Origin of the sequence: Cupriavidus pauculus (assembly GCF_002858765.1) — a bacterium.
Taxonomy (GTDB): Bacteria; Pseudomonadota; Gammaproteobacteria; order Burkholderiales; family Burkholderiaceae; genus Cupriavidus; species Cupriavidus pauculus_B.
Map to the genome: position 1 here is coordinate 731548 of NZ_PJRP01000002.1, position 57502 is coordinate 789049.

The 57502-nt window shown below is 65.6% G+C and carries 47 protein-coding genes, 1 tRNA gene and 1 pseudogene; 22 read left to right on the top strand and 27 right to left on the bottom strand.

The window, feature by feature from the left end; genetic code table 11:
* The coding region (locus CYJ10_RS08230; protein ID WP_146001999.1) for a tripartite tricarboxylate transporter TctB family protein at positions 1–245 on the bottom strand (245 nt) is incomplete at its 3' end.
* Positions 246–614: 369 nt separating this feature from the next.
* Between CYJ10_RS08230 and CYJ10_RS08235 the strand changes: the two genes are divergently transcribed.
* A complete protein-coding gene (locus CYJ10_RS08235) occupies positions 615–2423 on the top strand; it encodes a potassium/proton antiporter (RefSeq protein ID WP_101680995.1) in 1809 nt (602 codons plus the stop codon).
* On the opposite strand, the gene CYJ10_RS08240 is transcribed toward CYJ10_RS08235, so the two are convergent.
* The 3 genes from CYJ10_RS08240 to CYJ10_RS08250 form a co-directional block, all read right to left on the bottom strand.
* Positions 2395–3393 (bottom strand): Bug family tripartite tricarboxylate transporter substrate binding protein, encoded by a 999-nt coding sequence (locus CYJ10_RS08240; protein WP_101680996.1) that lies wholly within the window; start codon positions 3391–3393, stop codon positions 2395–2397. The genes CYJ10_RS08235 and CYJ10_RS08240 overlap by 29 nt on opposite strands.
* Positions 3394–3463: 70 nt before the next feature.
* Entirely contained in the window at positions 3464–3919 is a 456-nt protein-coding gene (locus tag CYJ10_RS08245) for a DUF2214 family protein (RefSeq protein WP_101680997.1), read from the bottom strand.
* Between the two features lie 103 nt (positions 3920–4022).
* Complete coding sequence (locus CYJ10_RS08250) at positions 4023–5243, bottom strand: CaiB/BaiF CoA transferase family protein (RefSeq protein WP_101680998.1); 1221 nt, start codon at positions 5241–5243, stop codon at positions 4023–4025.
* 250 nt (positions 5244–5493) lie between these two features.
* On the opposite strand from CYJ10_RS08250, the gene alaS reads away from it, so the two are divergent.
* Positions 5494–8118: an alanine--tRNA ligase gene (gene alaS / locus CYJ10_RS08255; protein ID WP_101680999.1), complete on the top strand. Its 2625-nt coding sequence runs from the start codon at positions 5494–5496 to the stop codon at positions 8116–8118.
* A 78-nt stretch (positions 8119–8196) separates the two neighbouring features.
* Here alaS and CYJ10_RS34595 read toward each other — a convergent pair whose 3' ends face one another.
* The 5 genes from CYJ10_RS34595 to CYJ10_RS08275 all read right to left on the bottom strand — a co-directional run bounded on the left by CYJ10_RS34595 (position 8197) and on the right by CYJ10_RS08275 (position 12269).
* On the bottom strand, positions 8197–8322 hold the full coding sequence (locus tag CYJ10_RS34595) for a hypothetical protein (protein WP_257993170.1): 126 nt from the start codon (positions 8320–8322) through the stop codon (positions 8197–8199).
* A 48-nt stretch (positions 8323–8370) separates the two neighbouring features.
* Complete coding sequence (locus CYJ10_RS08260) at positions 8371–8814, bottom strand: hypothetical protein (protein ID WP_101681000.1); 444 nt, start codon at positions 8812–8814, stop codon at positions 8371–8373.
* 176 nt (positions 8815–8990) lie between these two features.
* Positions 8991–9746, bottom strand: coding sequence for a slipin family protein (locus CYJ10_RS08265; RefSeq protein ID WP_101681001.1), 756 nt, complete (start codon positions 9744–9746; stop codon positions 8991–8993).
* An 18-nt stretch (positions 9747–9764) separates the two neighbouring features.
* A complete protein-coding gene (locus CYJ10_RS08270) occupies positions 9765–11273 on the bottom strand; it encodes an NfeD family protein (protein WP_101681002.1) in 1509 nt (502 codons plus the stop codon).
* Positions 11274–11381: 108 nt separating this feature from the next.
* On the bottom strand, positions 11382–12269 hold the full coding sequence (locus CYJ10_RS08275; protein WP_101681003.1) for a LysR family transcriptional regulator: 888 nt from the start codon (positions 12267–12269) through the stop codon (positions 11382–11384).
* 124 nt (positions 12270–12393) lie between these two features.
* Between CYJ10_RS08275 and CYJ10_RS08280 the strand changes: the two genes are divergently transcribed.
* The 6 genes from CYJ10_RS08280 to CYJ10_RS08305 all read left to right on the top strand — a co-directional run bounded on the left by CYJ10_RS08280 (position 12394) and on the right by CYJ10_RS08305 (position 16712).
* The gene (locus tag CYJ10_RS08280; RefSeq protein ID WP_101681004.1) at positions 12394–13638 is read left to right on the top strand and encodes a YbfB/YjiJ family MFS transporter; all 1245 of its coding nucleotides are present in this window, start codon (positions 12394–12396) and stop codon (positions 13636–13638) included.
* Positions 13639–13726: 88 nt separating this feature from the next.
* Positions 13727–14500: a class II aldolase/adducin family protein gene (locus tag CYJ10_RS08285; RefSeq protein WP_101681005.1), complete on the top strand. Its 774-nt coding sequence runs from the start codon at positions 13727–13729 to the stop codon at positions 14498–14500.
* Positions 14501–14522: 22 nt separating this feature from the next.
* A complete protein-coding gene (locus tag CYJ10_RS08290; protein ID WP_066731596.1) occupies positions 14523–14711 on the top strand; it encodes a 4-oxalocrotonate tautomerase in 189 nt (62 codons plus the stop codon).
* 42 nt (positions 14712–14753) lie between these two features.
* Positions 14754–15782 carry a threonine aldolase family protein gene (locus CYJ10_RS08295; protein WP_101681006.1) on the top strand — a complete coding sequence of 343 codons (1029 nt, stop codon included), beginning with the start codon at positions 14754–14756 and terminating at the stop codon, positions 15780–15782.
* 93 nt (positions 15783–15875) lie between these two features.
* The gene (locus tag CYJ10_RS08300; RefSeq protein WP_101681007.1) at positions 15876–16472 is read left to right on the top strand and encodes an NUDIX domain-containing protein; all 597 of its coding nucleotides are present in this window, start codon (positions 15876–15878) and stop codon (positions 16470–16472) included.
* A 12-nt stretch (positions 16473–16484) separates the two neighbouring features.
* A complete protein-coding gene (locus CYJ10_RS08305) occupies positions 16485–16712 on the top strand; it encodes a sulfurtransferase TusA family protein (RefSeq protein WP_008645216.1) in 228 nt (75 codons plus the stop codon).
* 113 nt (positions 16713–16825) lie between these two features.
* On the opposite strand, the gene galU is transcribed toward CYJ10_RS08305, so the two are convergent.
* Both galU and CYJ10_RS08315 read right to left on the bottom strand, forming a co-directional pair.
* Complete coding sequence (gene galU, locus CYJ10_RS08310; RefSeq protein ID WP_101681008.1) at positions 16826–17701, bottom strand: UTP--glucose-1-phosphate uridylyltransferase GalU; 876 nt, start codon at positions 17699–17701, stop codon at positions 16826–16828.
* A gap of 103 nt (positions 17702–17804) precedes the next feature.
* A complete protein-coding gene (locus CYJ10_RS08315; protein ID WP_101681009.1) occupies positions 17805–20672 on the bottom strand; it encodes a valine--tRNA ligase in 2868 nt (955 codons plus the stop codon).
* 229 nt (positions 20673–20901) lie between these two features.
* Here CYJ10_RS08315 and CYJ10_RS08320 point away from each other — a divergent pair, with 229 nt between their 5' ends.
* On the top strand, positions 20902–23256 hold the full coding sequence (locus tag CYJ10_RS08320) for a UvrD-helicase domain-containing protein (protein WP_101681074.1): 2355 nt from the start codon (positions 20902–20904) through the stop codon (positions 23254–23256).
* A gap of 48 nt (positions 23257–23304) precedes the next feature.
* On the opposite strand, the gene CYJ10_RS08325 is transcribed toward CYJ10_RS08320, so the two are convergent.
* The 4 genes from CYJ10_RS08325 to CYJ10_RS08340 form a co-directional block, all read right to left on the bottom strand.
* Positions 23305–24105, bottom strand: coding sequence for a BPSS1780 family membrane protein (locus tag CYJ10_RS08325; protein WP_101681010.1), 801 nt, complete (start codon positions 24103–24105; stop codon positions 23305–23307).
* A gap of 6 nt (positions 24106–24111) precedes the next feature.
* Positions 24112–25095 (bottom strand): homoserine kinase, encoded by a 984-nt coding sequence (locus CYJ10_RS08330; RefSeq protein ID WP_101681011.1) that lies wholly within the window; start codon positions 25093–25095, stop codon positions 24112–24114.
* Between the two features lie 196 nt (positions 25096–25291).
* Positions 25292–25705, bottom strand: a complete 414-nt coding sequence (locus CYJ10_RS08335; RefSeq protein ID WP_101681012.1) for a DUF2782 domain-containing protein — start codon at positions 25703–25705, stop codon at positions 25292–25294.
* A gap of 192 nt (positions 25706–25897) precedes the next feature.
* Positions 25898–26845 carry an LOG family protein gene (locus CYJ10_RS08340; RefSeq protein ID WP_175459820.1) on the bottom strand — a complete coding sequence of 316 codons (948 nt, stop codon included), beginning with the start codon at positions 26843–26845 and terminating at the stop codon, positions 25898–25900.
* 4 nt (positions 26846–26849) lie between these two features.
* Here CYJ10_RS08340 and polA point away from each other — a divergent pair, with 4 nt between their 5' ends.
* The 4 genes from polA to CYJ10_RS08360 all read left to right on the top strand — a co-directional run bounded on the left by polA (position 26850) and on the right by CYJ10_RS08360 (position 33441).
* Positions 26850–29657 (top strand): DNA polymerase I, encoded by a 2808-nt coding sequence (gene polA / locus CYJ10_RS08345; protein ID WP_101681013.1) that lies wholly within the window; start codon positions 26850–26852, stop codon positions 29655–29657.
* 314 nt (positions 29658–29971) lie between these two features.
* Positions 29972–31381 (top strand): NAD(P)/FAD-dependent oxidoreductase, encoded by a 1410-nt coding sequence (locus CYJ10_RS08350; RefSeq protein ID WP_101681014.1) that lies wholly within the window; start codon positions 29972–29974, stop codon positions 31379–31381.
* 187 nt (positions 31382–31568) lie between these two features.
* Positions 31569–32444: a dienelactone hydrolase family protein gene (locus CYJ10_RS08355; protein ID WP_101681015.1), complete on the top strand. Its 876-nt coding sequence runs from the start codon at positions 31569–31571 to the stop codon at positions 32442–32444.
* Positions 32445–32628: 184 nt separating this feature from the next.
* On the top strand, positions 32629–33441 hold the full coding sequence (locus tag CYJ10_RS08360) for a ZIP family metal transporter (protein ID WP_153945546.1): 813 nt from the start codon (positions 32629–32631) through the stop codon (positions 33439–33441).
* Positions 33442–33472: 31 nt separating this feature from the next.
* On the opposite strand, the gene CYJ10_RS08365 is transcribed toward CYJ10_RS08360, so the two are convergent.
* The 3 genes from CYJ10_RS08365 to CYJ10_RS08375 form a co-directional block, all read right to left on the bottom strand.
* Positions 33473–34336, bottom strand: a complete 864-nt coding sequence (locus tag CYJ10_RS08365; RefSeq protein ID WP_101681016.1) for a sulfurtransferase — start codon at positions 34334–34336, stop codon at positions 33473–33475.
* A 66-nt stretch (positions 34337–34402) separates the two neighbouring features.
* Complete coding sequence (locus tag CYJ10_RS08370; RefSeq protein ID WP_101681017.1) at positions 34403–35323, bottom strand: DMT family transporter; 921 nt, start codon at positions 35321–35323, stop codon at positions 34403–34405.
* A gap of 187 nt (positions 35324–35510) precedes the next feature.
* Positions 35511–36617, bottom strand: coding sequence for an aromatic ring-hydroxylating oxygenase subunit alpha (locus tag CYJ10_RS08375; RefSeq protein WP_101681018.1), 1107 nt, complete (start codon positions 36615–36617; stop codon positions 35511–35513).
* Between the two features lie 434 nt (positions 36618–37051).
* Here CYJ10_RS08375 and CYJ10_RS08380 point away from each other — a divergent pair, with 434 nt between their 5' ends.
* The 4 genes from CYJ10_RS08380 to folE2 all read left to right on the top strand — a co-directional run bounded on the left by CYJ10_RS08380 (position 37052) and on the right by folE2 (position 41326).
* Positions 37052–37348, top strand: a complete 297-nt coding sequence (locus tag CYJ10_RS08380; protein WP_101681019.1) for an exodeoxyribonuclease VII small subunit — start codon at positions 37052–37054, stop codon at positions 37346–37348.
* Positions 37345–38229 (top strand): polyprenyl synthetase family protein, encoded by an 885-nt coding sequence (locus CYJ10_RS08385; protein ID WP_101681020.1) that lies wholly within the window; start codon positions 37345–37347, stop codon positions 38227–38229. The genes CYJ10_RS08380 and CYJ10_RS08385 overlap by 4 nt, the downstream gene beginning before the upstream one ends.
* A gap of 44 nt (positions 38230–38273) precedes the next feature.
* The gene (gene dxs / locus CYJ10_RS08390; protein ID WP_101681021.1) at positions 38274–40190 is read left to right on the top strand and encodes a 1-deoxy-D-xylulose-5-phosphate synthase; all 1917 of its coding nucleotides are present in this window, start codon (positions 38274–38276) and stop codon (positions 40188–40190) included.
* Between the two features lie 332 nt (positions 40191–40522).
* Positions 40523–41326, top strand: coding sequence for a GTP cyclohydrolase FolE2 (gene folE2 / locus CYJ10_RS08395; RefSeq protein WP_101681022.1), 804 nt, complete (start codon positions 40523–40525; stop codon positions 41324–41326).
* A 57-nt stretch (positions 41327–41383) separates the two neighbouring features.
* Here folE2 and CYJ10_RS08400 read toward each other — a convergent pair whose 3' ends face one another.
* Positions 41384–43402 (bottom strand): alkaline phosphatase D family protein, encoded by a 2019-nt coding sequence (locus tag CYJ10_RS08400; RefSeq protein ID WP_101681023.1) that lies wholly within the window; start codon positions 43400–43402, stop codon positions 41384–41386.
* Positions 43403–43503: 101 nt separating this feature from the next.
* Positions 43504–44553 carry a tRNA (adenosine(37)-N6)-threonylcarbamoyltransferase complex transferase subunit TsaD gene (gene tsaD, locus CYJ10_RS08405; RefSeq protein WP_101681024.1) on the bottom strand — a complete coding sequence of 350 codons (1050 nt, stop codon included), beginning with the start codon at positions 44551–44553 and terminating at the stop codon, positions 43504–43506.
* 148 nt (positions 44554–44701) lie between these two features.
* Between tsaD and CYJ10_RS08410 the strand changes: the two genes are divergently transcribed.
* The 3 genes from CYJ10_RS08410 (at position 44702) to dnaG (ending at position 48628) form a co-directional block, all read left to right on the top strand.
* A complete protein-coding gene (locus tag CYJ10_RS08410; protein ID WP_101681025.1) occupies positions 44702–45937 on the top strand; it encodes a BaiN/RdsA family NAD(P)/FAD-dependent oxidoreductase in 1236 nt (411 codons plus the stop codon).
* A 181-nt stretch (positions 45938–46118) separates the two neighbouring features.
* The gene (locus tag CYJ10_RS08415; RefSeq protein WP_101681026.1) at positions 46119–46568 is read left to right on the top strand and encodes a GatB/YqeY domain-containing protein; all 450 of its coding nucleotides are present in this window, start codon (positions 46119–46121) and stop codon (positions 46566–46568) included.
* Between the two features lie 218 nt (positions 46569–46786).
* Entirely contained in the window at positions 46787–48628 is a 1842-nt protein-coding gene (gene dnaG / locus CYJ10_RS08420) for a DNA primase (RefSeq protein ID WP_101681027.1), read from the top strand.
* Between the two features lie 160 nt (positions 48629–48788).
* On the opposite strand, the gene CYJ10_RS34045 is transcribed toward dnaG, so the two are convergent.
* A complete protein-coding gene (locus CYJ10_RS34045; protein ID WP_257993175.1) occupies positions 48789–49148 on the bottom strand; it encodes a hypothetical protein in 360 nt (119 codons plus the stop codon).
* Between CYJ10_RS34045 and rpoD the strand changes: the two genes are divergently transcribed.
* The gene (gene rpoD, locus CYJ10_RS08425; RefSeq protein ID WP_180862859.1) at positions 49138–51420 is read left to right on the top strand and encodes an RNA polymerase sigma factor RpoD; all 2283 of its coding nucleotides are present in this window, start codon (positions 49138–49140) and stop codon (positions 51418–51420) included. The genes CYJ10_RS34045 and rpoD overlap by 11 nt on opposite strands.
* 16 nt (positions 51421–51436) lie before the next feature.
* Positions 51437–51515 (top strand) — tRNA-Ile (locus tag CYJ10_RS08430).
* Between the two features lie 98 nt (positions 51516–51613).
* Here the strand turns inward: CYJ10_RS08430 and CYJ10_RS08435 are convergent.
* The 6 genes and pseudogenes from CYJ10_RS08435 to CYJ10_RS08460 form a co-directional block, all read right to left on the bottom strand.
* On the bottom strand, positions 51614–52492 hold the full coding sequence (locus CYJ10_RS08435) for an NAD(P)-dependent oxidoreductase (protein WP_101681075.1): 879 nt from the start codon (positions 52490–52492) through the stop codon (positions 51614–51616).
* 138 nt (positions 52493–52630) lie between these two features.
* A complete protein-coding gene (locus CYJ10_RS08440; protein ID WP_101681029.1) occupies positions 52631–53167 on the bottom strand; it encodes a nitrous oxide reductase accessory protein NosL in 537 nt (178 codons plus the stop codon).
* On the bottom strand, positions 53164–53988 hold the full coding sequence (locus tag CYJ10_RS08445) for an ABC transporter permease (RefSeq protein ID WP_180862860.1): 825 nt from the start codon (positions 53986–53988) through the stop codon (positions 53164–53166). The genes CYJ10_RS08440 and CYJ10_RS08445 overlap by 4 nt, the downstream gene beginning before the upstream one ends.
* Positions 53975–54880 (bottom strand): ABC transporter ATP-binding protein, encoded by a 906-nt coding sequence (locus CYJ10_RS08450; RefSeq protein WP_257993176.1) that lies wholly within the window; start codon positions 54878–54880, stop codon positions 53975–53977. Before CYJ10_RS08450 ends, CYJ10_RS08445 begins: the two co-directional genes overlap by 14 nt.
* Positions 54881–54938: 58 nt before the next feature.
* On the bottom strand, positions 54939–56207 hold the full coding sequence (locus CYJ10_RS08455) for a nitrous oxide reductase family maturation protein NosD (RefSeq protein WP_374703238.1): 1269 nt from the start codon (positions 56205–56207) through the stop codon (positions 54939–54941).
* Positions 56204–57409: pseudogene (locus CYJ10_RS08460) on the bottom strand (4Fe-4S binding protein); the annotation flags it as partial. The gene CYJ10_RS08455 and the pseudogene CYJ10_RS08460, both read right to left, overlap by 4 nt.
* Between the last annotated feature and the right edge of the window lie 93 nt (positions 57410–57502).

The window sequence follows — 57502 nt, forward strand, 5'->3', positions numbered from 1 at the left end:
ATCCACAGCAGGATCTTCAGGTCCCAGCGGGCCAGGTGATCTTCTTCCGCCTTGGACGACAGCGAACCCCACAGTACGAGCGCGCCCAGAATGGCGAGCACGATGCCGAGCCAGAACGGGAAGTATCCCGGTCCCATCTTGGCGGCTGTGCCCATGGAATAGCCACGGGCGACGAAGGAAAAGCTCAAACCGACCAGAATGAACATCAGGCCGGAGGCAAAGTCCTTTTGGCTACGTATGCGCAAAATGATTCTCCTCGATATGACGCAGCTTTGACTGCTTGAAATCGTCGCGACAAGGGCTCCCCCGTTCGCGGCAGGGTGGAAGGTAAAAGCGCATCCTTTCAGCTACCTTTCATATGTCTGCATAAAGTGGCAACCTCAGGGTATGTCCCTACGCAGACGTCTGAAAGCTTTCGGTAAGTCGTTGACGATACAAGAAAAAGTGCAGGGAATACGCGGATGGAGGGCGCAGCAGAGTGGTGCTGCGCCGGACGGAAACGGACAGACCGGCGGCGCGCGGCCACCTATCATCGAAGGCGAGTGAAAGCTTTCGCATGGCCTGACATCCCCCCAACAAGAAATACCGGACAGGAACAAAGACAGGAGGCCCGCTTGGAAGCCATCGACCATGCCATCCTGATCGGCGCCCTGGTGATGACGCTGGGCATCCTGCTCGGGGTGTTCTCGGCCCGCTTCGGGGTGCCGTTCCTGCTGGTGTTCCTGGGCGTGGGCATGGCCGCCGGCGTGGACGGCCCGGGCGGCATCCGCTTTTCCAATACCTGGCTCAGCTTCCTGGTGGGCAATATCGCGCTGGCCGTGATCCTGCTCGACGGCGGGCTGCGCACGCGCTTTGCCACGTTCCGCGTGGCGTTGAAGCCGTCGCTGTCGCTGGCCACCGTGGGCGTGGCCCTGACCGCCGTGCTGGTGGGATTGTTTGCAACATGGATGCTGGGCATCGACTGGAAGCTCGGGCTGCTGCTGGGCGCCATCGTCGGGTCCACGGATGCGGCCGCCGTGTTCTCGCTGCTCAACAGCAGCGGCATCCGGCTCAAGGACCGCGTGGCCAGCGTGCTCGAGATCGAATCGGGTATCAACGACCCGATGGCCATCTTCCTGACCTTGACCCTGATCGAATGGATCACCGCGCCGCAGGGCCTGTCGCCCGGCGCGCTGGCCCTGCGGCTGCTGGTGCAGTTCGGGGTGGGCGGCTTGCTGGGCGTGGGGCTGGGCTATTGCATGGCCAATGTCATGGAGCGCGTCAACGTGGCCGAGGGGCTGCAGGCCATCCTGATCTGCTCCGCCGGCTGCATGATCTGGGCCGTCGTCCAGTCATTCGGCGGCAGCGGCTTCCTGGCCGTCTATCTGGTGGGGATGATGGTCGGCAACCGCGACCGCGCCGTCAGCGAGGACGTATTGCGCGCCATGGACGGCATGGCGTGGCTGGCCCAGTCCGCCATGTTCCTGCTGCTGGGGCTGCTGGTGACGCCGCACCGGATCTGGGATATCGCCGTGCCGGCCCTGGCGCTGGCCGGGTTCCTGATGTGCGTGGCGCGGCCCGTGGCGGTCTTTGTCGCGTTGCTGCCGTTCAAGTTCAGCTCGCGCGAAAAGGGCTTCCTGGCCTGGATAGGCCTGCGCGGCGCGGTGCCGATCGTGCTGTCGCTGTTCCCGCTGCTGCAGGGCATGGAGGATGCCGGACTGCTGTTCCGCGTGGCGTTTGCCGTGGTGCTGGCCAGCCTGCTGTGCCAGGGCACCACGGTGGCGCTGGCCGCCCGGCTGGCGCGTGTGCTGCGGCCGGCGTATGACGAGCCGCTGTCGCGCGAGCGCCTGCGCGGCGTGCGCGCCCCGGGCATGGAGATGATGCAGTTCCTGGTGGCGCCCAATTCGTCGATGGAGGACCTGCGCGCGGATCAGATTGAACTGCCGTCGCGCAGCCGGCTGGTGACGGTGGCCCGCGAAGGCGCGCTGATGCCGCTGGACCAGGTGGTGCTGCGCGCGGGGGATATCGTGTCGATCCTGGCGCCAAGCCCGGCGATGCCGCGCCTGTCGCGCCTGTTCCTGAAGCCGGCCACGCCGCCTGCGTGGGATCAGGTGGCGCATGATTTCCTGCTGGACGGGCAGGCCAGGCTGGCCGACGTGGCGGCGCTCTACGCCACGCGGCCGCTGCAGGCGGCCCAGCAGGAAAAGACGCTGGAGGAAGCGATGCTGGCGGCGTTTCCGTCGCCGCCGGTGGAGGGCGATGCGGTGGAGATCGCCGGTTTGCGGCTGACCGTGACCCGCATGGAGGGGCCGCGCATCGCGCAGGTAGGGTTGCTGCTGCCGCGCAATGCGGCCGAAGACGCGAGGGACGGCAAGGACCGCCTCTGGCGCATGCGCGACAAGGCGCGCGGATCGCTTAGTCGACCTTCGCGCCGGAAACCTTGACCACCTGGCCGTACTTCTTCAGTTCACGCTGGATCAGCGCGCCGAACTGCTCGGGCGTGGTGGGCGCCGGCTGGGCACCGATACGGGCCAGGCGCGCCTTCATGTCGTCGGTCTTCAGGATGGCCACGATGTCGTGATTGAGGCGGTCCACGATATCGCGCGGCGTGCCGGCCGGCGCCAGGACGCCAAACCACGTCGAAATGTCGAAGCCCTCAAGCCCCAGCCCCTTGCCGGCCTCGGCAATGGTCGGCAGTTCGGGGAACGATGCCGCGCGGCTGGCCGTGGTCACGGCAAAGGCCTTGAGCTTGCCGGCCTTGATGTTGGCCGACGCCGACGCCAGGTTGTCGAAGATCAGGTCGGTCTGGCCCGACAGCACCGACAACTGCGCCGGCGACGCGCCGTTGTACGGGATATGGACCATGCTCACGTGCGCCATGCTCTTGAACAGCTCGCCCGACAGGTGGCCGGCGCTGCCATTGCCGCCCGACGCGTAGTCAAGCTTGCCCGGGTGCTTGCGCGCGTATTCCACCAGGTCGCGCACGTTGTTGATATGCAGTTCGGCGGCCTTGCCCGGGTGCATCACCAGCACGTTCGGCACGTCGGCCACCAGCGTGACCGGGGCGAAATCCTTGACCGGGTCGTACGGCATCTTCGTGAACAGCGTGGGATTGATGGCGTGCGTGGCCACGGCGCCCATCACGAGCGTGTAGCCGTCGGCCGGCTGCTTGGCCACGTAGTCGGCGCCCAGGTTGCCGCCCGCGCCGGGCTTGTTCTCGACCACAACGGGCTGGCCCAGGCTATCGCGCAGCTTCTCGCCAATGGCGCGTGCCACGGTGTCCAGCGGGCCGCCGGCCGGGTAGGGCACCACGAAGCGGATCGGCTTGGTCGGCCAGTTGGCGGGGGCGGCGTGAGCCGGAACGGCCAGCGCCGTGGTGACGGCCAGCGCGGCCGTGAGCAGGGTCTTCAGCATGTCAAACGTGGAAAAGGATGGGAATCTTTGGGCCGGCGCGTACGTTGCGCGTCGGTGGTGGTCGTGCCTCTTAGCGGATGCCGATGCCCCGGGCCATCATCACGGCACACAGCGGCAGCAGGATCACAAGATGGGCCTCGATCATCACCCAGCGCCGAGCCTTCCTGATTTCCGCCGGCGTCGGCACGAAATCGGGTAGCCGTTTGGCCTGCTTGCGCCAGCGGGCAATGGCGAAGGTCGGCGGCAGCGAGCACAGCGCGATCACCACGAACACGGTCATCTTGGCGTGGAACCACGGATTGTGGATGTAGAAGTCCACGCCCTTGGCACCATAGAACAGGCGCAGCAGGCCGGTGGCCAGCGTCGCCATGGCCGACAGGAAATAGACGAAATCGTAGATCGACAGGCGGCGGACAGCGGCCGGGGTCATGTCCGGACGCAGCACCACGGCTTCGGCGGCCATCAGCGTAATCAGCAGGAAGATGGCCGTGAAGTGCAGGAACGCGAGCAGGGCATCGGTCAGCATGCATTCTCCTAAGGATGGAAAAACGTCATGATCACCGGCCCGCGCGCCCGCCAAAGGCAGGCGCGGTCAAGGTCTGGTCAGTTTCCGACGAATCTGGTTCGCGTCAGACCACACCCTTGGCACGCAGGGCGGCGATGTGTTCGGCACTGTAGCCGAGTGTCTCGTCCAGCACCACATCGGTGTGCTCCCCGAGCAACGGGGGGTGGCGCAGCGCCTCGGGCGGCGTGGCGCTCATCTTCATCGGGCTGCCGACCAGCTTGACCGTGCCGCCCGTGGGGTGGGGCAGGTCCACGCGCAGGCCGCGCGACACCACCTGTTCGTTCTCGAAGACTTCGTCGAGCGTGTTGATCGGGCCGCACGGCACGCCGGCTTTCTCCAGGTCGAGAATCCACTGCTCGCGGGTGCGCGGCAGGACCATCTCGGCCAGGATCGGCACCAGCGCGTCGCGATGCGCCACGCGCTGCGGGTTGGTGGCAAAGCGCGGGTCGTCGGCCAGTTCGGGGCGGCCGCCGGCGGTCACGAACTTGCGGAACTGGCCGTCGTTGCCCACCGCCACGATGATCCAGCCATCGGCGGCATGGAAGGTCTGGTACGGGACGATGTTCGGGTGGGCGTTGCCCCAGCGCTTGGGCGCCACGCCGCTGGCCAGGTAGTTGGTGTTCATGTTGGCCAGCATCGACACCTGCACGTCGAGCAGGGCCATGTCGATGTACTGGCCTTCACCGGTGCGGTCGCGGTGGGCCAGCGCGGCCAGCACGGCGATGGTGGCGTACTGGCCGGTCATCAGGTCGGAAATCGCCACGCCGGCCTTCTGCGGGCCGCCGCCGGGCAGGTCGTCGCGCTCGCCGGTCAGGCTCATGAAGCCGCCCATGCCCTGGATGATGAAGTCGTAGCCGGGGCGCTGGGCGTACGGGCCGGTCTGGCCGAAGCCGGTGACCGAGCAGTAGATGATGTCCGGCTTGACGGCCTTGAGCGATTCGTAATCCAGGCCATACTTCTTCAGTTGGCCAACCTTGTAGTTTTCCAGCACCACGTCGCTCTGGGCGGCCAGGTCGCGTACCAGTTGCTGGCCTTCGGGCGTGCTGATGTCGCAGGTCACCGACCGCTTGTTGCGGTTCGCGGCCAGGTAGTAGGCGGCCTCGGCCGTGTCGCGGCCGTCGGGCGTCTTGAGCCAGGGCGGGCCCCAGATGCGGGTGTCGTCACCTGCGCCCGGGCGCTCGATCTTGATCACGTCGGCGCCGAAATCGGCAAGATTCTGGGCGCACCAGGGCCCGGCGAGCACGCGGGTCAGGTCGAGGACGCGAAGATGGCTTAAGGCTCCCATGGCGGTGGCGGCTGGCAGTTCTGAGGAGCCAGCACTCTATCACCGGCCAACCGGGCCGACGCCTCGGGGCGGGGCGCTGGTCCGTGTTCCGTGGGCGATAACCGGACAGGCGGCGCCGCGCCATGCCTGGCCCCAACACAGGCGCGGCGCGCCAGTGCCCCGGGACGGGGCTTCCCCGTATAATCAACGGTTTGCAAATCCAACCTGACTGACTGCGCCCTGCCACGACGCGGGAGGCGCCCGATACAACATGAAAGTCTCCGACATTCGCAGCAAGTTCCTGCAGTTCTACGAGTCGAAGGACCATACCGTGGTCCGCTCGTCCAGCCTGGTGCCGGCGAACGACCCGACGCTGCTGTTCACCAATTCGGGCATGGTGCAGTTCAAGGACGTGTTCCTGGGCACCGACAAGCGTCCGTACTCGCGCGCCACGTCGTCGCAGCGTTCGGTGCGCGCCGGCGGCAAGCACAATGACCTCGAAAATGTGGGTTACACCGCACGTCACCACACGTTCTTCGAGATGCTGGGCAATTTCTCATTTGGCGACTATTTCAAGCGCGATGCCATCCAGTACGCCTGGGAGCTGCTGACCAAGGTCTACCAGTTGCCGGCCGACAAGCTGTGGGTGACGGTGTACGCCGAGGACGACGAGGCCTACGACATCTGGGCCAAGGAAGTGGGCGTGCCGACCGACCGCATCGTGCGCATCGGCGACAACAAGGGCGCGCGCTACGCGTCGGACAACTTCTGGCAGATGGCCGACACCGGCCCCTGCGGCCCTTGCTCGGAGATCTTCTACGACCACGGTCCGGAAGTCTGGGGTGGCCCACCGGGATCGCCCGAGGAAGACGGCGACCGCTACATCGAGATCTGGAACCTGGTGTTCATGCAGTTCAACCGCGACGAGCAGGGCAACATGACGCGCCTGCCCAAGCCGTGCGTGGATACCGGCATGGGCCTGGAGCGCATTGCCGCGGTGCTGCAGCACGTGCACAGCAACTACGAGATCGACCTGTTCCAGGCGCTGATCAAGGTCGCCGGTCGTGAAACGCATATCGCCGATCTGAACCAGAACTCGCTGAAGGTTATTGCCGACCATATCCGCGCGTGCTCGTTCCTGATCGTCGATGGCGTGATTCCGGGCAACGAAGGCCGTGGCTATGTGCTGCGCCGTATCGTGCGCCGCGCGATCCGTCACGGCTACAAGCTGGGCCAGAAGACGCCGTTCTTCCACAAGCTGGTGCCGGACCTGGTGGCGCAGATGGGCGAAGCCTATCCGGAACTGGCCGACGCCCAGAACCGCGTGGTGGAAGTGCTCAAGGCCGAGGAAGAGCGTTTCTTCGAGACGATCGAGAACGGCATGTCGATCCTGGACGGCGCCGTGGCCGAACTCAAGGCCGGTGGCGGCAAGGTGCTGGACGGCGAACTGGCGTTCAAGCTGCACGATACGTTCGGCTTCCCGCTCGACCTGACGCAGGACGTGGCGCGCGAGCAGGAAATCACCGTCGACGAAGCGGCCTTCGACGCCGCGATGACGCGCCAGCGCGAGCAGGCCCGTGCCGCCGGCAAGTTCAAGATGGCCGCCGGCCTGGAGTACACGGGCGACAAGACCGTGTTCCACGGCTATGACGCGCTGAGCATGGAAGGCGCGAGCGTGACCGCGCTGTACGTCGATGGCGCTTCGGTCGACACGATGCAGCCGGGCCAGACCGGCGTGGTGGTGCTGGACAACACGCCGTTCTACGCCGAATCCGGTGGCCAGGTCGGTGACCAGGGCACGCTGGTGGCGGGCGCGGCCGTGTTCACCGTGGCCGATACCACCAAGGTCCAGGCCGACGTGTTCGGCCACCAGGGCACGCTGGCCAACGGCGCGCTGAAGGTGGGCGACAAGGTCGCGGCACAGGTGGACGCCGTCCGCCGCGCCCGCACCGTGCGCAACCACTCGGCCACCCACCTGATGCACAAGGCGCTGCGCGAAGTGCTGGGCACCCATGTGCAGCAGAAGGGCTCGCTGGTCGATCCGGACAAGACGCGTTTCGACTTCTCGCACAACGCGCCGGTGACCGATGACCAGATCCGCCAGATCGAGGAAATCGTCAACGCCGAGATCCTGAGCAACGCGCCGACCGTGGTCGCCGTCATGCCGTTCGACGACGCCGTGAAGAGCGGTGCCATGGCACTGTTCGGCGAGAAGTACGCCGACGATGTGCGCGTGCTGTCGATCGGCACGTCGAAGGAACTGTGTGGTGGCACCCACGTGACCCGCACCGGCGATATCGGCCTGTTCAAGATCGTCGTGGAAGCCGGCGTGGCCGCAGGTATCCGCCGCGTGGAAGCCATCACCGGCGACAACGCGCTCCACTACCTGCAATCGCTCGACGCGCGCCTGAACGAGGCCGCTGCCGCGCTGCGCGCCCAGCCGTCGGAACTGGTGCCGCGTATCGGCCAGGTGCAGGACCAGGTTCGCGCGCTGGAAAAGGAACTCGAAAAGCTGAAGAGCAAGCTGGCTTCGTCGCAGGGCGATGAACTGGCATCGCAGGCCGTGGACATCAAGGGTCTGAAGGTGCTGGCCGCCCAGCTCGAAGGTGCCGACGTGAAGACGCTGCGCGAAACGATGGACAAGCTCAAGGACAAGCTCCAGAGCGCCGCCATCGTGCTGGCCGCCGTCTCGGACGGCAAGGTCAGCCTGATCGCGGGCGTGACTGCCGACGCCACGTCGAAGGTCAAGGCCGGCGAGCTCGTCAACTTCGTCGCCCAGCAGGTGGGCGGCAAGGGCGGCGGCCGTCCGGACATGGCCCAGGCCGGCGGTACCGACCCGACGGGTCTGCCGAAGGCGCTGGCGGGCGTGACGGAATGGGTGTCGGCGAAGGTCTGATGCCCAGGTGCCTGACTGCCCGAAGCTGCTGTGAGAGAAACGCCTGCGCAAGCAGGCGTTTTTTTTTGCCTGCGTGTCCTAGCTCTTCATTGATGCGGCAGAAAACGTCCAGTAGATCAGATAGGCGACGTAGCACGAGTAGATGGCCAGAATTGCAAACATGATCTTCCAGCGCCGTGGCGTTTCGTCCAGAAAGCGTTTCATGAATAGCGGCACGTCATGCTCCTTTTGCTGTGATGAAGAAAGAGGGATTCATGTCGTGGCTGGCTGAACGACATGCAGGTACGCAAGGAAATACAGGGTCGCGGTGATGGAAGTCAGGACCAGCGAATAGCGCAAAATCCCGTTGGCGATGCAGGGTGTGCCGGAAGCTGCCATGCATGACTCCATGGCGCCAAGCACGATGCCGGCCGCGCTTAGTGCGATCACGCAGATATGTGCACCAAGGTAGGCCAACGACAGGTGGTAGTCAGGGGAAGAGCCCCCGATCGCTCCGCTCAGCATGTAACATGCGCTGGCACTCATTGGCAGGGCGGCCCAGAGCATCTGGCCGTGACCGATTGCGCGGCGAAACACGCCGCGGCTGTGCTCGCGAAAGAAGTTTGGCAGTCTGGCGAGGGGCAGCAGCGCCAATGGGGCCAGCAACGGCACTGCGATGTTGATCAGGAACCAGCCTGAATGTTCGAGTGATCGCATGTCTTGTTCGAGGATAGGGTTCAGAAGATAGGTCGGTGCCGGACCACGACATCGACCACATTCCCATCCTATGTGGGCACCCGCGCCCCCGCCAATAAGACAGCTCTCAAACTATAGCCCGCAAGGCAAATCCCTTTGCCCGCCATCAACCCAGCCGAAACATATCGGCCCCCCACCTACTTCCCCCCGCCCCCCATCAGCGCCGACACGATGTCGATCGGCAGCGGAAACACGATTGTCGAGCTCTTGTCGCCCGCGATCTGCGTCAGGGTCTGCAGGTAGCGCAGCTGCATGGCCTGAGGCTGGCGCGCCAGCATCTGGGCGGCCTCAAGCAGCTTTTCCGATGCCTGGAGTTCGCCTTCGGCATGAATGATCTTGGCGCGCCGTTCGCGCTCGGCCTCGGCCTGGCGGGCGATGGCGCGCACCATCGACTCGTTCAGGTCGACGTGCTTGATCTCGACGGTTGATACCTTGATGCCCCAGGCATCGGTCTGGGCATCGAGCACCTTCTGGATATCGAGGTTGAGCTTCTCGCGCTCGGCCAGCATTTCGTCGAGTTCGTGCTTGCCCAGCACCGATCGCAGCGTGGTCTGCGCAAGCTGGCTGGTGGCTTCCAGGAAGTTGGCCACCTGGATGATGGCGCGTTCGGGGTCCACCACGCGGAAGTAGACCACCGCGTTGACCTTGACCGATACGTTGTCGTGCGAGATCACGTCCTGCGGCGGCACGTCCAGGACGACGGTGCGCAGATCCACGCGCACCATCTGCTGTACGGCCGGAATGATCAGCACCAGGCCCGGGCCCTTGACGCGCCAGAAGCGGCCCAGCATGAACACTACCCCCCGTTCGTACTCGCGCAGCACGCGGAACGCGGACACCACCAGCAGAACGAGCAGGAAGATCAGGCCACCGAAGCTGAATCCGAATGCCATGTTGGGCTCCTTGTTGTGTCAGGCATCGTGAATCGACGTGACATCCAGTACCAGGCCGCGACGGCCGGTCACGCGCACGGACTGGCCGCGCGCCAGCGGGCGATTGCTGCGGATGCGCCATTGTTCCCCGCGAACCATCGCCCAGGCGTCGGTCGGGTCAGTCGGGTCGGCTGTATCTGTCACCACCACGCCGACGCTGCCCACCAGCGTGTCGGCCCCGCTGACCACGGGCCGGCGCCGCGCGCGCAGTAGCAGCGCTGACATGCCGCACAGGAACACCGCCGAGATACCGGACAGTGCGGCAATCAGCGACAGCGGCACGCCAAAGGCAGGCACGTCGGTGTCGATCAGCATCACCGCCCCGAACGCGAACGCAATGATGCCGCCCACGCCGACCGCGCCGAACGTCGGCAGGAACACCTCGGCCACCATGCATCCCACGCCAAACGCAATCAGCGCCAGCCCGGCGTAGTTGATGGGCAGCATCTGCAGCGCGAACAGGCCCAGCAGCAGGCAGATGGCCCCGGCGATGCCTGGGATCACCATGCCCGGCGTGGAAAACTCGAAGATCAGCCCGTAGATGCCGATCATCATCAGGATCAGGGCCACGCTCGGGTCGGTGATGACCGCCAGCAGGCGGCTGCGCCAGTCGGGTTCCAGCGTGACGATGGGTGCGCCGGTCGTGTGCAGCGTGCGCGTGGCGCCGGCGGCCTCGATCTGCTTGCCGTCCAGTTGCCGGAGCAGGGCGGGCAGGTCGGGCGCCACCAGGTCGGCCACTTTCTGCGCCACGGCTTCGTCGGCGGACAAGCTCACGGCTTCGCGCACGGCCCGTTCTCCCCATTCGGCATTGCGGTGCCGCAACTGCGCCAGGCCGCGGATATAGGCCGATGCGTCGTGCATCTGCTTGCGCGTCATGGTGTCCTCGCCGGCCGGGGCGCTGGCGGGCGCGGATGCCGGGGCAGGCGCGGCCTCGGGCTTGGGGCCGCCGATGCCGATGGCCACCGGGCTGGCCGCGCCCAGGTTCGTGCCGGGCGCCATGGCGGCCACATGGCTGGCGTAGAGGATGTAGGTGCCGGCGCTGGCTGCGCGTGCGCCGCCAGGATAGACGTAGGTGGCCACAGGCACCGGCGACGCCAGGATGGCCTGGATGATGTCGCGCATCGATTTGTCCAGGCCGCCGGGTGTGTCCATTTCCAGCACGATCAGCTGGGCGCCCTGCTTGCGGGCGCGCTCGATGCTACGCACGGCGAAGCTGGCGCTGGCGGGGCCGATCGCGCCCTGCACCGGGACGACGTAGACCGGGGCCACCGACGTCTGCGTCGCCGCGGCAGCGGGATTGGAAGGCGTGGAAGGCGTGGAGGGCGTGGAGGCCGTGGAAGGGGCAGGCGCCGGGACCGTCTGGGCCAGCGCGCCGGAGACCGACAGCAATACTAGGCCCAGGCAGGCCAGCGCGAGCCAATGGCTCCAATGCCAGTGCCAGTGGCCGGCAGGCGGCAGTGGCCGGTGCAACGCAAAAGCGTGTGTCATGGCGGGGCGCGGCCCGCCGTGAATGCCGTGGTCGCGCCACTTTCAGTGTAGGCGACCGGCCACATCCTGCTGAACGAAGCGAACGCGCCGGTGACTTGCTCAGGCCACTCAGGCCACTGCGCGGGTATCGTCGAGCGTACCCGCCCGATCGGGCAGCATATCGGCCAGCGCCAGCAAGGCGGCGCCTGCCATGGACGGATGCCAGGTCAGCACGGTGGTGACGCGCCCGGTGTCGCCCAGCGGATGGATGCCGATCTGCGGCAGGTTGCGATAGAGCGCCAGCACCGATCTCGGCACGATGCCGATGCCAATGCCGGCCGCCGCGCAGGTCACGATGGCGTGATACGAGCCAAGCTGGATCACGCGGCTCATGCCCCGGCCGCACTGGCCGAACCACTGCTCGAAGCGGGTGCGATAGTTGCAGCCGGTCTCGAACGCCAGCAGCGTGGCACGCTCGATGTCCTCGGGCGACTGGATCGGACGATGGCTCGTGCTGGACACGATCACCAGCTCTTCGTCGAATGCCGGCAGGCTGACCAGATCGGTGTCGCCCAGCGGCTCGGCCACGAACGCGCAATCCACCTCGAAGCGGCGCACGGCGTCGAGCGCCTTGCTGGTGATCAGCGTGACCAGTTCCAGCTCCACGTCAGGCCACTGCTGGTGATAGGCGGCCAGCACGTTGGGCAGCCGGCTGGCTGCTGTGCTTTCCATCGACGCGATACGCAGGCGTCCATGCGGATGCGCCGGCTGCACCGCATGCTTGGCTTCCTCGGACAGTTGCAGGATGCGGCAGGCATAGTCGAACAAGGTCTGGCCGGCGGGCGTGAGCACCATGCGCCGCCCATCGCGGACAAACAGTTCCACCCCCAGCGCCTGCTCAAGCTGCCGGATGCGCGTGGTGACGTTCGACTGCACGCGGTGCAGCCGCTCGGCGGCCCGCGTGATGCCGCCGGTTTCCACCACGGTACGAAAAATCTCCAGTGCGGCCAGGTCCATATGCGATTCCGATTCGTTTTGAGATGGGCTACATCTCAATTATTCATTTTCCGTGATGGATCGTTCGGGCATAGCATAGTCAACAATTCGTAAATGCTCCAGATGTCCGGCTGCCCCCAATCCGATGCCTCGCTTGCCCCTCGCCAACGTTGACGTTTCCGCCAGTTCTGCCGCCGCCCGGTCAACCGCCGGGCCGCTGGCCGTGGCGCTGGCCGGCCTGGTGTCGCTGGCGCTGGCCATGGGCATCGGCCGCTTCGCCTTCACGCCGCTGCTGCCGATGATGCTGCACGACGGCACTGTGACGCTGGCCGAGGGCAGCGCGCTGGCGACGCTGAACTACATCGGCTACCTGCTGGGTGCGGTGCTTTGCCTGTTTATCCGGCCAGACCCGGTGCGGATGGTGCGCGGCGCCCTGGCGCTGACCGTCGTCCTGACGCTGGCGATGGCGCTGCCGGGCGGCATGCCGGCATGGCTGGCCTGGCGCACGCTGGCCGGCATCGCCAGCGCCCTGGTGATGGTCTACGGCACCGCCTGGTGCATGCAGCGGCTGGCCGAACTGGGCCATCCCACGCTGGGCGGGCTGATGTTCTGCGGCCCTGGCATCGGCATCGTGGTGACCGGTCTTTCCGCCTTTGGCATGGTCGGCGCAGGGTGGCAGGCCAACTGGGGGTGGATCACCTTCACGATACTGGGCGCCGTGATGCTGCTGCCCGTCTGGCGGGTCTACGGATCACCGGCCCCGGCGCCCCTGCACGGGGCCACGGCCGGTGCGGCAAGCGCGGCGGCGCCGACGCCACGGCTGGACGTCGAGACCTGGGCGCTGACGCTGGCCTACGGCCTGGCGGGGTTCGGATACATCATCACTGCCACGTTCCTGCCGGTTATCGCCCGGCATGCCATGCCCGGCAGTGTCTGGGCCGACCTGTTCTGGCCGATCCTGGGCGCCGGCGTGGCGGTGGGGGCGTGGCTGGCCACCCGGGTCGGCATGCATCACGACAATCGCCGCATGATGATGGTGCTGTACACGTTGCAGGCGGTGGGGGTGGGCGTGGCCGCCGTGTGGCCGACCGTGGCCGGATTTGCGCTGAGCAGCCTGCTGGTGGGCCTGCCGTTCACCGCGCTGGTGTCGTTTGCGATGCGCGAAGCCCGTCGCCTGTGGGGCGGCCGGGCCGCAAAGCTGATCGGCCTGATGACGGCTGCCTACGCCATCGGGCAGATCGCCGGGCCGCCGCTGGCCACGGCCCTGGTGGCGCGCACCGGCGGATTCGCCGCCTCGCTGGGCGTAGCGGCGCTGGCGCTGCTGGCAGGCGCGCTGATCTATCTGTGGATGTGGCGCACGATGCCGGTGGGTGGACACACGCCGCGCTAGCGACTGCGCTACAGTATCGGCTTCGCCGCTCACTCGACCCGGACGCCCCCTGCGCCGGCGCTGCAGGGCGGCGCGAAAGCCAAGCCCCATGTCTTTTGCCTTGCAGCCCGGGCGTGCCACCGGCCCGGCCCTGCCCATCAGTCCCGAGGAAGCGCGCGTCCGCGTAGACCTGGCCGCCGCCTACCGGCTGGCCGCGCTGGAACGCTGGGACGACCTCATCTACACCCATATTTCGGCCACCGTGCCCGGTGAGCCCGACCAATTCCTGATCAACCCGTTCGGCTTTGCCTTTGACGAGATCCGTGCCTCGGACCTCGTGAAGATCAATGGCCGGGGCGAAGTGGTGGGCGAGACCGTGCATCCGGTGAACGTCACCGGCTTTGCGCTGCACGCGGCCGTGCATGCGGCGCGTGCCGATGCCCATTGCGTGATGCATCTGCATAATACCGCTGGCATCGCCGTGTCGGCCCAGGCCGAAGGGCTGCTGCCGTTGTCGCAGCATGCGATGCGCTTTTACGGCCGCATGGCTTACCACGACTACGAAGGGCTGGCCTTCACGCCGGCCGAAGGGGCGCGCCTGACCACGTCGCTGGGCGGCCATCCGGCCATGCTGCTGCGCAACCACGGCACGCTCACTGTCGGCCGCACGGTGGCGGAGGCCTATGTGCTGATGGCCACGCTGATCAAGGCATGCGAGATCCAGCTTGGCGCGCAACTGGGCAGCGCCACGGTGCAGCCGTCGGCGGCTGTGGCCGACAAGACGTCGCTGCAGCTGTTCGACAACGGCGCCGTCGAGGGCGTGATGGAATGGCCCGCGCTGCTGCGCAGACTCGATAAAATCGAGCCCACCTACAAAGACTGAGAATTCATCAAGGAGCCATGCAATGCCCACGTTTCACGTAGAGATGTTTGAAGGCCGCACCGTTGAGCAGAAGCGCAAGTTCGTCGAGGAAATCACGCGCGTCACGTGCGACACGCTTGGCTGCTCGGCCGGCGCCGTCGACATCATCATCACCGACATCAAGCGCGAGAACTGGGCCACCGGCGGTGAACTCTGGCTCGACAAGAAGTGATTTCAGGCAGGGTTTGATCCGATGACTTCCGCCGTTTCCGCCATGCAGCAGTTTGCCTCCGACAACTACGCCGGCTTTTGTCCGGAATCGCTGAAGTATTTTCTGGAGGCCAACGCCACGGGCCATGAGAAAGCCTATGGCGACGACAGCTGGACGCAAAAGGTGTGCGATCGCATCCGTGACCTGTTCCAGACCGATTGCGAGGTCTTTTTCGTGTTCAATGGCACGGCCGCCAATTCGCTGGCGCTGTCGTCGCTGTGCCAGTCGTACCACTCGGTGATCTGCCACGAGCTGGCCCATATCGAGACCGACGAATGCGGCGCGCCGCAGTTTTTCTCGAACGGCTCGAAGCTGCTGACGGCGCCCGGCGAGAACGGCAAGCTGACGCCCGATGCCGTGGAGGACCTGGTGACGCGCCGGTCCGACATCCACTACCCGAAGCCGCGCGTGGTGTCGCTGACGCAGGCCACCGAGGTGGGCACGGTCTATTCGGTGGACGAGGTGCGCGCCATCGCGGCCATCGCCAAGCGCCGGCAGTTGCGCGTGCATATGGATGGCGCGCGCTTTGCCAATGCGGTGGCGTCGCTGGGCGTGCATCCGTCCGAAATCACCTGGCGTGCCGGCGTGGATGTGCTGTGCTTCGGCGGCACCAAGAACGGCCTGCCGGTGGGCGAGGCCGTGGTGTTCTTCGACCGCCGGCTGGCCGAGGATTTTGCTTACCGGGTCAAGCAGGCCGGGCATCTGGCGTCGAAGATGCGCTTTATCTCGGCGCCGTGGCTCGGCATGCTCGAAAACGACGTGTGGCTCAAGAATGGACGCCATGCCAACGCGATGGCCACGTTGCTGGCCCAGCGCATTGCCGATGTCCCGGGCGTGCGCATCATGTTCCCGACCCAGGCCAACGCGGTGTTTGCCGAGTTGCCGCTGCCGGCTATCGAGGTCCTGCGGGCCAAGGGCTGGCTGTTCTACACGTTCATCGGCGCTGGCGGTTGCCGGCTGATGTGCGCGTGGGATCTGCAGCCCGAAACGGTGGAGGCGTTTGCCGCCGACATCCGCGCCGCATGCGTCTGACCGGCCGGATGCCCTGATGGCCTGATCCGCGCGATCTCCACGTTTCGCGCGATTCCCACACTACGATAACCAGAAAGTCCCAGGAGCCCCACGATGCAACCCTATCGATTCTGCCCGCGCTGTGGCGCGGAGCTGGAACATCTGCCGATGTCCGGGCGGTTTCGCCATGCCTGCGTGCGGGACGGCTGCGGTTTTGTGCATTGGGACAACCCGTTGCCTGTGCTGGCGGCCGTGGTCGAATACGAGGGCAAGCTGCTGCTGGCGCGCAATGCGGCCTGGCCGGAGAAGATGTTTGCGCTGGTCACCGGCTTCATGGAGCGCGACGAGACGCCCGAACTAGGCGTCGCACGCGAACTCAAGGAAGAGACCAATCTCGATGCCGTGTCGGCCTCGCTGATTGGCGTCTACGAGTTCATGCGCAAGAACGAGCTGATCATTGCCTACCACGTGCGGGCGGAGGGCGACATCCGGCTGTCCGAGGAACTGGTCGAGTACAAGCTCGTGGCGCCGGACAAGATGCGCATCTGGAACGCCGGCACCGGGTTTGCCGTGGCGGACTTCCTGGAACGGCGCGGCTTGCCGGTGCGTTTCTTCGATCGGGCCACGGGCGAGGACATTGCCGACCCGCGCCGGCCGACCGACTTCAGCCTGGCCAGCGCTTCGCTACAATACGGCATCAATCAGAATTAGAAGGTGAGAGGAATGGACTTCCAGAAAGAAGTGGACGCACGCGGCCTGAACTGCCCGCTGCCGATCCTGCGGACCAAGAAGGCACTGGCCGACATGGCCAGCGGCGAAGTGCTGAAGGTGCTGGCCACGGACCCCGGCGCCACGCGCGACTTCCAGGCTTTCGCCAAGCAGACCGGTAACGAACTGCTGTCGCACGCCGAAGTGGACAAGGTGTTCGTGTTCTACATGAAGCGCCGCTGAGCAGTACCCCTGTTTTCGTCTCTCTCCCGCTTGTGGGAGGGGCGCTAACAATAAAAAACCACCTACGGAGAGGCGGTTTTTGTTTGGGTCGGCACCCTGGCCGATAGGACTGGTCAGCCGCGCTGCGCCAGGTAGGCGCTGAACTCGTCGCGCACTTCGGGGTGCTTGAGCGCGAATTCCACGGTGGCCTTCAGGTAGCCGAGCTTGCTGCCGCAGTCATAGCGCACGCCCTTGTAGCGGTAGGCCAGCACCTGCTCCTGGTCCAGCATCGCCTGAATGGCGTCGGTGAGCTGGAACTCGCCGCCGGCACCGGGCTTGAGGTTGCGGATGTGGTCGAAGATGCGCGGGGTCAGGATGTAGCGGCCCACCACGCCCAGGTTGGACGGCGCGTTCTCGGGCGCCGGCTTTTCGATGATGCCGGACATCTTGATCACGCGGTCGTCCCACTCGCGGCCATCGACCACCCCGTAGGAGCGGCTCTGTTCCGGCGAGATTTCCTCGACGCCCAGCACCGAGCAGTTGTAGTGGTTGTAGATATCCACCATCTGCTTCATCACGGGTTCGTTTTCCTCGCCATCCAGCAGGTCATCGGCCAGCATGACGGCGAACGGCGCGTCGCCCACTAGCCGGGCGGCGCACAGCACGGCGTGGCCCAGGCCCAGCGCCTCGGGCTGGCGCACGTAGAAGCACTCCACGTTCTTGGGCTTGATGGAGCGCACGACGTCAAGCAGCGCCTGCTTGTTCTTGGCTTCAAGCTCCATTTCCAGTTCGTAGGCCTTGTCGAAATGATCCTCGATGGCGCGCTTGGAGCGGCCCGTGACGAAGATCATCTCGTTGATGCCTGCGGCCATGGCTTCTTCCACGGCGTACTGGATCAGCGGCTTGTCCACCACCGGCAGCATTTCCTTGGGACTCGCCTTGGTGGCGGGCAAGAATCGTGTGCCTAGCCCGGCAACGGGAAAGACGGCCTTGGTGACGCGGTTTTCCATTTCAGCTTCCTTTTTGATCCGGTGTAATACCGTGCCGCACGGGGCAGGAACCGTCTGTCAGGTTTCGTCCGACTTACAGTCCGGACGGACCTGACCATCACATTCAGGACGGCAGACGCTGTAGTTGATCCTGCAGTTTCGCCAGCGTCTGTTCGAAATCGGACAAACGCTGTGTCTCCTGTGCCACCACGGCCGGAGGTGCCTTCGCGACAAAGCTCTCGTTGGAGAGTTTGCCACGGCACTTTCCGATCTCGCCTGCGATCCGCTCAATCTCCTTCGACAGGCGGGCGCGCTCGGCCACCACGTCGATCTCGATCTTGAGGAGCAGGTGGTTGCCGCCGACGATGGCCACCGGGGCGCCAGCGCCTTCGCGCTGCAGCTCCGCCTCGTCTTCGAACACCTTCACTTCGGAAAGTTTCGCCAGCGCCTGCACCTGGGCGGCGGCTTCCCTCAGGAAGGCACTGTCGCCGTGGGCGTACAGCGGAATCCGCTGGGCCGGCGAGATGTTCATCTCGCCACGCAGGTTGCGGCAGGCGTCGACCACGGCCTTGAGTTGGGCCACCCATGCCTCGGCAGCCTCGTCGATCTTGGCGGCGGCCGGCAGCGGGTACGCCTGCGTGGCGATGGTCTCGCTGCCGTCGCCCTTGGCGCGGTCGGCCAGCGGCGCTACCTTCTGCCACAGTTCCTCGGTGATGAACGGAATGACCGGGTGGGCCAGGCGCAGCACCGTCTCCAGCACGCGCAGCAACGTACGGCGCGTGGCGCGCTGTTGCGCCACGGTGCCGGTCTGGATCTGCACCTTGGCCAGTTCCAGGTACCAGTCGCAGTACTCGTCCCAGACGAACTTGTAGATCGCGCTGGCGATATTGTCGAAGCGGTACTCGTCGAAGCCCTTCGCGACATCGGCCTCCACGCGCTGCAGCAGCGACACGATCCAGCGGTCGGCCTGCGAGAAGTGCAGGTAGCCGTCCGGGCCGCAATCCTTGTCGCACGGGCCCATGCCGCAGTCATGGCCCTCGGTGTTCATCAGCACAAAGCGCGTGGCGTTCCAGAGCTTGTTGCAGAAGTTGCGATAGCCCTCGCAGCGGCCCGTGTCGAAGTTGATGTTCCGGCCCAGCGTGGCCAGCGACGCGAAGGTGAAGCGCAGCGCATCGGCACCGAAGGCGGGAATGCCGTCCGGGAATTCCTTCTTCGTCTTGCTCTCGATCTTCGGCGCGTCCTTGGGACGGCGCAGGCCGGTGGTGCGCTTCTTCAGCAGCGGATCGAGGTCGATGCCGTCGATCAGGTCCACCGGGTCCAGCGTGTTGCCCTCGGACTTGCTCATCTTCTTGCCTTCGGAGTCGCGCACCAGGCCGTGGACGTACACAGTATGGAACGGCACCTTGCCGGTGAAGTGCTTGGTCATCATGACCATGCGCGCCACCCAGAAGAAGATGATGTCGTAGCCGGTGACCAGCACCGACGACGGCAGGAAGTGCTGCAGTTCCGGCGTTTCCGCCGGCCAGCCCAGCGACGAGAACGGCACCAGCGCGGACGAGAACCACGTGTCGAGCACGTCTTCCTCGCGGCGCAGCGGGCCGGTGCTGCCGGCCGCCTGTGCCTTGGCGCGGGCCTCTTCCTCGGTACGGGCGACAAAGCACTGGCCGGCATCGTCGTACCACGCCGGAATCTGGTGGCCCCACCACAGCTGGCGGCTGATACACCAGTCCTGGATATTGCCCAGCCACTGGTTGTAGGTGCTGATCCAGTTCTCGGGCACGAGCTTGATCTCGCCGCTCTGCACGGCGTCCAGTGCCACCTCGGCGATCGAGCGGCCCGGGTTGAAGGTGCCTTCCGGTGCCGGCTTGCTCATCGCGACAAACCACTGGTCGGTCAGCATCGGCTCGATCACGCTGCCGGTGCGCTCGCTGCGCGGCACCATCAGCTTGTGCTTCTTGACCTCGCCCAGCAGGCCCTGGGCCTCCAGGTCGGCCACCATCTGCTTGCGGGCGTCGAAGCGGTCCATGCCGGCGTAGGCGGCCGGCGCGTCGGCCACCACCTTGGCGTCCAGCGTCAGGATCGACAGCTGGGGCAGGTTGTGGCGCTGGCCCACGGCGTAGTCGTTGAAGTCGTGGCCAGGGGTCACCTTGACCACGCCGGTGCCGAATTCGCGGTCGACGTACTCGTCGGCAATTACCGGGATCTTGCGATCGGTCAGCGGCAGATGCACGAACTTGCCGATCAGGTGCGCGTAGCGCTCGTCCTCGGGGTGAACCATCACCGCCGTGTCGCCCAGCATCGTCTCGGGACGCGTGGTGGCCACGGTCAGGTGGGTCAGGCCGCGCACGGTGTCAGGCTCGGCCAGCGGGTAGTGGATATGCCAGAGCGAACCTTCTTCCTCGACGCTGTCCACTTCCAGGTCGGACACCGCCGTGCCCAGAACCGGATCCCAGTTGACCAGGCGCTTGCCGCGGTAGATCAGGCCCTGTTCGTGCAGGCGCACGAAGACCTCGGTCACGGCCTGCGACATCTCGGGCGACATCGTGAAGTATTCACGCGTCCAGTCGATCGACGCCCCCATCCGGCGCACCTGGCGCGTGATGGTGGAGCCCGATTCTTCCTTCCAGGCCCAGACCTTCTCGGTGAACTTCTCGCGGCCCAGGTCGTGGCGCGACACGCCCTGCGCTTCCAGCTGGCGTTCCACCACGATCTGCGTGGCGATGCCGGCGTGGTCGGTGCCCGGCACCCACAGCGTGTTGGCGCCGCGCATGCGCGCATGGCGGGCCAGGCCGTCCATGATCGTCTGGTTGAACGCGTGGCCCATGTGCAGCGTGCCGGTCACATTCGGCGGCGGCAGCTGGATGGCGAAATCGGGACGGTTCGCGTCGAAAGTGGGCTGGGCGATGCCGCGGCGCTCCCATTCGGGGCCCCATTTGGCCTCGATGGCGGCGGGTTCGAAGCTCTTGGCAAGGGACTGGTCTTCTGCGGTCATGCTCGGATGTCTGGGATGCTTGGAATGCGGATCGGGGCTCGGACCGGCTCGCGGCGGGGCGGGCGGCGGCATTCGGCCGGGGAAAACGTCAAATTATAGGGGAGCCGGCGTACCGATGCGCATTTCCGGGCCTGGAGCGGGTACTCGGGCACGCCCGCGCAACGGCTGCCGACAGGTCCGGGCGGTGGCCGCCGGTATAATTGCCGCCTACTTTACCGGCCCCGATCCGATGTCCAGCCTGCTTGCCAATCTCAACGCCGAACAACACGCCGCCGTCACTTTGCCGGACGAACCGGCCCTGATCCTGGCCGGCGCGGGCAGCGGCAAGACCCGCGTGCTGACCACGCGCATCGCCTGGCTGATCCAGAACGGGCGGGTGTCCCCGGCCGGCATCCTGGCCGTGACCTTCACGAACAAGGCCGCCAAGGAAATGCAGACGCGGCTGTCGTCGATGCTGCCGATCAACACGCGCGGCATGTGGATCGGCACCTTCCACGGCCTGTGCAACCGCATGCTGCGCGCGCACTTCCGCGACGCCGGGCTGCCCCAGACCTTCGCCATCCTGGACACCCAGGACCAGCTTTCGGCGCTCAAGCGGCTGCTCAAGCAACTCAACGTCGACGACGAGAAGTACCCGGCCAAGAACCTCCAGTACTTCATCAACAACGCCAAGGAACAGGGCCTGCGGCCGGCGGACGTCGAGGCCAACGACGACTTCAACCGCCGCTTTGTCGACCTGTACGCCGCCTACGACGAGCAGTGCCAGCGCGAGGGCGTGGTGGATTTCGCCGAACTGCTGCTGCGCTGCTACGAACTGCTGCGCTACAACGACGCCATCCGACAGCACTACCAGCACCGCTTCCGCCACGTGCTGGTCGACGAATTCCAGGATACCAACGTGCTGCAGTACCGGTGGCTCAAGCTGCTGGCCGGCTATGGCACGGGCAGCGCCGCGGCGGTGTTCGCGGTTGGAGACGACGACCAGAGCATCTACGCGTTCCGGGGCGCCAACGTTGGCAACATGCGCGATTTCGAGCAGGAATTCCGCGTGCGGCACATGATCAAGCTCGAGCAGAACTACCGGTCGCACGGGCACATCCTCGACAGCGCCAACCACCTGATCTCGCACAACGCGCGCCGGCTCGGCAAGAACCTGCGCACCGACGCGGGGCACGGCGAGCCGGTGCGTGTGTTTCAGGCCGGCTCGGACGGGCAGGAGGCATCGTGGATCGTTGAGGAAATCCGCGACCAGATCGCCCAGGGCATGACGCGCTCGGAAGTTGCGATCCTGTACCGCAGCAATGCCCAGTCACGTGTGATTGAACATGCACTTTTTTCGTCGGGTATTCCGTACCGCGTGTACGGCGGCCTGCGCTTCTTCGAGCGTGCCGAAGTCAAGCACGCGCTGGCGTACCTGCAACTGATCGAGAACCCGCGCAACGACGCCGCATTTGGCCGGGTGGTCAACTTCCCGACGCGCGGCATTGGCGCCAAGACGCTGGAAAACCTGCAGGACGCCGCGCGCCAGTACAACTGCTCGCTGGCCGAGGCGGTGGCCTACGTGCCTGGCAAGGGCGGCACGTCGCTGGCGGCCTTCCTGCGCCTGATCGAACAGATGCGCGCGGAAACCGGCCGCATGACGCTGGCTCAAACCGTGGAATACGTGACGAATACCAGCGGGTTGCTCACGCATTACCAGACGGAAAAGGAAGGCCAGGACCGGATCGAGAACTTGCAGGAACTGGTGACGGCCGCCCAGGCTTTCGTGGTGGAGGAAGGCTACGGCCTGGACGCGCTGGCCCGCATGCTGCCCGCCAGCCGCGACGCCACGCCGGCGCTGGCGCAGGGCGATCAGGACCAGCAGGTACTGGACCCCGAGCAACTGCCGGTGGTGATGACCCCGCTGGTGGCCTTCCTGACGCATGCGTCGCTGGAAGCCGGCGACAACCAGGCCCAGGCCGGCCAGGACGCGGTACAGATGATGACCGTGCACGCGGCCAAGGGCCTCGAATTCAATGTGGTGTTCATCACCGGCCTGGAAGAGGGCCTGTTCCCGCACGAAAACAGCGCCATGGAAGCCGACGGGCTGGAGGAAGAGCGCCGCCTGATGTATGTGGCCATCACCCGGGCGCGCCAGCGGCTGTTTCTGTCGTTCGCCCAGAGCCGCGTGCTGCATGGCCAGATGCGCTACCACGTGCGCTCGCGCTTTTTCGAGGAACTGCCGGAACCCGCGCTGAAGTGGATCACGCCGCAGGCCCAGGCGTCGTATGGCAACTATGGCGTCAGCCGCCAGGAGCGCGACAGCGCCTGGGGCCGCGACTGGTTCAAACGTGCCGAGGACGTGCCGTTTACAGGCAGCAAGGCCACCGGCGGCATGGATACGGGCAAGAACTACGCTGAGGAAAAACGTGCCGCGGCCACCGGTTTCCGGGTGGGACAGAACGTGTTCCACACGAAGTTCGGCGAGGGCAAGATCAAGGCGCTGGAAGGCGAGGGTGCCGACGCGCGCGCCAATATCGACTTCAAGCGGCACGGCGCCAAGTGGCTGGCGCTGGCGGTGGCGAAGCTGGACCCGATCGACTGAGGATGGGTTGGCGCCCCATTGCCGCATCGGCAGCGGGGCGCAGCGGAATCAGGCATGGGGGGCGCTTTCCGCGGCCTCGCCGGGCGGCACGATATTGAAGCAGCCGCGATAGGTGGCGTAGAACGAGCAGTACAGGACCGCCAGCATCAGCAACGAGTACGGCGTGACCAGGAACGACAGCACCGCCTGCGCGCCCAGCGCGGCGAAGACCGTTTCCAGGACCAGCGGCACCGCCACCAGCAGCACCGCGAACATCACCGCGTATGTGAAGAACGCCCCGCGGTTGCGCCAGCATGCCGTCCAGCTGAAGAACAGCGCCTTGACCGGCGGCACCTGGTGCCAGGCGGCCAGCAGCGGCGCGAACCAGAACATCATCGCCACCGGTGTGTACAGCACCGCGCCGATCATCAGCGCGAAGTAGAGCTGGCGGATGGCATCGGCCGACGGCTCTTCGCCGCGCAGCACGATGGGCGCCACCGCGCCGATGTCGACCACGGCCGTGGCGATCAGGCTCAGCGAGAACACCAGTACCGCATAGATGGCCCCCAGCACCAGCAGATGGCGCGTGGCCTGCTTGCCGTTGGTCCGGAACCCGGCCAGCAGGATGGTGGGCAGCACGCGCTTGTTCTGGATGACCTCGCGGCAGGCCGTCATCACGCCCACGTACAGGCCGGGCGTGAAGACCAGCAGGGCGATGATGCCGAACAGCGGCACGAAGATCGCCAGCTGGGCGGCAATCAGGTAGATGAACAGCAGCATCAGGAACGCCAGCGGGTTCTTGCGGAACAGCCAGATTCCCTGGCGCAGCCAGACGTAGCCTTCCTTGGCGGAAACTTCCAGTAGTTGCATGGCGAATCAGATCCAGGGGAGAGTCGCCCCGTCGTCGATGCGACGGCGCAGGATGCGTTCAAAGTGGGTCGGATCGTGCGGCTGAAGCATGTCGGCCTCGCGCGGCAGGTAGAAATCCCACAGGCGCGACACCCAGAAGCGCAGCGCGCCGGCGCGCAGCATGTCCTGCCAGTGCGCGGCTTCCACCTTTGTCAGCGGGCGAACGGCGTCATAGGCGCGCAGCATGGCCTGGGCGCGGACGGGATCGAGTACGCCGGTTGCCAGGTCGATGCACCAGTCGTTGACGGTCACGGCCAGATCGAACAGCCACTTGTCGTTGCCGGCGAAGTAGAAGTCGAAGAAGCCGCCCAGCCGATGCTGGCCATCGACCGTATCGAACAGCACGTTGTCGCGGAACAGGTCGCAATGGCACGGGCTGCCTTGCAGCGCGGCGTAGTCGGCACTGCCAAAGAACGCGGTCTGGTGCACGATCTCGTCGGTCAGCAACTGACGCTGGGCGGTGTCCAGGAACGGCGTGATCTCGGGGGCGGTCTGCTGCCACCAGGCCAGACTGCGCAGGTTCGGCTGCTGGCGCGGATAGTCCTGGCCGGCCAGGTGCATGCGTGCCAGCATCGTGCCGACTTCGGCGCAATGGTCGGCGGCCGGCGCCAGCTGCGACGCGCCGGGCAGGCGCGTGACGATGGTGGCCGGCTTGCCCTTCAGTTCGCGCAGGATCTCGCCATCGCGCGCCGGCATGGGGGCCGGTACGCTGATGCCGTGGCGGGCCAGATGATCCATCAGGTGCAGGTAGTAGGGCAACTGGTCAAAACGCAGCCGCTCGAAGATGGTCAGCACGTACTCGTGCGTGACGCCATCCTGCTCCGTGGTCAGAAAGAAGTTGCTGTTTTCGATGCCCGAGGCAATGCCGCGCAGCGCGCGCACTTCGCCAAGGTCGTAATCAAGCAGCCAGCGGGCGATCTCGTCCTGCGAGACCGTGGTAAATACGGCCATACTGTCAAATTGGTACGAAACGGGGGGACGGCGGACTGCAACCGCGAGGTTGCCACGTTCCGCCGCCGCGGCATTGCTGCCGGAGGGCCGGCGCGATCCTCGCCAGGCAAGCGGCGCCGGCGCGGATCGTGGGTGAGAAAGGCGTAAGACTATCAGGTCTGCCGGAGCGATCCTCAGAACGGGTCGGAACCCGGACTCAGAACTTCAGGTTTACCGACGGTACGCGATTCACGTCGTGGTCGCGAATCCGGGGCGAACTGTCTTCCGGCTTGCTCATCTCGTACTTCGTGCCAAAACCGGATTGCACCTGGATTTCGGTGGCGCGGCCCTTGTCGCGGTACTCGGTCACCTGGGTGCCGTCGCGCTCACGCAACTGGAAGCTCGGCTCGCGGGGCTGGTTCAGCTGGCTCTTGGCAGCGGGTGCAATCGGCTGGTTGTTGATTTTATTGAGTTCCTGCTGCGTCAGCGCATTGCTGGTTTCCTCTGCCAGCGCCGCCTGGGTGGCAGTCAATGCCAGGACGGTAGCGGCGAGCGCGAGCAGATAGCCGTGGCGGCCGATGGCGGCTTGCAGATCGGCCAGCCTGGCACCCGGTTGCGAAGGGGAAGTCATCTGAGGCTCCTGTGCGCGCGGGCTAATGGGCCCCGCGACGCGGAATTGGCCTGCACGCAGCCGGCGGCGCCGGATGTGGCAGGTGGACAGGCTTCCATTCTAGCAATTCCTGTCGTTTCCGGGCCGCTCTCGTGGCCTTGCGTCCACCTGCCGAACCCCGCGGGCCGGCAGGCGGATGTGGCGCCTAATGCCTTACAGATAGAACATCTCTTCCTTGGGCGGAATCGGATTGTCGCCACCACGCTTCTCGTAGTACTCGTACACGGCTTCGAGCACTTCCTGCGGTTCGTCGACGATCTTCATCAGGTCCAGGTCGTGTTCCGCGATCAGGCCCATCGGCAGCAGCGTGAAGCGGAACCAGTCGAGCAGGCCCTTCCAGAACCGGCTGCCATACATCACCACCGGCACCGAGCGCGACTTGCCGGTCTGCACCAGCGTCAGCACCTCGGCCAGTTCGTCGAGCGTGCCGAAGCCGCCCGGCATCACGATGAACGCGTCGGAATTCTTCACGAACGTGACCTTGCGCGTGAAGAAATGGCGGAAACGCATGGCGATGTCCTGGTACGGATTGCCCTGCTGTTCGTGCGGCAGCTCGATATTCAGGCCCACGCTGGCGGACTTGCCCGCGTGCGCGCCCTTGTTAGCCGCTTCCATGATGCCGGGGCCGCCGCCGGAGATCACCGCGAAGCCCGCGTCCGAGAACAGCCGGGCGATTTCGATGGTCTTCTGGTAGTACGGCGAATCCTCGCGCAGGCGCGCGCTGCCGTAGATGGAGACGGCCGGGCGGATCTCGGACAGGTACTCGGTCGCCTCGATGAACTCTGCCATAATCGTGAACATTTGCCACGAGGCGCGCGCCTTCTTGGCCGTCGCACGGTCTTCATCGGCCAGCGCACGCAGGCTTGGAATCATCTTGCGCGGATTCGCGCGCGCTGCCGCCGCACGCGCGGCAGCTTCCTGTTCTTCGGGGTTCTTGCCGGCAGCCGCGGCATCGGCCTTGGCGGCGATGGCTGCGGCATGTGCCGACGCCTTGCCGGGCGGCGGATTCACCGTGTTACCGGAAATGTCGGAAACATCCGTGTCGGCGAGGGGCGCTGAGTCTGCGCCGCCAATAGGGGCACCAGTCAATTTAGAGTCCATGGGAATGTCGGATAGTCCAAAAACACTCTTGCTCGTCGATGGGTCGAGCTATCTGTATCGCGCGTATCACGCGCTGCCGGACCTGAGGAATGGCGAAGGTCTGCCCACAGGGGCAATCTACGGCATGATCAACATGTTGCGCAAGCTGCGCAACGATTACCCGGCACAGTATATCGCCTGCGTCTTCGACGCCAAGGGCAAGACGTTCCGGGATGATCTATATCCCGCCTACAAGGAGCATCGTCCGTCGATGCCCGAAGACCTGGTCCGCCAAATCGAGCCGATCCACGAGGCGGTGCGCGCCCTGGGCTGGCCGATCGTGGTCGTGGAAGGCGTGGAAGCCGACGACGTGATCGGCACGCTGGCCTGCCAGGCCACCCAGCAGGGCGTGCGTACCGTGGTATCCACGGGCGACAAGGACCTGGCGCAGCTGGTCAACGACAGCGTCACGCTGGTCAACACGATGAGCGGCGAAATTCTGGACCCGCCCGGCGTGGTGACCAAGTTCGGCGTACCGCCCGAGCGCATTGTCGACTACCTGTCGCTGATCGGCGATGCCGTGGACAACGTCCCCGGCGTGCCGAAGGTGGGCCCCAAGACGGCGGTGAAGTGGCTGTCCGAGTACGGCACGCTCGACAGCATCATGGCTGGCGCCGACGGCATCAAGGGCGTGGTGGGCGAGAACCTGCGCAATACGCTGGACTGGCTGCCGCGCGCGCGCGAACTGGTGACGGTCAAGACCGATTGCGATCTCAGTGGCGCCGTGGCCGACTTCCACGCGCTGCACGACCTGGGCGAGGACAAGGACAAGCTGGTGGCGTTCTTCCAGCGCTACGGCTTCAAGACCTGGCTGCGCGAAGCCACCGGCGAGTCGCTGCCGAACGCGCGCGCCGCCGCGGCCCGCGCCGCGCCGCAACCGGCGCAGGGCGGTCTGTTCGATGCCGCGCCGGGTGCCGCCGAAGACCAGCCCGCCGAAGACCTGCCGCCGGGCGAGATCCGCTACGAAACGGTGACCACCGAAGCCGCGCTCGATGCGTGGCTGCAGAAGCTCGTCGACGCGCCGCTCGTGGCGGTCGATACGGAAACCACGTCGCTCGACCCGATGCTGGCCGAGCTGGTGGGCATCTCGGTGTCGGTGGAGCCGGGCGAGGCCGCCTACATCCCCGTGGCACATCGCGGCCCCGACGTGGCCGGCGCGGAAAATCACGGCCAGCTGTCGCGCGAATTCGTGCTGGACAAGCTGCGCGCGTGGCTGGAGGATCCATCGCGCATGAAGCTGGGCCAGCACCTGAAGTACGACGCGCACGTGTTCATGAACCACGGCGTTACGCTGCGCGGCATCGCGCACGACACGATGCTGGAAAGCTACGTGCTGGCGTCGTACCGCAACCATGGCATGGACAGCTTGGCCGAGCGCCTGCTGAACCTGAAGACGATCACCTACGAAGAGGTGTGCGGCAAGGGCGCCAGCCAGATCGGCTTCGACCAGATCGACCTGCAGCGCGCCACCGAATACGCGGCCGAAGACGCCGACGTCACGCTGCGCCTGCATCGCAAGATGCTGCCGCAGCTGGAACGCGAAGAAGGCCTGAAGTACGTCTACGAAGGCATCGAGATGCCGGTGTCGGTGGTGCTGCAGAAGATCGAGCGCAACGGCGTGCTGATCGACGCCGACAAGCTGGCCGCGCAGAGCGCGTCGCTGGGCCAACGCATGCTGGAAGCCGAGCGCGCCGCGCACGAGGCCGCCGGCCAGCCGTTCAACCTGGGGTCGCCGAAGCAGATCGGCGAGATCCTGTTTACCCAGATGCAGCTGCCGGTGGTGAAGAAGACCGCCAGCGGCGCGCCGTCGACCGACGAAGAGGTGCTGCAGAAGCTGGCGGAGGACTACCCGCTGCCGAAGCTGCTGCTGGACTACCGCGGGCTGTCGAAGCTCAAGTCGACCTATACCGACAAGCTGCCCAGGATGGTGAATCCGAAGACCGGCCGCGTGCATACCAGCTACGGCCAGGCCACGGCGGTGACGGGCCGGCTGGCGTCGACCGATCCGAACCTGCAGAACATCCCTGTACGCACCGAGGAAGGCCGCCGTATCCGCGAAGCCTTCATCGCGGGGCCCGGCAATGTGATCGTGTCGGCCGACTACTCGCAGATCGAACTGCGCATCATGGCGCATATCTCGGGTGACGATAACCTGCTGCGCGCCTTTGCCAACGGCGAGGACATCCACCGCGCCACGGCCGGCGAGATCTTTGCAGTGGAGCGCGAGGCCGTCACCAGCGAGCAGCGCCGCTACGCCAAGGTGATCAACTTTGGCCTGATCTACGGCATGAGCGCGTTCGGCCTGGCCAGCAATCTGGGTATCGAGCGCGAGGCGGCCAAGCACTATATCGACCGCTATTTCATGCGCTATCCGGGCGTGGCCAACTACATGGAGGAAACGCGCCAGAAGGCGCGCGATCAGGGTTACGTCGAAACCGTGTTCGGCCGTCGCCTCTGGCTGCCCGACATCCGTGGCGGCAACGGGCCGCGCCGCCAGGCCGCCGAGCGCGCCGCCATCAACGCGCCGATGCAGGGCACGGCTGCCGACCTCATCAAGCTGTCGATGATCGCCGTGCAGGACTGGCTGGAAACCGACAGGCTCGGGTCGCGCCAGATCATGCAGGTGCACGATGAACTGGTGCTCGAAGTGCCGCAGGCCGAGTTCGACCTTGTGAAGACGAAGCTGCCCGAGTTGATGTGCGCGGTGGCGACGCTGAACGTGCCGCTGGTGGCCGAAGTGGGCAGCGGCGCAAACTGGGAAGAAGCGCACTAGCGGGCGCACCCCCGGGGCACCAGGGGCGCACTTCCCCGGGGCCGCCGCCAGCACAGTCGCGCGTGCCCCGGCGGGGCACAGATCGCCGCGTTGCGGTTGTCTCCCGCGCGATGCCGATGTATGCAAAGAAGTACTGTCTGAATCGACGCTGGAAGGCTTGCCAGCCGTGCTGCTCTGCAGCACACTGGCAGCGAACCAGCCGTTTTTTGCAGTACCAGCCGCACACAGAACATCGGCCTCGCGGTGCGAGACCACAACAGAAAGACGCCGCAGGGGCCTGCACCGGTTTTCAAATTGAAAACATCGGGTAGACCATGAGCAACGCACAAGGCAGAGAGGAAAGCGCCCCCACTCCTATCGACACCACCGCAGGCGGCACGCAAGTCAGCGTGACGCCGCGTCCTTTGAACCTCCCCCACCGGATCATCGTGGTCGGCGGCGGGGCCGGCGGGCTTGAACTCGTCACGCGTCTTGGCGACAAGTTGGGCAAGTCGCGACGCGCACAGGTCACGCTGGTCGACCGCATGCCTACGCACATCTGGAAGCCGCTGCTGCACGAAGTGGCCGCCGGCAGCATGGATCCGAATACCCACCAGCTTGAATATGCCGCGCAGGCGCGCTGGCACCATTTCGACTTCCAGCAAGGCGAACTGACCGGCATCGATCGCGCACGCAAGATCGTGAACGTGGCGGCCTGCATGGATCAGGATGGCACCGAACTGCTGCCCGCGCGCGAACTGCCGTACGACACGCTGGTGCTGGCCATCGGCTGCATCACGCACTTCTTCAACGTGCCGGGTGCGGCAGAGCACGCCATCGCGCTGGACACCGTGGATCAGGCGGAACGCTTCCGGCGCAAGCTGATCGCGGCCTGCGTGCGCGCCCAGAACGGCAAGGGGCGTATTGGCGCGGATGGCCGGCCGCAGGTGGACGTGGCCATCATCGGCGCCGGCGCCACGGGCGTGGAGCTGTCGGCCGAGTTGCGCAACACCGCGCACGTGCTCAATGCGTATGGACTGCACCAGTTGGACCCGCGCCGCGATGTGCGCATCCATGTGATCGAGGCTGGCCCGCGCATCCTGCCGGCCCTGTCGGAGCGTGTCTCCGCCGAGACCACCAAGCTGCTGCGCAAGCTCGACGTCGACGTGTTCACGTCGGAGCGCGTGACCGAGGTGACGGGCGATGCCGTGCTGACGGCCAGCGGCAAGCGCATCGATGCGGACCTGACCGTGTGGGCGGCCGGCATCACGGCGCCGGGCGTGTTGCGCACGCTGGGCCTGCCGGTCAGCAAGATGGGACAGCTTGTGGTGGGCCCGACGCTGCAGACCGAAACCGATCCGGACGTCTTCGCATTCGGCGACTGCGCGGCGGCGCCGTGGGCCGAGAAGCAGACCACGGTACCGCCGCGCGCCCAGGCGGCGCACCAGCAGGCCACGTTCCTGTACAACGCGCTGCGTGCCCGGCTCGATGGCAAGCCGCTGCCGAAGTTCGGCTTCAAGGACTTTGGGTCGCTGGTGTCGCTGGGGCACTTCAGCGCGGTGGGTAGCCTGATGGGTGGCCTGATCGGCGGCTCGATGTTTATCGAGGGCCTGATGGCGCGCTTCATGTACACGTCGCTGTACCGCATGCACGTGCTGGCGCTGCACGGCGCCATCGGCATGGGGCTCGACACCGTGACGCACTGGCTGCGCAGCAAGACCAGCCCGCGCGTGAAGCTGCACTGACGCGACAGGCATCGGGCCGACAGGCTTAGGTCCGGATCAAGCCGGATCAAGCCGGATCAAGACCGATGGCCGCCAACGCATGCCCAGGCGTGCGCTGGCGGCCATGTTTGCTTAGAATCGACGGCGCCGCGCTTGCGTCACTTGCCAGATCACGCGTGCGGCGCCCTCGATGCCAAGGAGACCCCTCATGCTGAAGCCCGAAGTCGAAAGCCTCGTTCCCGGTCAGTCGTTCGACCGCCGCAGTTTCGTCAAGACCGCGCTGGGCTCGGCCTTCGCGGCAGCCGTGCTGCCGGTGACCGCGCAGACCATCAAGACCGATTTCCACGGCCTGACCGCCGGCGAAGTCACGGTGCCGTCGAATGGCTTCAACATGCCGGTCTATCGCGCCCAGCCCGAAGGCAAGAAGAACCTGCCTGTGGTGCTGGTGATCAGCGAGATCTTCGGCGTCCACGAACATATCGCCGACATTTGTCGCCGTTTCGCCAAGCTGGGCTATCTCGCCATCGCCCCCGAGCTGTTTGCCCGCCAGGGCGACCCCAGCAGCTATGGCACGATTCAGGAACTGCAGGCCAACATCATCCAGAAGGTGCCCGACGCGCAGGTGATGGGCGACCTCGACGCGTGCGTGACGTGGGCGGCCGCGAATGGCGGCGACGTGAACCGGCTGGCGATTACCGGTTTCTGCTGGGGCGGGCGCATCACGTGGCTGTACACGGCGCACAGCAAGCGCGTGAAGGTGGGCGTGGCGTGGTATGGCCAGCTCGTGGGCCAGCCGAACGCGCTGAAGCCGAAGAATCCGGTCGACATCGCCGGCGACCTGCACGCGCCGGTGCTGGGTCTCTACGGCGGCAAGGACACCGGCATCACGCAGGAACATGTGTCCCAGATGAAGGCCGCGCTGGCCGAATCGTCGAACCCGAATGCCAAGGCGTCGACCTTCGTGGTCTATCCGGAAGCCGGCCACGCATTCCACGCCGACTACCGGGCCAGCTACGTGGAAGCCGCGGCCAAGGACGGCTGGCAACGCTGCCTGGCCTGGTTCAAGGAACACAAGGTGGCTTGATCCGGGCGGCCGAATGGCCCCCGTTCGCGCGGGTGATTGCAAAGAAGGCGCCGACGTACGTACAATGCGGACTTTCGCGTTTTTGCAACCATGTTGCGTTAATGCGCGAGCGTAGTCAGTCGGCGACGACTGCCCGGTTGGCGGGCAGGGGCCGGTCCGGGAGTTCATCATCCATTCCACGCTTCTGTATATCTTGCTGGCGGCGACCATTTCGGGCGTCGGCAGCATTTTCGGCGCGGCGCTGCTGTCGCTGACCGTGGCTTCGCGCGTGGTGGAGCGCATGGTGAGCTTCTCGGTGGGTGTGTTGCTGGCGACGGCCTTGCTCCATTCGCTGCCCGAGGCTTTCGAGTCTGGCGCCGATCCGCGTGCGCTGTTCGGCACGCTGCTGGCCGGGCTGCTGGGCTTCTTCCTGCTTGAAAAGATTTCGCTGCTGCGCCACTCGCATCACCACGAGGGCGACGGGCACCATCACCATCACGGCCATGACCGCGAGGAAGCGGGCCGTAGCGGCCTGACCATCCTGGTGGGCGACACGTTCCACAACTTTGCCGACGGCATCGTGATCGCCGCCGCGTTCCTGGCCGATCCGCATATCGGTCTGGTGACGGCGCTGGCCATTGCCGCGCACGAGATCCCGCAGGAAGTGGGCGATTTCATCGTGCTGCTGAACGCGGGATTCTCGAAGGCGCGGGCCTTCGCGTTCAATCTGCTGTCGAGCCTGGCCGCCATCCTGGGCGGCATTGTTGGCTACTTCCTGCTGGACCAGCTGACGGGCTGGATTCCGTACGTGCTGGTGATTGCGTCGAGCAGCTTCGTCTATATCGCCGTGAGCGACCTGATGCCGCAGATGCAGCGCAAGCCGCGACTTAAGGAATCGGCGGTGCAGGTGGTGTTGGTGGCGGCCGGTATCGCGGCAATCGTCTTCATCACCAATGGCGTGCATGAGCAGCACGCACATGGCCACTCGAAGGCCAAAACGGAAGCGGCGTCAAACTGACGCCGCTTTTTTTTTCTGGCCGCCTGGCCTCTCAGGTGGCGCTACCCGTCGCCACCGGACGCTTCGGGTCGGCGCACCATTCGCTCCACGACCCCGGATACAACGCCGCATCGGCCAGCCCGGCCACTTCCATGGCCAGCAGGTTGTGGCAGGCCGTCACGCCCGAGCCGCACTGCATGACCGTGTCTTCGGCCGCCTTGCCGCCGAAGACCTGGCCGAATTCCGCGCGGAGTTGGTCGGCCGGCTTGAAGCGGCCATCGGCAGCCAGATTGTCCTTGAAGAAGCGATTGGCCGCGCCAGGAATATGGCCGCCAACGGGGTCGAGCGTTTCGTTCTCGCCGCGGAAGCGGTCGGCCGCCCGTGCATCGACCACCAGCAGCGCCGGCTGACCCAGGTTTTCCAGCAGAGCCGAGGCATCGACAGTACGCACCAGCGGCGCGCGGCGCGTGAGATTGCCGCCGGTCTCGGGGTCGGGCGTGGCGCCCGCTTCCAGTGGCAGACCTGCTGCCAGCCAGGCCGCCTTGCCGCCGTCGAGCACCGCCACGGCACCGTGGCCCACCCAGCGCGCCAGCCACCAGAGCCGCGCGGCGTACATGCTGCCCTGCGCGTCGTAGGCGACGATCAGCGTATCGTCGTTGACGCCCAGCGCGCGCAGCCGGGTCACGAACAGGTCGGCATCGGGCAGCGGATGGCGGCCGTTGGCGCCGGTCTTCGGGCCGGATAGCTCATTGTCCAGATGCAGGTAGAACGCGCCGGGCACATGGTCCTGCTGGTACATCTCGCGGCCGGCGGCAGGGTTGGTCAGGTCGAACGAGCAATCGATGACGACCACGTGCTGCTTGCCCGAGGCACGCAGCTGGTCCAGTTCGATGGCGGAAATCAGCGGTGATGGCATGAAGAACCTGTCTCGCGTTGAGTGGGAAGTCGATGCCAATGCTACACCGCCGTATCCGGGGGCGCGTCAGACCTCGGGATGCACCTCGGCCTCGGGCGACTTGACCGGCGTGGCCGGCGTGGGATGCTTGTCGGTGTCGCGGGCGCGCGTGAGCGTGGTGGCGATGCCGCTGGCCACGATCAGCGCCATGCCCAGCCACGAGATCCAGTTGAGCTTGTCGTCCCAGACCAGCATGCCCCACAGACTCGAGAACACGATGCCCGCGTACTGCAGGTTGGCCGTCAGCAGCGTGTTGCCACGCTTGTAGGCGCGCGTCATCGACGTCTGCCCCAGCGTGGCCAGGACGCCGATGGCCAGCAGCAGCACCGCGCCGTGCCAGGTGTGGTGGCTGACGCCGGTAAAGAGCATCCACACCAGGCCGCAGACCAGGCCCACGGCCGAGAAATAGAACACGATGCGGCCTTCGGGTTCGCCAAGCTGACCCAGCTGGCGCACTTCCACATAGGCCAGCGCCGTGAACACGCCGGACACCAGGCCGATCATGCCGCCCGCGAGCTGGTCCTTGCCTACCGAGGGTTGCAGCAGGCAGATCACCCCTGCGAACGACAGCAGGATGGCGCCGATCAGCTTCTTGTCGGTGCCGCCGCGCGTGCCGGCCAGTGCCGCGCCGGCGCCCAGGATCAGCGCGATCCACACGGGCGACATGTAGTTCAGCGTCATCGCCGTGGCCAGGGGCAGCAGGGTGATCGACGTGAACCAGAGCAGCAGGGCGGTGACGCCAAAGATGCTGCGCTTGATGTGGGTGACCATGTGCGGCGTGCGCACCGACGTGCCCTGCGACGCCAGCAGGATCCACATGATCGTCACGCCAATCAGGCTGCGGTAGAAGACGATCTCGCCCGTGGTGTAGAGCTCGGACGCCAGTTTGACCCCCACCCCCATCAATGAAAATGCGAAGGCGGCAAACAACATCCAGAGCGATTGCATGGCGAAACCGGCGAAAGAAGGGCGTGGAAGGGGGCGGAACAGAAAAAAATCGTTGATAAGGCAACGATTAAGTCAGCGATTCTATCAGTGCGTCGATCGGCGCTCCAATGCAAAACGGACCGTTTTCACGGTCCGTTTCGTGTTGTCCACAGTTTTGGGGCGATCACCGCACCCGGCTTGCGAACGTTCAGCGCTTGCTGTAGTCCATCGCGCGCCGATACCACTCGTGGAAGTGCTGCATTCCGTCTTCCATCGGCGACTGGTACGGGCCGGTCTCGCTGATGCCGCGCTTCATCAGCGCCAGGCGGCCAGCATCCATACGCTCGGCGATCTCGTCGTCCTCGATGCACGTCTCCATATAGGCGGCGCGCTCGGCCTCGACGAACTCGCGCTCGAACAGCACGATTTCCTCGGGGTAGTAGAACTCCACGACGTTGCGGGTCTTGCGCGGGCCGATCGGGTGCAGCGTCGAGATGCACAGCACGTTCGGATACCACTCCACCATGATGTTCGGGTAGTAGGTCAGCCAGATCGCGCCATGCTTCGGCAGCTTGCCGTTGTTGAAGCGCAACACCTCGTCATGCCACTTCTGGTACGTCTGGCTGCCCGGGCGTTGCAGGTCCTTGTGCAGGCCAACGGTCTGCACGCTGTACTGCTCGCCAAACTCCCACTTCAGGTCGTCGCAAGACACGAAACTGCCCAGGCCCGGGTGGAACGGCACGACGTGGTAGTCCTCCAGATAGACCTCGATGAAGGTCTTCCAGTTGTAGTCGCACTCGTGGACTTCCACGTGGTCGAGCATGTAGCCGTCGAAGTTCAGGTCTTCGGCCACGCCCATGCGCGCCAGGTCGGCCCGGACGTCGCGCTCGCCTTCAAACAGCATGCCGTTCCAGTTCTGCAGCGGCGACCGGTTCAGGCGCACGCATGGCTGTTCCGCGAAATGCGGCGCGCCCAGCAGTTCGCCTTGCAGGTCGTAGGTCCAGCGGTGCAGCGGGCAGACGATGTTCTTGGCATTGCCGCGGCCATTCATCATGATGGCCTGGCGGTGGCGGCAGACGTTGGACAGCAGTTCGATGCCATCCGGGTTGCGCACCAGCATGCGGCCCTCGTCTTCGGCGGCCAGCGTCTGGAAGTCGCCGGATTCCGGCACCATCAGCGTGTGGCCGACGTAGCCCGGGCCCTTCTTGAACAGCAGTTCGAGTTCTTGTTGATGCAGCGCCTCGTCAAAGTAGACGTCGACGGGCAACTGCGAATCAGCCGGCGCAAGCTTGAGCGCGGTGCTGAGATTGGACATTATCCCCACTCCCTATGAACAGGCGAAAGCAGTGAACAACCCAACCATCGAAAAATGAATCGATTTGGGAAACCGTGTCAGACGATCGGGATCCGTGCCGTTTCCCCTTCGGCCCGACCAGTTTGGCAGGCGGGAAAGTGCGTCCTGGACGCAACGGTCGGAACTCGCTGACGAGCCGGGGATTGTACCCGAGCCCAAAAATCAAGGGACTGATTTTTTTGGGTTTTTAGCGAAAAAGTCGACCCGGGTCGTCATGGAGGTGCCCCTTCAGCCGCATTCCGAAAGACGACCCGGGCGCACACGTCACTTCGCTGTCAAAAGGCAGTGCTAAGTGCACGATCCGCACACCCGCTATCCAGCAAGTGGATAAGACTGTTCTGCGGCCCGCCCCCGGATTGGCGTAAAATCGCGAATTCCCCTGATCAAGGCCCGACATGCCAAGAACGACGACCGCCCCGGTCCAGCCTGAAGAATCGCCGGTCGCCAGCGCGCCGCCGGCTTCCTATGAGGCCGCAATGGCCGAGCTGGAAACCCTGGTGGCGAGCATGGAAAGCGGCGAACTGCCGCTGGAAGCGTCCCTGACCGCGTACCGTCGCGGCGCGGAACTCGTCCGTTTTTGTCAGCAAAGCCTGGAACGGGTGGCCCAGCAGGTCAAGGTTCTGGAAGGCGACGCCCTGAAACCCCTGGCCGGTGAGCCACGTTCCGATAACAACAGCGCAGATTTCGAATGAGCGATTTCGCTACCTGGATGCGGGCGCAAGGCGCCCGGACCGAGGCCGCCCTGGACGCAGCACTGCCGTCCACGGACACAATTCCACACACGCTGCACGAGGCCATGCGCTATGCTGTTCTCGGCGGTGGCAAGCGGGTACGCCCGCTCCTGGTGCATGCTGCGGGCGAGGTGGCGGGTGCGACACCCGAGGCCTGCGATGCCGCTGCGTGCGCCGTCGAGATGATCCACGCCTATTCGCTGGTTCACGACGACATGCCCTGCATGGACGACGACGACCTGCGCCGCGGCCGGCCAACGGTCCACAAGGCCTACGACGAGGCCACGGCGCTGCTGGTGGGTGATGCATTGCAGACCCAGGCGTTCATCGCGCTGGCCCAAGTGCCGGTGCTGGGCGCCGAAGCGCGCCTGAAGCTGGTGGCCGAACTGGCCATGGCGTCGGGTTCGGTGGGCATGTGCGGCGGCCAGGCGATCGACCTGCAGAACGTGGGCCTGGCGATGAGCCGCGACGCGCTGGAAGGCATGCACCGCATGAAAACCGGTGCCCTGCTGCGTGCCAGCGTGCGCATGGGAGCGTTGTGCGGAAACATCGATGCGGCCGGTCTGGCGGCGCTTGACCAATATGCGGCGGCCGTGGGATTGGCTTTCCAGGTGGTCGACGATATTCTCGACGTCACCGCAGATACGGCAACGCTCGGCAAGACCGCCGGGAAGGATGCCGCCAACGACAAGCCGACCTATGTGTCGCTGCTTGGTCTGGATGCCGCACGCGAACTGGCTGCCCAGCTTCGCACCGACGCCCACGAGGCGCTGGCGGGATTCGGCGCACGCGCCGGCCGGCTGGCCGAACTGGCCGACCTGATCGTGCTGCGCTCAAACTGAACTGAAAAGCCGGACACACAGAATCCGGCGGCCGAACGGACATCATGACCTACACGCTGCTCAACAACATCGACGACCCCGCGGACCTGCGCAAGCTGGACCGCCGCCAGCTCGGCACGCTTGCCGACGAACTTCGCGCCTACGTGCTGGAATCGGTCTCGCAAACCGGCGGTCACCTGTCGTCCAACCTTGGCACGGTGGAACTGACCATTGCGCTGCACTATGTATTCGACACGCCCAGCGACCGCATCGTCTGGGACGTGGGTCACCAGAGCTACCCCCACAAGATCCTGACCGGCCGCCGCGACCGCATGTCGACGCTGCGCCAGTACGGTGGTATCTCCGGCTTCCCGCGTCGCTCGGAAAGCGAATACGACACCTTTGGCACGGCCCACTCGTCGACCTCGATCTCGGCCGCGCTGGGCATGGCCCTGGGCGCGCGCACGATGGGCCACAAGCGCGTGGGTATCGCCGTGATCGGCGACGGCGCGATGACCGCCGGCATGGCCTTCGAGGCCATGAACAACGCCGGGGTCTACAAGGACCTGCCGATGCTGGTGGTGCTGAACGACAACGACATGTCGATCTCGCCGCCGGTGGGCATGCTGAACAAGCACCTGGCCCGCCTGCTGTCGGGCCAGTTCTACGCGGCCACCAAGAAGGGCATCGAAAAGGTGCTGTCGGTGGCGCCGCCGGTGCTCGAATTCGCCAAGCGCCTGGAAGAACATGCCAAGGGCATGGTCGTGCCGGCCACGCTGTTCGAGGAATTCGGCTTCGACTACATCGGCCCGATCGACGGTCATGACCTGGAATCGCTGGTGCCGACGCTGCAGAACATTCGCCAGCGCGCCCTGGAAGGCCACGGCCCGCAGTTCCTGCACGTGGTGACCAAGAAGGGCCAGGGCTACAAGCTGGCCGAGGCCGACCCGATCCTGTACCACGGCCCGGGCAAGTTCAATCCGGCCGAAGGTATCCGTCCGTCGGCCAAGCCGTCGCGCAAGACGTACACGCAGGTGTTCGGCGAATGGCTGTGCGACATGGCCGCCGCCGACAAGCGCCTGGTTGGCGTGACGCCGGCCATGCGTGAAGGCTCGGGCATGGTGGAGTTCGAGAAGCGCTTCCCGGACCGCTACTACGACGTGGGCATCGCCGAACAGCACGCCGTGACGTTTGCCGGCGGCCTGGCCTGCGAAGGCCTGAAGCCGGTCGTGGCGATCTACTCGACGTTCCTGCAGCGCGGCTACGACCAGCTGATCCACGACGTGGCGCTGCAGAACCTGCCGGTGGTGTTCGCGCTGGACCGCGCCGGACTGGTGGGCGCCGACGGTGCCACGCACGCCGGGGCGTACGACATCCCGTTCCTGCGCTGCATCCCGAACATGATGGTGATGACGCCGGCCGACGAGCAGGAATGCCGTCAGCTGCTGACCACTGCCTACCAGCAGGATTGCCCGACCGCCGTGCGCTACCCGCGTGGCGCTGGCGTGGGTGTGGCCACCGAGGCCGCGCTGACGGCGCTGCCGCTGGGCAAGGGCGAGATCCGCCGCGAAGGCCAGGCCCGTGCCGGCCAGCGCGTGGCCATCCTGGCATTCGGTTCGATGCTGCATCCGTCGCTGACGGCCGCGGAATCGCTCGATGCCACCGTGGCCAACATGCGTTTCGTGAAGCCGCTGGACGTCGACCTGGTCAAGCAACTGGCCGCGAATCACGACTACCTGGTGACGGTGGAAGAGGGCGCGACGATGGGCGGCGCCGGCAGCGCCGTGCTCGAGGCACTGGCCGAGGTCGGCGTCGAGATCCCGACGCTGGTGCTGGGCCTGCCCGACAAGTTCATCGACCATGGCGATCCGGCTTTCCTGCTGTCGCAGTGCGGCCTGGATGCCGCCGGCATCGAGCGTTCGGTGCGCGAGCGTTTCAAGCTGGCCCAGCAGCCGGTGAAAGTGGCCACGCGCGTCGCCTGACCGCCCCACTGGCAGCACGCTTTACCCGGAACCGGCGCGGATCATCCGCGCCGGTTTTGTTTTGGCTGTCAGCAAATGGCAGGAAGCTGCATTGGCTGGTCATTGTCCGCATGAAATACGCGGATTTACGCATGGGCACGGCAGCACCTTCCAATATTGCGTAGAATCGCCATTCCCATTTTCGTGTTCGCAGCTGCGGGCCGGCGCCCCCCTGGTTTTCTGTCCGGACCCGTCGTTTCACACTCGTTGCGCGGCGTGGAGAAATCCTGCGAAAACGCCGCGACCGTAAGGATGGCCGTCATCCCCTGGCGCCGTCCTGGAGGAAACCGTAGATGAATGACATCAATCCCGCCTTCGTGATGCCCGACGTGCAATCGAGCGTCGATACCCGCCAGATCGTGATCCAGCGTGTGGGCGTCAAGGGCGTGCGATATCCGCTGACACTGAAGACGCCGGCTGGCGACATCGGCACCGTTGGCACGTTCAACCTGGACGTGCGTCTGCCGGCCGACCAGAAGGGCACGCACATGTCGCGCTTCGTGGCGCTGCTGGAAGACAACCGCGCGCCGCTGGACCTGGCCGGGTTCCGCGCGCTGCTCGACGACATGCTCGTGCGCCTTGAGGCCGATGCCGGCCGCATCGAGGTGTCGTTCCCGTACTTCATCAGCAAGACGGCGCCGGTGTCGGGCGTGCAGTCGCTGCTGGACTACGAAGTGACGCTGGCTGGCGAGAAGCGCGACGGCCAGACGCGCCTGTTCCTGACCGCGCTGGTGCCGGTCACGAGCCTGTGCCCGTGCTCGAAGAAGATCTCGCAGTACGGCGCGCACAACCAGCGCTCGCACATCACCATGCAGGTGGAACTGGCCGGCGACCTGGACGTGGAAACGCTGGTGCGCATGGCCGAGGAAGAGGCGTCGTGCGAACTGTGGGGCCTGCTCAAGCGTCCTGACGAAAAGTTCGTGACCGAGCGCGCCTACGAAAACCCGAAGTTCGTGGAAGACCTGGTGCGCGACATCGCCATGCGCCTGAACGCCGACGACCGCATCGTGGCCTACACGCTGGAAGCCGAGAACTTCGAGTCGATCCACAATCACAGCGCCTACGCAGTGATCGAGCGCGACAAGCGCGTGCAGTAACGATTGGTATTGCGCCCCTCTCCCGCCGAGCGGTAGAGGGGCGAGTGCCATTCGCCATCAAACCAACGTCACCGCCGGCACGCCCGCTGCCACCTCCACCACCTGTACGCTTGCCGTCGCCGGCTGTGCCGGTGCCACGCCATCCACCAGCGGCTTGAGCTTGTGGAAGCTGCAGCGCAGCCTGGCCGCCGTCAGTGTCACCACCGCATAGCCTTGCGCGTCGGTATTCACATACTTGAGCCACGGATTGAACGTTGCCAGCGTGCTGTTGAACGTGTTCTCCATCGCGCCGCTGCCGTCCGTGGTGTAGACCAGCGCCTTGGCGTCGGCAAAGGCCGGGTCACTATCCACCACGCTCTTGAAGTAGCTCTGGAACGAATTGCTCGACAGCCCGGCCGTGACCAGGTCCACCATCACCGGCACGGGCGTGGTGGCGTCGTAGTCGTCCATCACCGGGCCGGCGAAGAAGGCGTGGATGTCGCCAGTCAGCGCCACGACGTTGCCGATGCTCTGTGACTTCAGGTACGCCATCATCGCCTTGCGTTCGGCGTTGTAGCCGTCCCACTGGTCGGCGTTCAGCACGAACTGGTCGATCAGCATCTGCGGCGGCAGCGCGGCGGTCAGTCCGCTAGTGACCGCGCTGATTTGCGGCGCGACGGCGCCGGCGGCCGTCAGCACCGCACTCAGGTTGGCAAAGGCCGGGGCGGCATAGGTGCCGTTGGCCTTCGCGATCGTCAGGTCCATGGCAATTACGCCAATTACCGTGTTCTGGTTGAGCGTCAGCGACGGCAGCGCACCGATCACGATCGGTGCCATCAGCGATCCGACGGCGATGGCGCCATCGATCTGCATGCGCAGCAGCGACACCTCGTTGCCCCACAGCTTCCACGTGGTGGTGGCGTTGCGCATTTGCTGCTGCCACCAGCCGCGTTGCGTGTCGCCCAGGATCGATACCGGCGTCAGCGCCCCGCCGGCCCCGGTCATCTTGAGGGCTTCGGTGCTGGCCAGCGCGCTCTTCGGCACGAAGTAGCGGCTGCCGATCTCGCTGCCGGCCGCCTGTTCCGGGATGACGTGGTCGGCGCGGTACAGGCGCTCGTCGGTCATGATCAGCGTAGCCAGATCGCCAAATGTGAACGCGCGATAGATCTGGATGTTGTGGAACGATGCGTCGGCCTGGTCAAAGCTGACATCGGCCGGCATGAACTCGAACCACGCCTGGTTGGCCGCGCGGCGGCGCGCGGTGCGCGGCTCGGCATCGTCGGTGGCCGTGTAGGTCTGGTGGTCCTGCCAGCAGTCATCGGAGAATTCGTGGTCGTCCCAGATGCCGATGACCGGAAAGCGCGCATGCAGCGCCTGCAGGCGCGGATCGCTGCGATACGACTTGTACAGGTAGCGGTAGTCGTCGATGGTCGTCGCGTAGGTGCCGTCGGCCGTGGCCGTGCCGTTGGGCAGGGTCAGCTTGGCGTGGCGGCTCTCTACCTTGCCGGTCTGGAACGCGGCGCCCACGGTCTCGTAGATGTAGTCGCCCATGTGGACCACGAAGTCGAGGTCCTCGTTGAGCAGTTCTTCCATGCCGGCCCAGTGGTTCACGCTCCAGTCCTGGCACGTGATGAACGCAAACTTCAGTTGCGACAGCGGCGTGCCGGCGGCCGGCGCGGTCTTGGTGCGGCCGACCGGGCTGGTCTGGCTGCCGACGATGAACCGGTAGTAGTACGTGGTGCCGGCAGACAGGCCCGTCACCTTGTTGCGCAGCGTGTAATCCCAGTCCGGCAGGGCAGACAGGGTGCTGTTCACGACCAGCGTGCCGAAGTCCTGCTGCGCGGACACCTGCAGCTGCACGTTCACGGGCTTGCCGCCGTTGCTGCCGTTGACGCGCGTCCACAGCATTACGCTGTCGGGCTTCGGATCGCCCGATGCCACGCCCTGCTGGAACGTGAACGTGTTGCCGGGGTCGGTAGCGGGCGGGGTGGTGGGGCTGGTCGAAGGATTGTCGTCGCCACCGCAGCTGGCCAGGCCAGTGGTGGCCACCGTGACGGTGACGAAACTTCCCCATTTCAGAAACTGGCGGCGATCCATTGGCGTTCCCTCGTTATTTTGAGATGTGATGCAGAGAACGCAAATTGTTCGGCGGGCTTGTGACCGCCTTGTGTCGGGATGCCGCCCGGATTAGAGCTTTCCTACGAAGCCTGGGCGCCAGCGGGGTCCGGCAGGCGGATATCCGAAAGATCCCAGCGGGGCGTGACACCGTAGTCGTAGCCATGGCGCGCCAGCTGGGGCGCCGCCTGCAGGCGCATGGCGCCTGCGAAGGCAATCATGGCGCCGTTGTCGGTGCAGAAGGCCAGGTCGGGGTAGTACACATCCACCTTGCGACGCTTGCCCATCTCGTTGAGCCGTTCGCGCAACTGGCGGTTGGCGCCAACGCCGCCGGCCACCACCAGCCGCTTGTGGCCGGTCTGCTTGAGCGCGTTGAACGACTTCGCGGCCAGTACGTCGACGATGGCATCCACGAACGACCGCGCCAGGTTGGCCCGGTCCTGCTCGCAGGCGTTGCCGAGCTTGCGTGTCTGTGTCAGCACGGCGGTCTTGAGCCCTGCGAACGAGAAATCGAGATTGCCGGAATGCAGCATCGGCCGGGGCAACTCGAACGCGCCGGGGTTGCCGAATTCGGCCAGCCGCGACACTTCAGGGCCGCCCGGATAGCCCAGGCCCAGCAGCTTGGCGGTCTTGTCGAAGGCTTCGCCAGCGGCATCGTCCAGCGTTTCGCCCAGCAGCGTGTAGTCGCCAATGCCTTTGACTTCCATCAGCTGGGTGTGGCCGCCGGACACCAGCAGCGCCACGAACGGGAACGGCGGCGGGGCGTCGGTCAGCAGTGGCGAGAGCAGGTGGCCTTCCAGATGGTGGACGCCAACCATCGGCACATCCAGCGCAAAGCCCAGCGCATTGGCCACCGAGGCGCCCACCAGCAGCGCGCCGGCCAGGCCGGGACCCTGGGTATAGGCGATGGCGTCGATGTCCTTGCGCTGGCGGCCGGCGTCATCCAGCACCTGCTGCAACAGCGGCAGCACGCGGCGGATATGGTCGCGCGACGCCAGTTCGGGCACCACGCCACCGTATTCGCGATGCATGGCGATCTGCGAGTGCAGCGCATGCGCCAGCAGGCCGGCCTCGGTGTCATAGAGGGCCAGCCCGGTTTCGTCGCAGGAGGATTCGATACCGAGGACAAGCATGGGAATTCTGGTGCGGCCGGACGGTTTCGGGCTGCAACTGCAGCGATCTTGCCGGCAAAAATCGGAAGGCCAGCAGGGTAGCATACCCTGACCCCACGCGCTCGGGCGCCCGTCATTCGCTACAATCGCGGCTTCTTGAAAGGGTGACATGACACAAGGCAGGAAAGACCGGTTCGACGTGGCGGTGCTGGGCGCGGGTGCGGCCGGCATGATGTGTGCCGCCGTGGCCGGCCAGCGCGGCGCACGGGTGGTGCTGATCGACCATGCCACGCGGCTGGCCGAGAAGATCCGCATCTCGGGCGGTGGCCGTTGCAATTTCACCAACCTGCAGGCTGGCCCGGCCAACTACCTGTCGACGAACCCGCATTTCTGCCGCTCGGCGCTGGCGCGCTACACGCCGCAGGACTTCCTGGGCCTGCTGCGTCGCTACGACATCGGCTGGCACGAAAAGCACCGCGGCCAGCTGTTCTGCAACAACAACGCCGAAGACATCATCAACCTGCTGCGCGCCGAATGTGACGCAGGAGGCGTGCGCTGGCAGGCCGGCTGCACGATCGACGAGATCCGCAAGGAAGGCGATGACTTCCTGCTGCTGACCAAGCAGGGCATCGTGCGTGCCGGCGCGGTCGTGGTGGCTACCGGCGGGCTGTCGATCCCGAAGATTGGCGCCACGGATTTTGGTTACCGCATCGCCCGCCAGTTCGGGCTGAAGGTCGTGGAAACCCGCCCGGCACTGGTGCCTCTGACCTTCGACGGCCAGGCCTGGCAGCCGTTCGTGCCGCTGGCCGGGGTGTCGATGGAGGTCGATATCTCCACGGGCAGCGGCAAGGCAGCCGGGGTCTTCAAGGAAGACCTGCTCTGGACCCACCGCGGCCTGTCGGGCCCGGCCGTGCTGCAGATCTCCAGCTACTGGCGGCCCGGCACCCCGATTGAAATCGACCTGTTCGACGGCGAGGACGCGGTAGACTGGCTGATCGGCCACAAGAAAGGCGGCCGCAAGCATCTGGACAACCTGCTGGCCGAGCGCCTGCCGGCCCGCCTGGCCGATGCCTGGTGCGCTGCCGTGGGGCTGCAGGGCACGCAATCGGTGGCCGACATGCCGGACAAGGCGCTGCGCCAGCTTGGCGAGGCGCTGAACCGCTGGCGTCTGGTGCCGTCCGGCACCGAGGGATACAAGAAGGCCGAGGTCACGCTGGGTGGCGTGGACACACGCGGGCTGTCGTCGTCGACCATGATGACGCGCGACGTCGACGGGCTGTATTTCATTGGCGAAGTGGTGGATGTGACCGGTTGGCTGGGCGGCTACAACTTCCAGTGGGCCTGGGCATCGGCCGTGGCGGCAGGCGAGGCGGCGGCCGATGCCGCGCGCAGCGGCTCCGCATAGGCGGCGCCAATGCAGTGGCGCAGGCCATGCGCTACAATCGGCGCTCTCGCACATGACCGGTGAGGCGCTTCGTTCCCTTTTGGCGACGCTTTGCTTCTGCAAGAAACCCGCTACGGGCGATGGCTCCGGCGGGTTTTTGCGTTATGGTCCCAGTTGCTACCCATTTTTTCGGAAGATTGCCATGTCCCTGAAAGCCCGCATTACTGAAGACATGAAGACTGCCATGCGCGCCCGCGAAACGGAGCGCCTCGGCACCATCCGCCTGCTGCAGGCCGCCATCAAGCAGCGCGAAGTGGACGAACGCGTGGAGCTTGACGACGCCGCCGTGACCGCGGTGATCGACAAGATGATCAAGCAGCGCAAGGACTCGATCAGCCAGTTCGAGCAGGCGGGGCGCGACGATCTCGTGGCCAAGGAAAGGGCTGAAGTGGATGTGCTGGTGGCCTATATGCCCGCGCAGCTGTCAGAGGCCGAAGTGGCGGCCGAAGTGCAGAAGGCCGTAACCGAAGCCGGCGCCACTGGCCCGCAGGACATGGGCAAGGTCATGGGTCTGGTAAAGGCCCGCCTGGCCGGCCGCGCCGACATGGCGGCCGTGTCGGGCCTGGTCAAGGCTGCCCTGGCGCCGAAATAATTGACAGTTGCGTCAGATATAAGCAGGATTAGCAGTCGCAAAGCGCGGAGTTGGGGGTCGGTTGACGGGACTTGGGGCCCAATGTCGGCAAAGGCCGGCGTTCCGTTGCGGCTGCACTACAATGATTCGATAGCCGCCGGGCGACGTTCCGGTCACGCATTCCAGAAAAATGGCCGCCGGCGTGTCCGGCAGGCCTTGGCATCAGGACGGTCAGTCGGGTGATTCCGCAATCCTTCATTCAGGACCTGCTCAACCGCGTGGACATTGTCGACGTGGTGGGCAAGTACGTGCAGTTGAAGAAGGGCGGGGCCAACTTCATGGGCCTGTGCCCGTTTCACAACGAAAAATCCCCGTCTTTCACGGTATCCCCGACCAAGCAGTTCTATCACTGCTTTGGCTGCGGCGCCCATGGTTCGGCTATCGGCTTCCTGATGGAGTACTCGGGTCAGTCGTATCCTGACGCGGTGCGCGAACTGGCGCAGTCCGTGGGTTTGTCCGTCCCCGAGGAGCGCAACAGCCTGCCGCCCGCCCAGCGCGCGGAACAGCAGGCCAGGTCGGTGGCGCTGAGCGACGCCATGTCGCGGGCCACGGATTTCTACAAGAAACAGCTACGCGGCGCCCCGCAGGCGATCCAGTACCTGAAGGGTCGCGGTCTGACCGGGGAGATCGCGGTGCGGTTCGGGCTGGGTTACGCCCCCGACGACTGGCAAGGGCTGGAGACCGTGTTCGGCACCTACCGCGACGATGCGACTGCTGCGCCACTTGTCGAGAATGGTCTGCTGATCGAGTCCCAGGACAAGCGCGACGCCGACGGCAAGCCGCGCCGATATGACCGGTTCCGCGACCGCATCATGTTCCCGATCCGCAATACCAAGGGCAACGTCATCGGTTTCGGCGGTCGCGTGATGGGGCAGGGTGAGCCAAAATACCTGAACTCCCCCGAAACGCCGCTCTTCAGCAAAGGAACGGAGCTCTACGGCCTGTTCGAGGCGCGCCATGCCATTCGCGAGAATGGCTACGTGCTGGTGGTGGAGGGCTACATGGACGTGGTGGCGCTGGCGCAGCTTGGCTTTGCCAATGCGGTTGCCACGCTGGGCACGGCCTGTACGGCGATCCATGTGCAGAAGCTGCTGCGCCAGACCGATGCCGTGGTCTTCTCGTTTGACGGCGATGCCGCCGGACGCCGGGCCGCGCGGCGCGCGCTGGAGGCCTGCCTGCCGCATGTGGCTGACAACAAGACCATCCGCTTCCTGTTCCTGCCCGCCGAGCACGATCCCGACAGCTACGTACGCGAAGAGGGTACCGACGCCTTTGCGCGCCAGGTGCAGAATGCGATGCCGCTGTCGCGCTTCCTGCTCCAGATCGTCACGGAAGACCAGGACCTGCGCCAGCCCGAGGGCCGTGCCCGCGCCCAGTTCGAGGCCAAGCCGCTGCTCCAGGCCATGCCGGCCGGTGGCCTGCGGCTACAGATTGTGCGCGAACTTGCCGATGCTACCGGTACGACGCCCGCCGAAATCGAGGCGGTGTGCGGGCTGGGCAGCGATTCGTCGCGCGTGGGCCGTTTCTCGCAACCGCGCCCCCGCGCCCGGCGCCAGGCACCGACCGGGCTGGAGCAGCAGGTGATCCAGCTCTTGATGAGCTATCCGTCACTGGCGGGCCGGCTGGACGAGGATGCCCGCGCCTTGCTGCTCGACCCCCAGCGGCCGGAGACCGAAGTCCTGGCGCATCTGGTGGCGGCCTGCGACGGTATCCAGGGCACCATGAATTTCGCGGCCTTCAATGAGCAGCTGGCCCAGACGCCCTATGCGGATGTCTACGCCGGTGCTCGGGCGGCTGTGCTGAAAGAAGAAATGGAAGAGGCGCTTGCGACACTTGAATTCGACGGCGCCGTACACAAGCTGCTGGCAGACCCGCTGCAGCGCGAATTGGAGACATTGCTGGCCGCGATTCAGGTCGGCACCGCCAATGAGGACGACAAGGCGCGCTACCGCTGGCTGATGCCGGAAGTGCAGCGCCGTCGTCAGATGGGATGGCGGCCCGTCGACGCGGAAGACGAGTAGCCGCCACGCGGCACGATAAAAAACGCAGCACACAAGTTTTTCGGCTTGAGCCTTCGCACATGTGATCCCAACTGACGGACGAATCCGGGGTCTAATCGCTTAAGCCTTGATTTTTCAGGTGAAAACCCCACCTGACAGGAAGCCGGGGATTGGTGACGTGCTACAATGCCCGGTTTGGATTGCGAAATCTCTCTCCAATACTGGCGAAAGTGAGCGTGCCAATGGCAAAGGCCAAAGCAACCGAAAGGGCAGCCGAGAAGGCTCCCTCCAAAGCTCCCCAATCAGGGAGCGGCAAGGCGTCCGTGAAAACAACGGCGGCGAAGACATCGACCGCGTCAGTCAGGACGACATCAGCCCGGTCTGCGCCAGCAAAGTCCGTGCGGAGCGCTTCAGCGCCCGCCGGAACCACTTCCGCCAGGAATCGCACATCCGAAAATTCAAAGCCCTCGACTTCGGCACGCGAGAGCGGCAGCAGCGCCAATACAAGCGGCAGTGATGCCGCTGCAACAGTGAAAGGCAAGAGTATCACCGTGGCGAAACAGCAGAATACCGAAGTCGAGAGCAAGCGTGCGGCAACGACGGCCGGCACCCGGACCAGCAGCGCCAAGGCTGGCGCCGCTGCCGCCGCGCCAAAAGCCCGTGCCGCAACTCCCGCACCCGTTGCATCCGAGCGTCCCGCCGCTCCGGCCGTCAAGCCGGAGCCGAAAAAGCGTGGCCGCAAGCCCAAGGCCGAGATGCAGCAAGAAGACAGCACCATCGCAGACGTGACTGAAGAGCTTTACGACAACGACGCGCCCGCCACGCCCGCGGCGGCTCCCAAGACCGAAAAGCAGAAGGCCAAGGACCGCAAGGCCAAGGAAAAGGCGCTGCTCAAGGAATTCGCTTCGTCCAACCAGGCTGGTAGCGAGGAAGAACTCGAGGTCCGCCGCCAGAAGCTGAAGGCGCTGATCAAGCTGGGCAAGTCGCGTGGCTACCTGACCTATGCGGAAATCAACGATCACCTGCCGGACGACATGGTCGATTCGGAAACGATCGACACGCTGGTCGCCACCCTGAACGACATCGGCATCGCCGTCTACGAACAGGCGCCGGACGCCGAGACGCTGCTGCTGAACGACAACGCCCCGTCGGCCACCAGCGAGGAAGAGGCCGAGGAAGAGGCCGAGGCCGCGCTGTCCACCGTCGATTCCGAATTCGGCCGCACCACCGACCCCGTCCGCATGTACATGCGCGAAATGGGTACGGTGGAACTGCTGACGCGCGAAGGCGAAATCGAGATCGCCAAGCGTATCGAAGCCGGTCTGAAGGACATGGTCATGGCCATTTCGGCCTGCCCGGTCACGATTTCGGAAATCCTGGCCAGCGCCGAGCGCATCGCCAACGAAGAGATCAAGATCGACGAATTCGTCGATGGCCTGATCGATCCGAACGCCGAGGAAGTCCAGGACAGCTCGCCGGCCGCCGCGGCCGCAGCAGCTGACGAGGACGAGGAATCGGAGGAAGACGGCGAAGAGGACGGCGACGAGGACGACGACGACGAAAACGGCGCTGGCGCCGGGGCGTCGGCCCGTCAGCTGGAAGAACTGAAGCTGGCCGCGCTGGAGAAATTCCGCATCATCGCCGAGCAGTTCGACAAGATGCGCCGCGCCTTCGAGAAGGAAGGCTACAAGTCGAAGCCGTACGTGAAGGCTCAGGAAGCCATTCAGTCCGAGCTGATGGGCATCCGCTTCACCGCGCGTAACGTCGAGCGTCTGTGCGACACGCTGCGTGGCCAGGTGGACGAAGTCCGCAAGCTCGAACGTGCCATCCTGAACATCGTGGTCGACAAGTGCGGCATGCCGCGCGCCGACTTCGTGGCCCGCTTCCCCGGCAACGAGACGAATCTGGACTGGATCGAGACCATCGTCGCCGACAACAAGGCGTACAGCACGATCGTCGAGCGTAACGTCCCGGCCGTGCACGAGCTGCAGCAGAAGCTGATCGACCTGCAGGCCCGCGTGGTGCTGCCGCTGAAGGAGCTGAAGGACGTCAATCGCAAGATGTCCGAAGGCGAGCGTCGTGCCCGCGAAGCCAAGCGCGAAATGACCGAGGCCAACCTGCGCCTGGTGATCTCGATCGCGAAGAAGTACACGAACCGTGGCCTGCAGTTCCTGGACCTGATCCAGGAAGGCAACATCGGCCTGATGAAGGCGGTGGACAAGTTTGAATACCGCCGCGGCTACAAGTTCTCCACGTACGCCACGTGGTGGATCCGCCAGGCCATCACGCGCTCGATCGCCGACCAGGCTCGCACGATCCGTATCCCGGTTCACATGATCGAAACGATCAACAAGATGAACCGGATCTCGCGCCAGATCCTGCAGGAAACCGGCAACGAGCCGGATCCGGCAACGCTGGCCGAGAAGATGGAGATGCCCGAGGACAAGATCCGCAAGATCATGAAGATCGCGAAGGAACCGATCTCCATGGAAACGCCGATCGGTGACGACGACGATTCGCATCTGGGCGACTTCATCGAGGACACGAACACGCTGGCCCCGGCCGAAGCGGCGCTGCATGGTTCCATGCGCGGCGTGGTGAAGGACGTGCTCGACAGCCTGACGCCGCGCGAAGCCAAGGTGCTGCGCATGCGTTTCGGCATCGAAATGAGCACGGACCACACGCTGGAAGAAGTGGGCAAGCAGTTCGACGTCACGCGCGAGCGTATCCGTCAGATCGAGGCCAAGGCGTTGCGCAAGCTGCGCCACCCGAGCCGCTCCGACAAGCTGAAGAGCTTCCTGGAAGGCAGCTAAGCATCACGCCTTCTAAGGGCCTCTAGCTCATGCCTGGTTAGAGCAGCGGACTCATAATCCGTTGGTGCCGTGTTCGACTCACGGGAGGCCCACCATTGAAAATGAAAGGGGTTACGGTTTTTGCCGTAACCCCTTTTTTTCTGCCGCTATTCCGACTCAGCGCCGAACTTCGTCCAGTTCAGTTCAGTTCAGTTCAACCGCGTCCCGCCCGCCGCCGTGCCGTCAGCGCCAGCGCCGCCCAGTCCTTGTGCCCATCGCCATGCGCGATGGCCTCGATATGTGCGTCGCGCAGCGTGCTGGCCAGGGTCATCGGTACGTTGGCCTGTTCGCCGGCTTCCAGGGCCAGCCTGACGTCCTTGCCGCCCAGTGCCAGCTTGAAGCCGGCGGGCTCGAAGCGTTGCTCGGCGATGGCGCCGCCGTAGATCTTGTAGACCGGCGCGGCGAACACTGTGGAGGTGACCAGGTCGAGGAACGCGGCCGGGTCGACGTCGTAGCCCTGCGCCAGCGCCGCGCCCTCGCTCATGGCGCCGATCGCGGCGCCAATCATGAAATTCACGCCCAGCTTGACCGCGTTGGCCTGCTCCGGCTTGCCGCCGAAAAGCCAGGTTTTCTGGCCCAATACGTCGAACAGGGACTGCACGGTGCCCAGTGCCTGGGCGTCGCCAGCGGCGAGGATGTTCAGTTGGCCGGCCTCGGCCACGTTGACGCGGCCCAGTACCGGGGCGGCGATGTAGGCCACGCCACGCGCCGCATGCAACGCGGCCAGCTCACGCGCCAGCGCTACCGAGACGGTGCCCATGTTGATATGGATGGCGCTCTTGGTCAGCGCGTCGAGCGCCCCACCGCCGAGGATGGTGTCGCGCGTAGCGGCGTCGTCGGCCAGCATCGTGATCAGTACGTCGGCACCTTGCGCGGCTTCGGCAGCCGTGGTGGCGCCGTGCGCGCCGAGTGCGACGAGTTTGTCGACGGGGCCGGGCGAGCGGTTCCAGGCGCGTACCGGATGGCCGGCCTTGAGCAGGTTTGTGGCCATCGGCAGCCCCATCGTGCCGAGTCCAAGGAAAGCGATTTGCATGACGGCCTCCATTGCGTGCTTGCGTGCGGATGACGGACCTTGCATGCCGACGTGCGTCGGGATGTACGTCCGGAAAGGCCGCACGGTAGCACGCCCCCGCGCCGGGCGTATTGGCCCTGCTGCGGGTGCGGGATGCCGCTACATCCGGTGGTCATGCATGGCGCCGCCGCTCAGGTCGACCATGTCGGGCTGCACGTCGGCAAAGCGCACCACCTTGCCGCCGAACGCATCGGCAAACTTCCGCGCGGCGTCTTCCTGCCGGAATCCGGCAATCGTCGGCCCCATCGACCCCCGGCGCTTGCTACCGACCACGTAGAAGCCGGTCCGGGCGTCGAACCAGTGTCCGCGCGGCTTGTCCCAGTCTGCCAGTGCCATGTCCTGGGTGTACACGGCGGTCACCTTGCGCACCTGCTCGGGCCGCAGCAGCGTGCTGAACATTTCCACGGTGTCGCAGTACCAGACCGGCCGGGTCTGGTCGCCGAAGAAGATCTGCGCCTTTGGACCGGGATAGTCGGCCAGCAGCATGCCGTCCAGGTCGCAGGTGGTGGCCGGGTCGAAGTCGGCCGCCCCGATGGCGACCTGTGCCGAGCGCGAGCATGCGGCCAGCAGGCTCTGGAGCGACAGCAGGCCGAGGCCCATCAGTACGGTGCGACGGGTAAGACGCGTGCGATTCATGTCCGGAATCTCCAGATGGCAAGCAACAGCGGCGCGCCAATCCACGCGAGCATGGCGCTGCCGAGTGCCCAGGGGTTGGCGAGAATAGGAGGGACGACGCTGGCCAGGCCGTACATGTCGCGCACGGCGTCCAGCGAAAACACATTGAGGATGCGGAACAGGTCGGCGGGGTTCAGCAGCAGCACCGCGGCCATGGCGGCGTCGCCGAACTGGCCGCCCGTGGCCACCAGCGTGCCAAGCAGCAACAGATCGAACACGAGCACGAAGAACAGCCACAGGGCGATGGCCAGCCCCGAGGCCCGGGCGCGATCGCGCGCCACCACCGACAGCAGTACCGCGATGCTCAGGAACGCCAGCCCCAGCAGCACGGCGCTGCCGACGAAGCGCAGGAACTGGCCGAGCATGCCGGTGCCGAACTGTGCGAACAGCAGCACGCCCACAGTGGCAAAGCCCGCTAGCGTCGAAAGCGTCAGCGCGGCCGCCAGACCCAGGTACTTGCCCAGCAGCAGTTCCAGGCGCGTCAGCGGGTAGGCCAGCAGCAGGTCCAGCGACCCACGCTCGCGCTCGCCGACAATCGCATCGAACCCCAGCAGCAGCGCGATCATCGGGATCAGGTAGATCGCCAGGCTGACCAGGCTGGCCACGACGAACGCCGCCGAGCGCATGCCGATCTCGCCCTGCTGCGCGCCGCCGAAATAGCCGATGACCAGCGAGAACGCCGCGAAGACCAGCGCAATGGCCAGCACCCAGCGGTTGCGCAGGCGGTCGCGGAACTCCTTGTTCGCCACGGTAGCGATCTGGCGCCATTCAATGCACTGCATGCCGGGGCTCCGCGCCAAAGAATACATCCTCGAGCGTGGGCTCGTCGATGCGCAGGTCGTCGATACAGTCGGCCAGCAGCCCGACCAGCGTCATCTTAGCTTCGCGCGGGCAATCCAGCCGGAAATCCAGGCCGTCAGCGCCGTGCAGTACCACTTCGGGCACCGATTCGAGCCGCCGGCGGATCACCGGCAGGGTGCCCGGCACAATGCGCACGCGCAGCTGCAGCGGCAACTTGTGGCGTCCGCGCAGCGCGTCGACCGTGCCCATCGCCTGCACGCGGCCGTTGGCCAGCAGCGCCAGCCGGTCCACGCGCTCCTGCAGTTCGCTGAGGATGTGCGACGTGATGACGATGGTGACGCCCGCTTCCTTCTGCTCGCGCAGGATCGCATGCACGTCGCGCAGGGCCAGTGGGTCCAGGCCGTTGCTCGGTTCATCGAGGAACAGCACGCGTGGCGCGCCCAGCAACGCCTGCGCAAAGCCCAGCCGCTGCCGCATGCCCTTGGAATACTCGCGCACCGGGCGCCGTGCCGCGTGCGCCAGCCCGAATCGATCCAGCAGGGCGGGGCAGTCTTGCGCATCCGCGCCTTTCAGGCGGGCGAAGAAGCGCAGCGTCTCCAGCCCGTTGAGGTTGTCGTAGAGCACCAGGTTCTCGGGCAGATACCCGATGCGCCGACGAGCGGCGCGGAACGCGGCGGTGCCCACGGCGGCGCCGTCGATCTCGATCGTGCCGCGCGACGCGGGCACCAGGCCCAGCATCATCTTGAACAGCGTGCTCTTGCCTGCGCCGTTGTGGCCAATCAGGCCGAACATCTCGCCGGCATGCATCTGCAGGCTGACACCGTCGACGGCGCGCACGGCGCCGTAGTACCGGGCCACGTCGCGCAGGACCACGGCAGGGGCGCCTGCGCCGGATGCGGAAGATGCACCAGATGCGCCGGGTGCGGATTCTCTAGGGTTGGTCACGCCAGTGACTCCATTGCGGGTGATCGGGGGCCATGCGTGGCGCGGCATCGACCACACCGGGCACACGCATGACGGGGAACTGTCGGGACACCACCCGCAGCGCCTGCACGGCGGGGCTGGCAAACAGCAGCTTGACGGCCGGATGCCGCCAGGTCAGGCGATCCACCACGTCGTTGGCTTCATAGGGCACGTCGCCGATGCCGTCGCCATCGCGGTCCCAGCCCAGGTAGTTGCTCCAGTGGTTGCCGCCCGGCTTGCCGGCCGCATCACCCCAGGGCTCGTCGCGTGCGCCCACATAGCGCACCTGCTCCTGGTTGCCGATGAAGTCATTGCGCTGCACCACGTTGCGCGTGGACCCGGCGGACAGGTGCACGCCCACCCGGTTGTCGATCACGAGATTGCCGCGCAGCGTCACGTATTCGGCGTCGTAGATGAAGAAGCCGCGCGCGTTGTCGGCGACGATATTGCGCTCCACCACGGCGTCCTGCACGGTGCGCAGCATGATGCCGTGGTCGACATTGCCCCAGGTGCGGTTGTTGCGCACGGTCTGGTCGCGCACTTCCATCAGGGCCAGGCCACCGCGGTTGCGGTAGCTGTCGTTGTCTTCCCAGAGGTTGTAGTAGGAATTCATGTAGTGGCTGCCGTAGCGGCTATGGTGCAGCCGGTTGCCACGGAAAACGGCATGGTGCGACACATCCACATACAGGGCGTCGCGCACGAAGCTGATCTGGTTGTCGAGAATCCGCGCCCCGCGCGTGTTGTAGAGCTGGATGCCATTGCCGCGTTGCGACGACTGGAAATCCCGCTTGCCGGTGATCACGTTGCTTGCCACGCGGACATCGTTGGCCTTTTCGATCCAGAGCCCGAACAGGTTGTAGGTCAGCTCGCAGCCGCTGACGACCGCGCGATGCGCGCCGGGCATGATGTAGATGCCGGATTCCTGGTGCTTCAGGCTGTCGCCGGAATCGCGCACGATCAGGCTGTCGAGCGTCACGTCCGGCGCCGTGACGGTGATGGTGTTGCCGCGCAGCCCGCCACTGACGGTGGGCCGGCCCACGCCGCGCAGTGTCAGCGGCTTGTCGATGCGCAGGTTTTCTTCGTAGTAGCCGCGCGCGATGCGGATCTCGTCGCCGTCTCGTGCGGCCGCGATCGCCTGCTGGATCGACGCACCCGGCTGGACGTCGATCACGGCGGCACCGGCCGCGTTCGTGATGAACGCGAGCCCCAGCAGCCAGCGTCGGATGGTATCGATCACGGCGCTGCCTCAGTGTCAGTCTGCCGTGTCTGGCGCGTCTCGCCGCTGGTGACCGGCACGATGGGGATGAAGTAGCCGTCGCGGCCGATGCGGGAGAGCGGCTGCCCGTCGCGCTCGCGCCGCTTGCGTTCCTTCGCCAGCGGCGGACAGGCATGGGCATCGGTATAGAGCACCATGCAGTCCAGGCACAGCAGGCACTCGCGCGGATCGATGCGGCCCTTGCCGTCGATGGCCTGCGCACCGCAGCCGACCGCGCAAGCCTTGCAGCGCGTGCAATCGGGTTTGCGGCGGATGCCGAAGACCCGGAACATGCTTGGAATGGCCAGCGATGCGCCCAGCGGACACAGGTACTTGCAGTAGGGCCGCTCCGTGAACAGCGAAAGGCCAAGGATGGCGCAGACGAACAGCCCGAACGGCCACGCGCGATTCTGGATGCCGACCAGGAAGGTCGTCTTGAACGGTTCGACCTCGGCAAGCTTCTCGGCCAGGCCCATCGACAGCAGCGAGACACCCAGCAGGCCTGCGAAGACACCGTATTTCAGCCATTTCAGCTTGTCATGGACCTTGCGCGGCAACTGGGACTGAAAGCGCCGAAGCCCGATCAGCCGGCCGATGCGGAACATGCCCTCGGACAGCGACCCGAACGGGCAGAGCCATCCGCAGAACAGCCCGCGTCCCCATATCAGCACCGTGGCGGCGATGAAGATCCAGAACAGGAACACGAATGGATCGGACAGGAACAGCGACCAGCGCCACTGGAACAGCAGCGAATGCACCCAGGTCAGCACCTGCGTGACGGACGGCTGTGCCATCGCGCCAAAGCCGACGAACACGATGCTGATGACCCAGGCGCTGTATTTGAACGCGTTGACTGGCCACTTGTTGCGCTGTGTGGCGCGGCGCGTGAGCTTGTCGCGGAAGGCATGGGCCACGGCCACGGCCACCAGAAACGCGGCAAACAGGCCGATGGGGAGGGCACGCGATTTCCAGGCTTTCAGCCATGCAGGGGTGGGCGTCTCCACCTTCGGGCGGCCGCCTTCCAGCAATTTGGCGGGCAACCAGTATTCGGCATCGAAGCTCGCGAACGTGCGAGCGCCCGTGGCGCGGTCGACGCGGTTGCCCAGGAAGACCAGCTTCCACGGCCACGCCGCCGAGAAAGACCCCGAGCGCACGATGAAGATAGCCGATTGAGTCACATCGGGTTCATTGGCGAGCCATGTCGCGGTCCCTGTGGCGCCTACACTGCATGGATCGACGCCACGCCCCCAAACCAGCGAGCCCGCTCATGCCTCAAT

Excerpts from the sequence above, each read along its gene's own strand:
- CYJ10_RS08240 (WP_101680996.1), bottom strand. The coding sequence starts at position 3,393 with ATGCTGAAGACCCTGCTCACGGCCGCGCTGGCCGTCACCACGGCGCTG.
- CYJ10_RS08245 (WP_101680997.1), bottom strand. The coding sequence starts at position 3,919 with ATGCTGACCGATGCCCTGCTCGCGTTCCTGCACTTCACGGCCATCTTC.
- CYJ10_RS08250 (WP_101680998.1), bottom strand. The coding sequence starts at position 5,243 with ATGGGAGCCTTAAGCCATCTTCGCGTCCTCGACCTGACCCGCGTGCTC.
- alaS (WP_101680999.1), top strand. The coding sequence starts at position 5,494 with ATGAAAGTCTCCGACATTCGCAGCAAGTTCCTGCAGTTCTACGAGTCG.
- CYJ10_RS34595 (WP_257993170.1), bottom strand. The coding sequence starts at position 8,322 with ATGAAACGCTTTCTGGACGAAACGCCACGGCGCTGGAAGATCATGTTT.
- CYJ10_RS08260 (WP_101681000.1), bottom strand. The coding sequence starts at position 8,814 with ATGCGATCACTCGAACATTCAGGCTGGTTCCTGATCAACATCGCAGTG.
- CYJ10_RS08265 (WP_101681001.1), bottom strand. The coding sequence starts at position 9,746 with ATGGCATTCGGATTCAGCTTCGGTGGCCTGATCTTCCTGCTCGTTCTG.
- CYJ10_RS08270 (WP_101681002.1), bottom strand. The coding sequence starts at position 11,273 with ATGACACACGCTTTTGCGTTGCACCGGCCACTGCCGCCTGCCGGCCAC.
- CYJ10_RS08275 (WP_101681003.1), bottom strand. The coding sequence starts at position 12,269 with ATGGACCTGGCCGCACTGGAGATTTTTCGTACCGTGGTGGAAACCGGC.
- CYJ10_RS08280 (WP_101681004.1), top strand. The coding sequence starts at position 12,394 with ATGCCTCGCTTGCCCCTCGCCAACGTTGACGTTTCCGCCAGTTCTGCC.
- CYJ10_RS08285 (WP_101681005.1), top strand. The coding sequence starts at position 13,727 with ATGTCTTTTGCCTTGCAGCCCGGGCGTGCCACCGGCCCGGCCCTGCCC.
- CYJ10_RS08290 (WP_066731596.1), top strand. The coding sequence starts at position 14,523 with ATGCCCACGTTTCACGTAGAGATGTTTGAAGGCCGCACCGTTGAGCAG.
- CYJ10_RS08295 (WP_101681006.1), top strand. The coding sequence starts at position 14,754 with ATGCAGCAGTTTGCCTCCGACAACTACGCCGGCTTTTGTCCGGAATCG.
- CYJ10_RS08300 (WP_101681007.1), top strand. The coding sequence starts at position 15,876 with ATGCAACCCTATCGATTCTGCCCGCGCTGTGGCGCGGAGCTGGAACAT.
- CYJ10_RS08305 (WP_008645216.1), top strand. The coding sequence starts at position 16,485 with ATGGACTTCCAGAAAGAAGTGGACGCACGCGGCCTGAACTGCCCGCTG.
- galU (WP_101681008.1), bottom strand. The coding sequence starts at position 17,701 with ATGGAAAACCGCGTCACCAAGGCCGTCTTTCCCGTTGCCGGGCTAGGC.
- CYJ10_RS08315 (WP_101681009.1), bottom strand. The coding sequence starts at position 20,672 with ATGACCGCAGAAGACCAGTCCCTTGCCAAGAGCTTCGAACCCGCCGCC.
- CYJ10_RS08320 (WP_101681074.1), top strand. The coding sequence starts at position 20,902 with ATGTCCAGCCTGCTTGCCAATCTCAACGCCGAACAACACGCCGCCGTC.
- CYJ10_RS08325 (WP_101681010.1), bottom strand. The coding sequence starts at position 24,105 with ATGCAACTACTGGAAGTTTCCGCCAAGGAAGGCTACGTCTGGCTGCGC.
- CYJ10_RS08330 (WP_101681011.1), bottom strand. The coding sequence starts at position 25,095 with ATGGCCGTATTTACCACGGTCTCGCAGGACGAGATCGCCCGCTGGCTG.
- CYJ10_RS08335 (WP_101681012.1), bottom strand. The coding sequence starts at position 25,705 with ATGACTTCCCCTTCGCAACCGGGTGCCAGGCTGGCCGATCTGCAAGCC.
- CYJ10_RS08340 (WP_175459820.1), bottom strand. The coding sequence starts at position 26,845 with ATGGACTCTAAATTGACTGGTGCCCCTATTGGCGGCGCAGACTCAGCG.
- polA (WP_101681013.1), top strand. The coding sequence starts at position 26,850 with ATGTCGGATAGTCCAAAAACACTCTTGCTCGTCGATGGGTCGAGCTAT.
- CYJ10_RS08350 (WP_101681014.1), top strand. The coding sequence starts at position 29,972 with ATGAGCAACGCACAAGGCAGAGAGGAAAGCGCCCCCACTCCTATCGAC.
- CYJ10_RS08355 (WP_101681015.1), top strand. The coding sequence starts at position 31,569 with ATGCTGAAGCCCGAAGTCGAAAGCCTCGTTCCCGGTCAGTCGTTCGAC.
- CYJ10_RS08365 (WP_101681016.1), bottom strand. The coding sequence starts at position 34,336 with ATGCCATCACCGCTGATTTCCGCCATCGAACTGGACCAGCTGCGTGCC.
- CYJ10_RS08370 (WP_101681017.1), bottom strand. The coding sequence starts at position 35,323 with ATGCAATCGCTCTGGATGTTGTTTGCCGCCTTCGCATTTTCATTGATG.
- CYJ10_RS08375 (WP_101681018.1), bottom strand. The coding sequence starts at position 36,617 with ATGTCCAATCTCAGCACCGCGCTCAAGCTTGCGCCGGCTGATTCGCAG.
- CYJ10_RS08380 (WP_101681019.1), top strand. The coding sequence starts at position 37,052 with ATGCCAAGAACGACGACCGCCCCGGTCCAGCCTGAAGAATCGCCGGTC.
- CYJ10_RS08385 (WP_101681020.1), top strand. The coding sequence starts at position 37,345 with ATGAGCGATTTCGCTACCTGGATGCGGGCGCAAGGCGCCCGGACCGAG.
- dxs (WP_101681021.1), top strand. The coding sequence starts at position 38,274 with ATGACCTACACGCTGCTCAACAACATCGACGACCCCGCGGACCTGCGC.
- folE2 (WP_101681022.1), top strand. The coding sequence starts at position 40,523 with ATGAATGACATCAATCCCGCCTTCGTGATGCCCGACGTGCAATCGAGC.
- CYJ10_RS08400 (WP_101681023.1), bottom strand. The coding sequence starts at position 43,402 with ATGGATCGCCGCCAGTTTCTGAAATGGGGAAGTTTCGTCACCGTCACG.
- tsaD (WP_101681024.1), bottom strand. The coding sequence starts at position 44,553 with ATGCTTGTCCTCGGTATCGAATCCTCCTGCGACGAAACCGGGCTGGCC.
- CYJ10_RS08410 (WP_101681025.1), top strand. The coding sequence starts at position 44,702 with ATGACACAAGGCAGGAAAGACCGGTTCGACGTGGCGGTGCTGGGCGCG.
- CYJ10_RS08415 (WP_101681026.1), top strand. The coding sequence starts at position 46,119 with ATGTCCCTGAAAGCCCGCATTACTGAAGACATGAAGACTGCCATGCGC.
- CYJ10_RS08435 (WP_101681075.1), bottom strand. The coding sequence starts at position 52,492 with ATGCAAATCGCTTTCCTTGGACTCGGCACGATGGGGCTGCCGATGGCC.
- CYJ10_RS08440 (WP_101681029.1), bottom strand. The coding sequence starts at position 53,167 with ATGAATCGCACGCGTCTTACCCGTCGCACCGTACTGATGGGCCTCGGC.
- CYJ10_RS08445 (WP_180862860.1), bottom strand. The coding sequence starts at position 53,988 with ATGCAGTGCATTGAATGGCGCCAGATCGCTACCGTGGCGAACAAGGAG.